We start from the raw sequence: 54,819 nt of genomic DNA, 5'->3' as shown, positions 1-54,819 counted from the left end.
TCTACACCTGCCATTCGACACCACGCGCGCGGGACGACTCTGAAAGCGTGCTCTACGACAGCCTGGCCCAGTTCGACTTCGAGAGCTCCACGCGCAGCCTGTACACACTGCCGCAGGGAGACGTGGTGTCCGAACCGGTGTTCGTGCCGCGCGCGGCGGATGCGGCCGAGGGCGACGGCTGGCTGCTTGCCGTAGCCTGGCGCGAAAAGGAACACCGCAGCGACCTGCTCGTGTTCGATGCCATGCGCCTGCCCGCAGGGCCGGTTGCGGTCGCCCGACTGCCGCACCGCGTACCGTTCGGCTTTCACGGGAATTGGCGTCCGTGCAACAAAGTGACTTTAGACACTGGGGCCAATCGTTCCTTCCCCCTAAATTTGCGCGGGGCCTGATCTCGGCCCTTTCGCAACAAACGGGGAGGATCGAATGAAGAAGTCCAGGGGCAAGCCACGCCGGCTCGCGCTTTCAAGATCGGCCATGGCCACGGCGGCGGCGGCGCTCATGGCTCTGGCGGGCTGCCAGAACATGCCCGCTCTCGACATGCAGATGGGCAGCCCATCCGCCAAGACGGTGGCTACCGGAAGCGCCGCCGGTTCGGCAACCGCCGGCGAAAGCAGCCAGCTCGAGCGCTGCGACTCGCCGCTGGGCACCGTCTCGCTGATCGAAAACGTCAATGCCGGCTGGTACACCGTGCTCACCGGCGAATACCGCCTGCCGCCCACGGCCAACCTGCTGCGCCTCCTGGTGCAGCAGTCGAACTGCTTCGTGGTGGTCGAGCGCGGCGCGGCCGGCATGAACGCCATGAACCGCGAGCGCGCGCTCATGCAGTCGGGCGAAATGCGCGGCGGCAGCAACTTCGGACGCGGCCAGATGGTGGCCTCCGACTACGGCCTTTCGCCCGAGATCGTGTTCAGCAACAACGACGCGGGTGGCCTTGGCGGTGCGCTGGGCGGATTGGTGGGCGGCGGACGAGGCCTCGCCATCGCCAAGCTGGGCGCGAGCTTGCAAACCAAGGAAGCCAGCGCGCTGTTGACCCTTATCGACAACCGCTCGGGCGTGCAGGTGGCGGCGGCCGAAGGCAGCGCTTCCAAGACCGACTTCGCGGGCTTTGCCGGTCTGAGCGGCGTCTCCGCAGCCGGGGGCATCGGCGGCTACACGCGCACTCCGCAGGGCAAGGTGATTGCCGCTGCGTTCATGGACTCCTTCAACCAGATGGTTCGCTCGCTGCGCAACTACAAGGCGCAGACGGTGCGCGGCCAGGGGCTCGGCGGCGGCGGGCGCCTGGGCGTGGATGGCGGAGCGGCGCCCTCGTCGACTTCGGCGCCGTCTGCGTCAAATCGCAGGAGAAAGTAGACCGCGGCCTTGGCTCGAACTGCCCCGGTTTCGGGGTCTTGGGCACGCCTTTAGAACCCGAGGCTCTCCAGCAGGTCGTCCACCTGGGCCTGGCCGGTCACCGCATCCGGGTTGCCGGCCACCACCTGCGGACCGTTCTGCAGGCTGTTGGCCTCCGCCTCGTGGCGCTTTTCAAGGTGCTTCTCGATGTGCGAGTTGTCGATCAGCACCTGGAGCAGTTGGGTCTCCACGTCGTTGACCACTTCCATCATCTTCTTGATGACCTGGCCGGTCAGGTCCTGGAAGTCTTGCGCCATCAGGATTTCGATCAGCTGCGTGTTGATGGCGCCGGCTTTCTGCGGCACTTCCTGAAGGTAGCCGCGCGTGTCCATGACCAGCTGGCGCGCATGGTCCAGTTCGACCGGGTGCGCAAACCATTCGTCCCACCGCTTGCTCAGCCCCTTGGCATTGCTTGCAAGGTCTTCCTGCAGCGGCTGCGCAAGGTCGATGGCATTGAGCGCGCGGTGCGCCGCCCGCTCGGTCATCGATGCGATGTAGCCCAGCCGGTCGCGCGCATCCGGAATGGCTTGCGCGGCCTTGGCCACCTGCTTGTCGAGCCCCAGCTCGCGCAGGCCTTCGCGCAATTGCCGGGTCAGCTGCCCGATGCGCCCGAGCAACTCTTCGGCCGTGTTCCCGTGCTCTGCGGGTTCGAGCGCAGCGTGTGTCATTTCAGGCCGCCTCTTTCTGGAGCTTCTCGAAGATCTTGTTGATCTTCTCTTCGAGCGTGGCCGCCGTGAAGGGCTTGACCACATAGCCGTTGGCACCGGCCTGCGCCGCCGCAATGATGTTTTCCTTCTTGGCTTCGGCCGTGACCATGAGCACCGGCAGCTTGCCGAGCTCGGGGTCGGCGCGGATGGTCTGCAGCATGGTCAGGCCGTCCATGTTGGGCATGTTCCAGTCCGACACCACAAAGCCGAAGTTTCCGCCGCGCAGCTTCTCGATGCCGGCAGCGCCGTCCTCGGCCTCGTCGACGTTCAGGAATTCGAGTTCCTTCAACAGGTTGCGCACAATGCGGCGCATGGTCGGGAAGTCGTCCACAACCAAGATTTTGATGCTCTTATCGATCACGATTTTTTCCAACTCCAACAGTTCGTTTTCAAACCCGGTTCGCACGTTCGCCGAAGGTGCGCAGATGGGCCAGCACGCGGCGCCCCATCTCGCCCAGCGGCGCCACGTCGTCAACGGCACCCAATGCAATGGCCTCGCGCGGCATGCCGAAGACCACGCAGCTGGCCTCGTCCTGCGCGAAGGTGTAGGCGCCTGCCTGCTTCATGCGCAGCAGCCCTTCGGCACCGTCTTTTCCCATACCCGTCAAGATCATTCCGATCGCGTTCTTGCCGGCGTGCCGCGCAGCCGAGTCGAAGAGCACGTCGATGGAAGGACGATGGCGGTTGACCGGCGGCTCCTCGTTCAGCTGGGCCACGTAGTTGGCGCCGCTGCGGCTGAGCGAAAGGTGAAAGCCGCCCGGCGCAATGTAGGCATAGCCCGGCAGCACGCGCTCGCCATGCTCGGCCTCTTTCACGGTAATGCGGCACAGGCCGTTCAGCCGCTGCGCAAAAGACCGCGTGAAGCCGGCCGGCATGTGCTGTGCGATGAGCACAGCCGGCGAATCCGGCGGCAGCGGCAGCAGCACCTCGCGGATGGCTTCCGTTCCGCCCGTGGAGGCGCCGATGATGATGAGCTTTTCGGTGCTCAGCAGCGGGCTGCGCAGCATCGGTTCTTGCGGGCTGTCCGGCGCACCCTTCGCCGAGGCGGCGTGACGGCTCGGCAGCAGCCGCGCCGCGGCGGCCGTGCGGATCTTGCCCGCGATGATCTCGGTGTACTGCATGAGGCCGTCGCGCACGCCGAGGCGCGGCTTGGTCACGAAGTCGATGGCGCCCAGCTCCAATGCGCGAAGCGCAATTTCCGAGCCGCGCTCGGTCAGCGACGACACCATGACCACCGGCATCGGGCGCAGGCGCATCAGCTTTTCAAGAAATTCCAGCCCGTCCATGCGCGGCATCTCGACGTCGAGCGTGAGCACGTCGGGGTTGGTCACCTTGATGAGGTCGCGCGCCTGCAGCGGATCGGCCGCGGTGCCGACCACCGTCATGTCGGCCTGGCTGTTGATGATCTCCGTCATCACGCTGCGGATCAGCGCCGAATCGTCGACGCAAACTACCTTGATCTTCTTCATGCGACCCAACTTCCTTTGCCATACGTGGCAGACCATTTGCGCAGCAGCTCGCCTTCGTCGTGCTGGACCGCCTGAATATCGACTTGCGCGCGCAGCTTGCGCACCACCGCCTTGCCGGTGGGCAGCAGGCACACCCGGCGCGCGTGCAGGCCGCGCAAATCTTGCGCGGCAATGGTGATGCGCTGCTTCTCGAGGTAGCGCAGCACGAAGTCGGCGTTGCGACCGCCGATGTTGAGCATCGTCATGTTGGCGAGCACCGCGGCACCGCCGAACACCTTGGCCCGCAGGCGCTCGCGCCTGGCGCCCGCGCGCAGCATTTCGGCAATGAGCACGTCCATGGCATAGGCGCCATAGCGCATCGACTCGACCTGGTCGCGAGCATCGGCCTCGGCATCGTCCGGCAGCATGAAGTGGTTCATGCCCGCAACGCCGGATTCCACGTCGGTAATGCAGGCCGCCACGCAGGAGCCCAGCACCGTCGTCAGCAAGATACCGGCATCGGTCACGTAGTACTCCGCCGGCAGCAGCTTGACCGCGGTGCAATCGAAGTCGCGGTCGAAGTAGTGGTGCGTAGCCACCGAGCCGGGCACGGCCGGCGGCCTGGAACCGCGCTCCTGAAGGAGGCTTGGGTTCATGCGCGCGCCTTGCTCAGCGTGTACACCGTCTGCCCCACCGTCTTGAATGTCTGGTTGACCAGCGACGCGTTTTCGGAATGCCCGGCAAACAGCAAGCCGTTGGGCTTGAGCAGCGGCACGAAGCGGTCCAGCAGCTTCTTTTGCGTGGGCTTGTCGAAGTAGATCATCACGTTGCGGCAGAAGATCGCGTCCACGGGCTCTTTCACCGGCCACCCCGCGTCCAGCAGGTTGAGGCGCGAGAACTTGACCATGGCGGTCACTTCGGGGCGCACCCTCACCTTGCCCGCGTTCGCACCGGTGCCCTTGTTGAAGAAACGCCGCAGGCGCTCCGGAGAGAGCCGGTTGACCTGTTCCATCGTGAACACGCCGGCCGAGGCCCTGGCGAGCACCGAGGTGTCGATGTCGGTGGCAATCACGCGGGCGCTGCTCGCGCGCTCGCCCAGTGCTTCCATCAGCGTGATCGCAATCGAATAGGGCTCTTCGCCGGTCGACGCTGCCGCGCACCACACGGTGACGGGCTGGGTTGCCTTGCGCGCCAGATCCGCAAGCACCGGAAAGTGGTGCGCCTCGCGAAAGAACGACGTCAGGTTGGTCGTCAGCGAATTGATGAACAGCTGCCACTCGTCGCCGTCGCGGCTGTCTTCCAGCATGTTCAGGTAGGTGGCGAACTGGGGCAGCCCCAGGTCCCGCAGGCGGCGCGAAAGCCGGCTGTACACCATCTGCCGCTTGTGCTCGCCCAGGGCGATGCCGGCGCGGCGGTGAATGAGCGTGCGAATCCGTGAGAAGTCGCTGTCGGTAAAAAGAAATTCGGACGTCATGCTCAATGCCATCAATGGCCGTCAATGGGCACCGCGTCCTGCGACCAGGCCAGCGCGGAAAGGTGTGCGGCGTTGACCTGGTCGGCGCTCAGCAGCAGCGCTTCCGAAAGGCGCGCCGCATCGCCGGTGTTCAGTTCGCAGGCCTCGGCCAACGAAAGGAAGGGTCCATACACGCCGCCGCGCGTGAGGATGGCCTGCTGCACCGAATCGGAGAGCTGCACCTTGTTGAGCACCTCTTCCATCGGAACGCCGAGCAGCTGGTCGATGAGCGAGAACATGCCCACCACGAACAGGTTGTCCGACTCGCCCCGCGGCAGCATGATTTCGCCCATCAGCTCGACAAAGCGGCCGCGCATGATGGCCTTCTTCATCATGAAAGGCGGGCTTCCGGTCGGGTTGCTGGTGGCCAGCAGCATCGACAGCCAGCGGAACAGCGGCGAATAGCCGAGCATGGTCACGGCATGGTGCAGCGAGTGAATCTCGACACCCGCTCCCACGGCGGGCGAATTCATGTGGCGCAGCAGCCTGTAGGTGAGCGCCGCGTCGCGCTTGAGCGCGGCCTCGATCTCGCGCAGGTCTTCGTTGCGCTGGATCATCTGCAGCAGCCGCATGATCAGGATCGATTCGGGCTCCAGCGCGTCGCTGCCGGTTTTTGCCACGGGCGGCGGCAGGCCGCACCTCGGATCGGCGAACACGTCGATGCGGCGCGCGGCGCAGGCCTCGAAGTCTTTCCATGAAGCCATGCGCGTTGCAATCGGCTGCACGGGCATGTGGTCGGGCTGCTCGCCGCGGCGCGCGGCCGCAACGAGCAAGGGGTCTCCGTCGCCCACGTCGAAGTGGGTCACCATGCCAAGCAGCTCGTGGTCTTCGGGCAGCGACGTGGCGCCGCGCAGCATGAAGCTGAACCCCTGCTCGCGCAGGAACAGGAGCACCGGCCGCAACTCCTCATTGGCAAGATCGGCAAGCTCCACGCAAAAAACCGTGTACTCGGGTGGGAGCGATTGCAGCGCGCCGTGCGCGAGCGATTCCGCATTCACATCGAAGAACAATTCGCTGCGCCCCAGTTGCCAGGGGGTATCGGGCGGATTGAGGTGCTCGGTCACGCAGGCCACAAGGGCCTTGAACTGCGTGAGCGCGTCCGGCGCTTGTTCGGGCGGGGCCGCCGGGCGCCAGCTGAGCTTGTAGCCTGCCACGCGCTTTTGCGCATCGAGCAGCAGGTTGTAGGCCACATAGCCGTCTGCATTGCGCAAGGCCGTCAGGTCTTTCGACTGCCCGGCTGCCGCGGTTTCTTCGGCGTTGGAGCGCCGGAAAAAATCAAAACGCATTGCATCGTCTCCGTATGGTCATCGTTGTCAGGCGGCAACCGGGTCCAGCCGGGCCGCATGGGCCAGGGCGGAGGTGCGCGTTGCGTGCGCGCGCTGGATGCGGGGCATGGCGTCCACGTCGATGATGAAGGCCACGCTGCCGTCGCCCAGGATCGTTGCGGCCGAAATGCCCGGAACCTTGCGGTAGTTGGTTTCCAGGTTCTTCACCACCACCTGGTGCTGGCCAAGCAGTTCATCGACCAGGAGCGCAAAGCGAGACTCGCCCGCCTGCACGATCACCAGAATGCCCTGCGTCGGATCGGTTTGCGCACCCGACACGTCGAACACGCTGTGCAGCTCGATGAGCGGCAGGTATTCGCCGCGCACCTTGATCACGTGGCCGTCGCTGGTAATGGAGTGCAGGTGCTCGGGCCGCGGCTGCAGCGACTCGATCACATAGCTCAGCGGCAATATGTAGGCCTCGGTGCCCACCTTGACGGACATGCCGTTCAGGATGGCCAGCGTGAGCGGCAGCACGATGCGGGTGGTGGTGCCCCAGCCCTCGCGCGAGCTGATCTCCACGTGCCCGCCCATCTCCTGGATGTTGCGCTTGACCACGTCCATGCCCACGCCGCGGCCCGAAATATCGGTCACCTGCTCGGCCGTGGAGAAACCCGGCGCAAAGATCAGCTGCCACACCTCGTCGTCGGGCATCGTCTCGGAAACCGGCAACCCCTGCTGCATGGCCTTGGCCAGGATCTTTTCGCGGTTGAGGCCGGCGCCGTCGTCGCTCACCTCGATCACGATGTTGCCGCCGTGGTGCTGCGCCGACAGCAACAGCTGCCCTTCGGCCTCCTTGCCCTTGGCAATGCGCTGCGACGGCGTTTCGATGCCGTGGTCCAGGCTGTTGCGTACCAGGTGGGTCAGCGGGTCGATGATGCGTTCGATCAGGCCCTTGTCGAGTTCGGTTTCCTTGCCGAAGGTGTCCAGGCGCACCTCCTTGCCGAGCTTGGCACTCACGTCGCGAATCACGCGCGGGAAGCGGCTGAACACGTAGTCCATCGGCATCATGCGGATCGACATGACCGACTCCTGCAGGTCGCGCGCGTTGCGCTCCAGGTGCCCCAGGCCGCTCAGGAAGCGCTCGCACTCCACCGGGTCGAGCATGGTGGCGGCCTGCGTCAGCATCGATTGCGTGATGACCAGTTCGCCGACCAGGTTGATGAGCTGGTCGACCTTTTCCACGTCCACGCGGATCGAACTCGAATCTTTTGCTGCCGTTGCCGCGCCCGCGGCTGAAGGCTTGGCGGCCGCACTGGCGGGTGCGGCGACGGGCCGGGTTGCTGCGGGGGCAGCCGGTGCAGCGGCAGCGGCAGGCACGGCCGCGGCGGCGGGCGCATTCGCCGCGGTCGCCGCCGTTTCGGCGCCTGCAGAGCTGGCGGATTCCGCGGTGATCTCGATCTGCGATTCGTCGATGACAAAGCAGCACACGGCGATGATGTCGTCCGGCGAGCAGGTGGTCTCGAGCACGACCGTCAGCTGGTCGTTGCTGCGCGTGCGCGACAAGAGCTTGCCGAGGTTCCCGAGCTCATCGGCCAGCAGGTCGCATTCGCTGTCGGAAAGGCGCGAGAACCTGATGCGCAGCGCGTCGTGCCCCGGTGCGGCCGCCGCAGCGGCAACAACGGGGGCGGCAACCACCACAGGCGCCGGGGCGGGGGCCGCTGCCGGAGCGGCGGTTGCGCCGCCCTCGGTCTCGAGCGCGAGTTGCCGGAGCACTCCGCAGATGTGGGCGACCATTTCGGGATCGGGTTCGTTCTCGGCCTGATAGGCAATCAGTTGTTCTTGCAAGGCGTCCTTCGTTTCCAGAAATGCATCGATCATCGAGCGGCTCAGGTCCAGTTGGCCGTGGCGCGCGCGGTCGAGCAGGGTTTCAAGCAAATGCGTCGTATCGGTCAGGGCGACAAAGCCGAACGTGGCCGCGCCGCCCTTGATGGAGTGCGCCGCACGAAAGATGGCGTTGAGCTGCTCGCTGTCGGGCGCGTCGGCATCCAGCTCGAGAAGCAGCTGCTCCATCTGCGCCAGAAGCTCGACGGCTTCGACAAAAAATGCCTGTGTGAACTGACTGAGATCCATCGTTGCTCCGAACCGGCTTGTTGTTGGTGCCGGCATCAATGTCTATGGGTGCTCTGCAGAAGCGCCGCCGCCGGCGCTCCCCCTGGCCGTTACCTTGACGCTCTGGGCGGGAAGCAGCGGCGAAGGCGACGGCTGTAACTTGGCGGGCCAGCTTGCGGCCTTGCCGCCTCCGCTGTTCTCGCGCTCTATCTGGTTCTGGGTGCGGTGGTTGAGCAAAATAATGCTGATGCGCCGGTTGATCGGATTGCGCGGATTGCTCCGGTCCAGGTGCATGCTGTCGGCCAGCCCGACCACGCGCAGCACCTTGTTCTCTGCCATGCCGCCCACCACCAGTTCGCGGCGCGAGGCGTTGGCCCGGTCGGCGGACAGCTCCCAATTGCCGTAGGAGCGGTCTCCGTTGGAATAGACGATGGCGTCCGTGTGCCCCGACAAGGTGATCCTGTTGGGCAGTTCATTGAGCGTGGGCCCGATCTCGCGCAGGATGGCGCGCATGTGCGGCACCAGCTGCGCGCTGGCCAGGTCGAACATCGGGCGGTTCTCGCTGTCGACGATCTGCAGGCGCAGCCCCTCGGTGGTGATGTCGATCAATATCTGCGAGCGGAACTGCTTGAAGACCGGGCTGTTCTCGATGAGCTTGTCGAGCCGGTCTTTCATGCTGGCCAGGCGCTCGGCATCGGCGTCTTCTTCGGCGTCGGCGCGCTGGACCTCGCCGTCGATCCGCGTGCTCGGGTCCATGCCGCCGCCCGGAATCACGCTTTCGCTGGTGCTGCTCTTCTCGCCACCGTTGATGGCCACCTTCAGCGGCATGCGAAAGTGCTCGGCAATGCCTTCGCGCTGCTTGGGAGAGGCATTGGACAAGAGCCACATCACCAGAAAGAACGCCATCATGGCCGTCATGAAGTCGGCATAGGCGATCTTCCAGCCGCCGCCGTGCCCGCCGCCTCCGTGCGAGGCAACGCGCTTGACGACGACCCTGTGTTTTTCCGCGCTCATGGCAATGTTCAGGCCGGGGATCAGCGGGCCTTGACCTCACGCACGTGGGTGTCCAGTTCGGTGAAGCTGGGCCGCTCGGTAGAGAACAGCACCTTGCGGCCGAATTCCACCGCCAGCTGCGGCGCATAGCCGTTCAGGCTTGCGAGCAGCGTGACCTTGGTGCACTGGTACAGCTTCATGCCCTCGGCCACCTTCTGCTCGATGAGCGAAGCCAGCGGCGATACAAAGCCGTAGGCCATCAGCACGCCCAAAAACGTACCCACCATGGCGTGCGCAATGAGCGCGCCCATTTCGGACGGCGGCAAATCGGCCGATGCCAGCGCGTGCACCACGCCCATCACGGCCGCAACAATGCCCAGCGCGGGCAGCGCGTCGCCCACGCGCGAAAGGCTGTGCATGGGCACTTCGGCTTCGTGCTTGATGGTCTCGATCTCGTGGTCCATCAGGGCTTCGATCTCGAATGCATCCGTATTGCCGCTGATCACCAGCCGCAGGTAGTCGCACAGGAACTCCATCACAGGTGCGTCGGCCAGGATGTTGGGATAGCGGGCAAAGATCTCGCTCTTGGCCGGGTCCTCCACGTCGGACTCCAGCTTCATCATTCCTTCCTTGCGCGCCTTGGCCAGCAATTCATAGAGCAGCGCCAGCAGGTCCAGGTAGAGCTGCCGGTTGTGCTTGGACGAGCGCAGCAGGAGCGGCAGCTCCTTGAGCGTGGACTTGATCGTCTTGCCGTTGTTGCCCGCAATGAAGGCGCCCAGCGCGGAGCCGCCGATCATCAGCAGCTCGACCGGCTGGAACAGCACCCCAAAATGCCCGCCCATGAGCGCGTAGCCGCCGAACACGGCGCCTATCACCACCAGATAACCAACCAAAAGGAGCACGCGCTTCCCCTACTGCCCTTGAGGCGTCGATTCAAAAGCCCTGCCCGCGGGGGCAAGGTCCGCTTTTTTCAATGAAGTCCACCACCGTCGAGTGCCGATTCCACGGCCAGGCCGATGCTTTCCATGCCGGGCACCGCGATTTCGCCGCCAGCGGCGCGCTTCGAGCCACGCGCCTTGCCCGCACGCGATGGCGGACGGCACAGCACGCAGACATAGCCGCTCTTGTGGTCGTGCGCATGCGCCACGAACTGGCCCGCGCAGCGGCAGCAGGTGCTCAGTTGCAGCATGTCGCTGTCGAAGAAGCGAACCATCGTGTATGCACGCGTGAAATCCAGAATTGGTTCGCTTTCTTGCGCTTCAATTTGCTGCAAATACAATTTGTAGCTTTTAATCAATACCCAAACCTTTTCCTCATCGGAATGGGTTTTCATGAATTGATACATGTTGTAAAACATTGACGAATGGATATTCGCCAGCCATGTCATATACCAATCGGTCGAAAAAGGGAGCAGCCCCTTGGGCGGTGAAACGCCCTTGATTTCCTTGTAGAGCCGGATCAGCCGCTCGCGGCTCAAGCCCACTTCGGACTCGAGGAACTGCAGGCGGGCGCCGAGGTGGATCAGCTGGATGGCCAGCTGCACTTCGCGCACTTCGCCAAGGACGCTCTTGGTGCTCATACCGATGCGGTTTCTTTTTGGGACTGCAGGCTTCGTGCCGACATCAGGATCGACATGTGCGCTTGTTGCAGCATCGTGTCCTTACCTTCGCCAACTACCGCCGACATGGAGGCATGCTCGTCGAGGCGGAAACTGCACAGCAGGAAGTTCGAAGCCGCGAGCTTGAGGATCTGCGCCAGCGACATATTGGCCAGCATGTCGGCCAGTTCACGGCTCACGCCAAGGCGGAACATCGCAGCCACACGGTCTTGCTTGACCAGCTTCTGCGCCAGCAACATGTAGGCGAGATTGATGTCGCCGATCTCCCGGGAGATCTCGCCGTTGGCCACGTTCATCACAATATCCGTTTCCAAAATGCACTCCGTTCAGTCATGTCTTGAGTGAATTATTCCAACTATTTAACACTTTGTAACTTTCCATCACGGCCAAACTGTAAAGCGAGCTACAAGTACATGTAAGCTTTTGTTGCAACCGCGTTACTGGGTTTCCCCCGATGAAATTAGTTCTCATTTATTTCCTGAAGTTAATGACAAAGCATTAACTTTTTCGAGCCCTGCAGCGCCATCGCCGGCCTCGATGCCATGGACCCACGCCATGACCTCCGCAACGGCCAAATAAAGCTGCGGCGGGATCTGCCGGTCGAGGTCCACCTGCATCAACAACCCGATCAGGTCTGCCGAGGCGTGCACATACACGCCGTTCTCCCGCGCCTGCCGCAAGATCGATTCCGCGGTGACGCCGTAGCCCTTGGCCACGACGACCGGCGCCCTTGCCTGGTCGGCATAAGACAGGGCCACCGCGCTCGGGCGCATATCCGGTGAAGCAGTCATTCGGCATGCTCCAGCGGGCTCATCGCGGTAATTTGCAAGTCTTGCAAGCGCAATCCGGCGGCTTCGAGGCGCGGGGCAAGCTCTCCGCTGTCGCTGCGCAGGCGCGCGAGCGTTGCGGTTTCGCTCGCGGCCAAGCGCGCCTGAACGAGTTCGCCCGTCAGGCTGAGCCGAAGATCGACGGCGCCCAGCTTCGGCAAAGCCAACGATACGGTGGTCGACCAGCGGCGCGGGCGCTCATTGCGCTCTTCGCTGCGCTGGTCTCCGGATGCATCTGCGCCTTCATCGGCCTCTTCGTGGATCGACCACTCCATCGGAACGTTCGGCCATGCCTGGCCGCTCCAGCGGAAAACCGATGTCGCCAAAAGATCGAGCTGCTGATGCACCAGCGCCACGGTTTGCGGATGAATCATTTCAGCCGGTGCGGCAGCCGGAGCCGCCGTGCGCGCCGAAGAAGCGGACGTGCCGTTTTCGCCAAGGTCGCGGCCGAGGGTGCGTTCGTTGGAAACCACGCCCAGGTCAACCGGGAACGCCGGTGCCGAAACCACCGGAACACCCTGGCTGGTGTACACGGATGCTTGCGGCACCTGCGTCGGCGCAGCTTGCGGTACAGCAACAGGTTGCCCTAGTGCAGGCGCGCCCGGCAGGGCTTGGCCCACAACGGAAAGAGACTGGCCCGCAGCAGCAGCAGCAACCGGTTGGCCTGCGGCCGGAACCGACAGGACCGGGTCCGCACCAGGAGGCCGGCCCGCGACCACTTGGCCCGCCTGCTGCGGCTGGGCCACTGCTGCAGGGCCGGGCGTGGCTGGCGTTGGGGCGGTGGTGCCCTGCGTCAAGCGCACTTGCGGCTCCTCGGCCAACTGCTGCAAGGTACGAAGGCCGTTGGCAAATTCGGCCAGATGCGATTCGTAGAACATGCCGCTGCCGCTCAATGTTTGCGCCAGCGCGCCGGCGAGCACGGGCGCCGCGGGCGTCTGCGCCGACGGCCACACGGGTGCCGTGCCGCGCACCGGCTCGGGCTCGGCATGAAGATCTGCCAGCACCGCGCTGATGGCGCGAGCCGCCGCAGACCACTGCGTGGCAACCGAAGCCGGCGCATCGGCAGCGCCGCGCGGCGCGCCAGCAGGCACCCGGGCCGGCAACACGGCCTCGAGCAACGAGTGGGAGGGCAGCCGGACATCGTTCTTGACCTGCTGGACCTCGGCCACGGGCCCGGTCGGCAAGCTGGTGCCAACCTCGGTCTGCAGCGCCGCGAGCTCCGGCCGCAGGGAAGCGAGCTTCGTTGCGAGCGGTGCATCGGAAGGTCCGATCGATCTGTTCATTGCGTGGCCGTGCTGTCTTCTTGCAGGTCAATACGGCGTGCCGTATGCCTTGCCGAGTTCACTGCGCTTTTGCAACTGGCCCATCTTGGCCATCAGGCTCTCGAGCTGCGGCTTGACCAGCTCGCACACCTCTTCCTGGTCGGAGTGAATGCAATCGATCAGGCTGCGCACCCGTTCCAGCTGAGCGGCGTCCAGCGACACGGTGCCGATGGCCTTGAGCCGGTCCACCACTGCGGCGCAGCGCGCTTCCAGTTCAGGCAGCCGTTCCCACTCCTTGGTGCGGGCGAGCGCCGCCATGAGCGACATGGTCGAGGCCAGTTCGCCATAGCAACGAAGGACTTCGTCGCGAACCGGCACGGCCTGCGAATCCGGTGTTTCAGTTGTCGACACTTGCGCCACCGACTTCGCGCCATGCAGACGCAATGTTTTCGAGAATTGCCTCGGCCTCGTCGAGCGCCTTTGCATCCTGGCGCAGGTTTGCGTACAGGAGCCGGCGGATCACGAAGTCGTACAACGCCGACAGGTTGGCCACCAGCTCGGCACCCGCGGCGCCTGCCGCCTTGGCGTCCAGGCTGGCTTTCAGCCCGTTGTCGACGATGCTGATGGCCTTGGAAATTGCGTTGCCCCTGGCAATCGCATCGCCGCTCGCCATGTGGTGGCGAGCCATGCCGATGGTCGTGATGACGCCGTCGAACAGCATCACGATGAGCTGGTGCGGAGACGCGCTCATTGCGCGCGTTTCCATGCCGAGCCGTGCATACGCGCCGGCGCCTGTACGATGGTTGTGGGGTGTGTACATCGGTTGCCTCTCGGGAACGCTTCTTTACTTGGTACTGTTGCTCATCGCCGCGAACTGCTGCGTGAGATAGCTCATGGTGTTGTTCATGGTGGCGACCAGCACGTCGAGCTGGGTGAACTGCGCGCGATAACGGGCAACGGTCGCGTCCACGCGCTTCTGCACGGCGTTGTATTGGTCGGTCAGGTCGTCGAGCGTGGAGCCGATGCCGTCGGTGGCGGCCTTGAGGGCGCCACCCGTCGACGTCAGGTCGGTGACCAACGCGCCCATCTGCTTGGCAAAGCCGGACGTGCCCGACGTTTCGCTGGTGAAGAGCGCCGCCACGCCGGGCAGGTTGTCGCTCAGCGCCTTGCTGAGCTTGGCATCGTCGATTGCGAGCGTGCCGTCCTTCTGCAGCGTGATGCCGATCTCGGACAGCACCTTCATGTCCTTCGGGCCGCCGGGCTGCGGCGTCGTGAGCGTCTGGCGCACGCGCGACAGCATGGTGCGCAGCGTCTGGTCGCCGGTGAGCGCCGCGGCCGTCTTGGTCTCCGCGTCGTAGGCAGTGAGCTTGTCCGACGTGGACTGCAGGCTGTTGTAGGCGTTCACGAAAGCGGTGATCGCGGTCGACACGGTCCCCGTGTCCGAGGTCGTCCTGAGGTCGGTCTTGCCCGTCGTCGCCAACGTCAGCGTGACGCCCTGGATGGCTTCGGACACGGTGTTGCCCGAGCTGGTGATGTCGATGCCGTTGACGTTGAGCTTGGCGTCCTGCGCGACTGCGGTCTGGCGCATGGACTGCGCGCCGGCCGGGTTGTAGCCCACCAGGTTCTGCAGCGCCGCGTCGCCCGCGACCGAGATCTGCATGCTGGAGGCCTCGCCGCTGCGCTTGGAGGCCAGCACCAGGCGGAACGGCGTGCCGCTGCCGTCGTTCACGATGCTCGCGGTCACGCCGATGTCGGCCTTGTTGATGGCGTTGCGAATGCCTTCGAGCGTATTGTTGCTCGCGTCGATGGTGATTTCCGCGGCCGGACGGCTCACGTCGGCGTTGAAGCCGGCGCCGGTGTACTGCCCCGTGGCGGGATCGAGCGTGCCGCCATTGATGGTGCCGAAGTTCACCGTTATCTTGCCGCTGCCGATCGCGGTGGTAGCGCCGGCCTGGCCGGCGGACACCAGCGACTGCGGCTGGGCCAGCTGCGTCACGTCGATGGAATAGCTGCCTGCCGCCGCAGTTTCGCCGGCGGCCGCCGAGAGAATCTTCGGATCGGAAACGGCCGCCTTCACCGTCTGGAAGAAGCTCGGGCTGTTCAGCTTGTCGCTCGCCGTCTTGAGCGCGGTCAGTGCGCCCTGCACCTGCGAGAAGGCCGACAGCTTGGTGGTGTAGCTCGTTGCCTTGCTCTGGATGAGCTTCAGAGGCTGGCTCTCCGCCGTCTCGAGATTGGTCAGGAGGGTGCCGAGTTCAAGATTGGATCCGACGCCGATGCTGCTGATGGCCATGGGTGTATTCCTTTGGTGTGTAGGTCGATCAGGCGTTCTGGCTCATCAGCACGCCGGGCACCTTGCCCAGCAGCTTCGCAATGCGCAGCACCTCTTCGGAGGGAATCTGGCGAATCAGTTCGCCGCTCGCGCGGTCCACCACCTTCACCACCAGCCGGTCGGTGTCCTCGTCGACCTCGAAACGCACGCCGATCGACTGGTCCGCCATCGACGCGTTGATCTCGCGAATCGCGTTCTCCAGCGCCTCGGGCGCCGCAAGAACGCCGTCCTCCGCCTTGCCCGCAGATCCGCCGGCCAAGGCGGCCATGGCCTCCACACCGCCGGCGCGGCTGCTGGGCACTGGTGCGGCCCGCATGCTCTCGGCCGCAGGCCCGACGGGGATGGACATGACTTGAACTCCTGTTGTTCGCTTTTCTCTGCGGCCTCCACGCCGGAGCGGCCGCAGGCCCGACGGGGATGGACATGACTTGAACTCCTGTTGTTCGCTTTTCTCTGCGGCCTCCGGCGTGGAGGCCGCAGAGAAAAGCGCAGCCGCAAGGCCGGCGGGCCTCGCGTCTGCGCCATGCGCACCGGCCTTTCGGCCGATGCGCGTGGGCGCTGGTTAGCTTCTCAAGATCAACGCAGGAGCGAGAGGACGCCTTGGGTGGTCTGGTTGGCCTGCGACAGCACCGAGGTACCGGCTTGCTGCAGGATCTGCGCGCGGGTCATGTTCGACACTTCCACGGCGTAGTCGGCATCTTCGATACGCGAGCGGGCGGCCGACAGGTTGTTGGTCGTGTTGCTCAGGTTCGTGATGGTCGATTCGAAACGGTTCTGCACCGCACCGAGGCTGCTGCGCAGCTCGTCAACGCTGGCCAGGGCCGCGTCGATTGCCTTGAGCGGATCCGGGTTGTACTGCTCGCCCAGCGTGACGGTGCCGTCGGCAGCCACGTTGGCCTTGTAGTACACGTCGGCGCCGTTGGCTTCGCCCTTGACGACGTAGCCACCATCGCTGCCGTCTTCCAGCGTGACCTTGTGCAGGCTGGGCGACGAGCCGACCTTGTCGGCAGCGAGGCCGGACAGGTTGGCGGTAACTGCAGGCACCGCGACCGGCGGAACTTCGTAGCTGGTGATCGAGTCCGAGATGCCGGTGGCCGGCGGAGCTGCCGTGGCGAAGTCGCCGCTGTCGTAAGACACTTGGCCGGTTGCGGCATCGAAGGTTGCAGCGATGACGTTCGTACCGTTGTCCTTGGACACGAAGAAGTCGCCGTTCTGGTCGACGTACATCTCGATCGAAGCAGCAGCGTCGGAGTTCACGGCCGTGACGTTGTCAACGTTGACAGTTGCGCCGTTACCGGTGGAGATCTCTTGGCCGGCGGCAGCCAGGGTGGCCGTCGGTGCAGCGCCCAAGGGGGTCGAACCGTCGAATGCCAGGGTGCCGGAGGCGCTGTCGTAGGTTGCAGCGTAGAAGGTCGTGCCGGCGTCGTCGGACACATACAGCGTGTCGGCGTCGGCATCGTCCACGTACACGGTGTACGAGCTGGCAGCAGCGGTGTCCACGGCCACCAGGTCGACCGACGTCGTTGCACCGGTCGAAGCGGGCTTCACGGTCGTCGTGGCTGCGGTTGCCACGGTCGACAGGTCCAAGCCCTTCTTGCTGATGTCCAGGTTGCCCAGGCCGAGCGTCTTGGAGGTGATTTCCTTCAGGTCGATGTCGATGGTTTCGCCGTCGTTGGCGCCGACCTGGATCGACAGCTTGCCGTCCTTGGCCAGCACGTTCACGCCGTTGAATTGCGTCTGGGCCGACACGCGGTCGATTTCGTCCATGCGCTGCTTGATTTCAGCCTGGATCGACGAGAGGTCGCTGGCCGAGTTCGTGCCGTTGGCAGCTTGCACCGACAGTTCGCGAACGCGCTGCAGGTTGTTGTTGATTTCGTTCAGCGAGCCTTCGGTCGTCTGGGCGAGCGAGATGCCGTCGTTGGCGTTGCGGGCTGCCTGGGTGAGGCCCTTGACGTTCGCCGTGAAGCGGTTGGCGATGGCCTGGCCGGCAGCGTCGTCCTTGGCGCTGTTGATGCGCATGCCAGAAGACAAGCGCTCGATCGCCGAGTTCAACGAACCCTGGGACTTGTTGAGGTTGTTTTGGGCAACCAGCGAGAGGTAGTTGGTGTTGATGACTTGCGCCATTCTCGACTCCTAGTAAAAAGAAGAAAGGTTTAATGCAATGGACCGTAACGCTGGACCTGCCACTTGCGAGACCCAATCCACCGTTGCTTGTTTATCGACAGGGGGCATCAAACCTTTAGGGCGAGAACGAAAAATATTGCGCGCGCAGCCGTGGCCGGGCCCGTCAAGCCTGCATGCTCATGATTTCCTGGTAGGCGCTGACAAGGCGGTTGCGCACCTGCACGCCGGTCTGGAAAGCCACATTGGCCTTCTGCAGGTCGACCATCACATCGTTCAGCGCAACGCCCGGCTTGCCGAGTTCGAAGTCTTCAGCCTGGCCGTAGGCCCTGGTCTGCGCCGTGCTGATGTTGTCCAGCGAGCGGCGCAGCTCGGCGGCAAAACCTCCCGGCTCGGCCGCCTCGGCGGCGGGCTGGGCAATGCCCGTCTGCAGCGAGGTGACCCGCATCTGCTGCAAAACGGACTCGATGGCGGAAATCGACATGGAATGCTTTCTCTCTGTGTGAATTCGGGGGTGGACAAGGAGGCACCGGGGCACCTCCGCGTGTTTTCAGCGTATCAGGGGTAGCCCTTGGGACATGCCCCCAACTGACGGCAAAAACCCCGGTTGTTCGACCAATCGAATCTGGCGCGGCTGCTGAGAATCAACGCCGATCCCAAAGCCCGCTGACGACACAACAGCCCACCGGCATGACTCCAGAACATCGAAGCCTCCAGCCCCTCACCATGACCCCGCGCCGCCCGGTGCTCCTGGCCGTGACCGGGGTACTCGCATGAGCCGCCGGGCCGCTCCCAAGGCGAATACCGCAGCCCGCAGGGCGGAGGTTTTCCAATGAGTTCGGCGGCGCCCGCGGGCGCCATGCCGTCGCCGGGCTCCGCATTTGCGGACCGCCTGCGCGCCCAGCCCAAACTGCCCCTGATCGTCGGCGCGGCCGCGATCGTTGCCGCTGCGGCCGCGTTCCTGCTCTGGAGCCGCGGGCCCGACTACGGCGTGCTCTATACCAATGTGTCCGACCGCGACGGCGGCGCCATCATTGCTTCGCTGCAGCAGATGAACGTGCCGTACAAGTTCGCCGAAGGCGGCGGCGCGATCCTGATTGCCAGCGACAAGGTGCCCGAAACGCGCCTGAAGCTCGCGGCCCAGGGCCTGCCCAAGGGCGGCGGCGTCGGCTTCGAACTGCTGGACAACCAGAAGTTCGGCACCAGCCACTTCGCCGAGCAAGTCAACTACCAGCGCGGGCTCGAAGGCGAGCTCGCGCGCTCCATCGAATCGATCGGCTCGGTCGAATCGGCGCGCATCCACCTGGCGCTGCCCAAGCCGTCGCTCTTCGTGCGCGACCAGAAGAAGCCTTCGGCCTCGGTGGTGCTCACGCTGCACCGCGGCCGCAGCATCGACGAAGGCCAGGTCAGCGCCATCGTGCACATGGTTTCGAGCAGCGTGCCCGAGCTGAATGCCAAGAGCGTGACCGTGGTCGACCAGCACGGCAACCTGCTGTCGGCAGCCAACGCCGGCGCGCGCGGACTGGACGTAAGCCAGCTCAAATATGCGCAGGAAATCGAGCAGGGCTATATCCGCCGCATCGAAGCCATCCTGCAGCCGATTCTTGGCGCCACCAATGTGCGGGCGCAGGTTGCCGCAGATATCGACTTTTCCGTGGTCGAGCGCACCGAAGAAAGCTACAAGCCGAACCAGGACCCACGCAACGCGGCGGTCCGCAGCCAGCAGTCGAGCGAATCGACCCAGCAGGGCGCCACGCCGCCGGGCGGCGTACCGGGCGCGCTCTCCAACCAGCCGCCGCAGACGCCGAGCGCGCCCATTACCGCACCGGCGGCCCCCAATGCCGCGGGCGCTCCGGGCGCACCGGGTGCAGCTGCCGCAACGACAGCGGCAACAGCGGCCGGCTCGGCGCCGGGCAGCGCACGCAAGGACGTGACGACCAACTACGAGCTCGACCGCTCGATCCGCCATGTGCAGCAGGGCGCTGGCGGCGTCAAGCGGCTGTCGGTGGCTGTGGTGGTCAACCACCGCAGCGCACCCGACGCGAACGGCAAGCTGGTGCAGCGCGCGCTCACGCCGGCCGAGATCGAGCAGATCCGCAACCTGGCCAAGGAAGCAATGGGCTTCAGCCAGGAGCGCGGCGACTCGCTCAACGTGGTCAACAGCGCCTTCACGCACGACGGCGAAGACGCCAAGACCGGCCCCGAGCTGCCCTTCTGGCGCGACCCGGCCAACCTGGGCCTCGCCAAGACGATCGGACAGTACGTGCTGCTCGCCTTCCTGGCCCTGTTCGCCTGGTTTGCCGTGCTGCGGCCCCTGCTGCGCAAGCACCTGGCGCCGCCGGCGCCCCCGGCAGCCGCTGCATCAGCGGGCACCGGCGCCGCAGCAGAGACGGACGGCATGAGCGATGAAGACGAAGCGAACGCATCGCGCGTCAGCGCAAGGGCACGCGAGATCGAACGCCAGAAGGCCGACCTTGCCTACGCACACGAAACCGCCGACCAGGATCCGCGCCTGGTGGCCACGCTGATCAAGCATTGGATGAACACATGAGCGACGCCGGCACACGTAAGAGCGCGATCCTGCTGATGTCCCTTGGCGAGGACCGCGCAGCGGCCACGCTGGCCCACCTGCCTGCTACCGAAGTGCAGGCCCTGGGCGCGGCAATGGCCAAGCTGAGCCAGGTTTCCAAGGACGAGCTGGCGGCCGTGCTGGCCGAGTTCCGCATGGAGACCGAGCAGCTGTCCGCACTGCACCTGGGCTCTGGCAGCTATATACGCGCCGTGCTGCGCAAGGCGCTTGGCGACGACCGCGCAAGCAACCTGCTCGAAGACATTCTCCAGCCCGAGCAGCCGCACGGCGGCATCGAGCGGCTCAACGACCTGGAAGCCGGCGAAGTGGTGGAGCTCATCCGCGACGAGCACCCGCAGATCCTTGCCACGCTGCTCATCCACCTGGACCGCAAGAAGGCATCGGAAGTGCTCGAGAAGCTGCCGGAGCGCCTGCGCCACGACGTCATTCTGCGTGTGGCCACCTTCGGAGGCGTGCAGCCCGCTGCGCTGGCAGAGCTGACCGACGTGCTCACCGAAATGCTCTCGGGCGAAGGCCTCAAGCGCAGCCGCCTGGGCGGCGTGCGCACGGCGGCGGAAATCGTCAACCTGATGAACAGCGCGCAGGAAGAAGGCGCCATTGCCCACGTGCGAGAGCACGACGAAACGCTGGCCCAGCGCATCCTCGACGAGATGTTCGTGTTCGAGAACCTGCTCGACCTGGAAGACCGCTTCATCCAGCGCCTGCTCAAGGACATCGAATCCGATTCGCTCATCGTCGCGCTCAAGGGCTCGGCGCCCGAGCTGCGAGAGAAGTTCCTCAAGAACATGTCCCAGCGCGCCGCAGAAACGCTGCGCGAAGACATCGAGCTGCGCGGCCCTGTGCGGGTGTCGCAGGTCGAGACCGAACAGAAGGCCATCCTGCAGGTGGTGCGCCGCCTGGCCGATGCCGGCGAAGTCGTCATCTCCACACCCGGAACCGATGACTTCGTCTGAAACCATGTTGCAAATCCCATTCCGCGGCAAGCGCGGCAACGCGGGGAGTCGATGAAATGACGTTGGCCAATCAATCGTTTGCGTCCCGCGCGCGGCAAAGCACGCCGCCAGCACCCGCGAGGCCCCGCCTTTCGGCCTGGCAACGCTGGGAGATGAGTTCGCTCGACGAAAACACGCTCGCAGCGGGCGCCCCTGCTGAACAGGCAGCGGCTCCGCGCGTGGACCCTGCGGCACTCGCTCGCGAAGCCGAGCTCAAGCGCCTGCGGCTGGAAGCACGCGCCGCCGGCGAGGCCGAAGGCCGCCGCGACGGCTGGGCTCACGGCCATGCCGAAGGGCACGCCGCCGGCCTGGCTGCGGGCCTTGCCGGCGCCAGCGCGCATGCCGAGCAGCTGCGCGCGCTGGCCGCATCACTGCCCGCCGCGTTGCGGAGCGCCGAAAGCGAACTGGCCGATGCCGTGATGGCGCTCGCATTCGACGTGGCGCGCCAGGTGATTCACCGCACGCTGCGCACCGAACCCGAATGGGTGCTTGCGCTGGTGCAAGACCTGCTGCACGCAGAGCCCGCCCTGCAAGGCGAGCCGCGCCTGCTGCTGCACCCCGAAGACGTGGCGCTGGTAAAGAACAGCCTCGGCAACGAGCTGCAGGCCGCCGGCTGGCAAGTGCGCGCCGACGACACCCTGGCCCGCGGCGGCTGCCGCGTGCGCTCCGCGAGCGGTGAGGTCGACGCCAGCCTGCAAACCCGCTGGAGGCGCGTGATCGATGCGTTCTCACCCAGCGGCAGCGAAGCCGCCGGAGGCTGAAAACAATGACCGCTACAGCACGAGCCGCAGCGCCTTCCGCGTCTGCCGCCAACCCGCACCTCAAGTCTTGGCTGGGCACGCTGGCGCAAGCCCGGCACGACGTCGGCCTTTGCTCGACCATTGCCACCTCCGGCCGACTCACCCGCGCCGTGGGCCTGGTGCTGGAAGCCGTGGGCCTGCAGTTGCCGGTCGGCAGCGACTGCCTGATCGAACTGCCGCCGGGCTATCCGCAGCGCCATGCAGAAGCCGAAGTGGTCGGCTTTGCCGGTGACCGACTGTTTCTGATGCCGCAAAGCGAAGTGGCCGGCCTGCTGCCCGGCGCCCGCGTTTTCGCGCGGCCCGGCCCGGCGCAAGCCAATGCGGGCGGCAGTTCCGGTGATGCGCATACCAAGCGGTTGCCGGTGGGCGAAGGCATGCTCGGCCGCGTGGTCGATGCCGCCGGGCGGCCGCTCGACGGACTCGGCCCGCTCGACGTGAGCCGCCGCGTGCCGCTGAGCTCGCCGCCCATGAACCCGCTTGCGCGCGCGCCGATCGATTCGGTGCTCGACGTGGGCGTGCGCGCCATCAACGCCATGCTCACCGTGGGCCGCGGCCAGCGCATGGGCCTGTTCGCAGGCTCCGGCGTGGGCAAGAGCGTGCTGCTGGGCATGATGGCGCGCTACACCAGCGCCGAAGTCATCGTGGTCGGCCTGATCGGCGAACGCGGCCGCGAGGTGAAGGATTTCATCGAGAACACGCTCGGCGAAGAGGGCCTGGCCCGCGCCGTGGTGGTCGCCGCGCCGGCCGACAACTCGCCGCTGCTGCGCCTGCAAGGTGCGGCCTACGCCACCTGCCTGGCCGAATACTTTCGCGACCAGGGCCGCGACGTGCTGCTCATCATGGATTCGCTCACCCGCTATGCCATGGCGCAGCGCGAAATCGCGCTGGCCGTCGGCGAGCCGCCGGCCACCAAGGGCTATCCGCCCTCGGTGTTCGCCAAGCTGCCGGCGCTGGTCGAACGGGCCGGCAACGGTTCGCGCGACGCCAACGGGCGCGGCGGCTCGATCACGGCTTTTTATACGGTGCTGTCCGAAGGGGACGACCAGCAAGACCCGATTGCCGATTCGGCGCGCGCCATTCTGGACGGCCACGTGGTGCTGTCGCGCACGCTGGCCGAGGCCGGGCACTACCCGGCCATCGACATCGAGGCGTCCATCAGCCGCGCCATGACGGCGCTGATCGAGCCTTCGCAGTTCGACACCGTGCGCCGCTTCAAGCAGGCGCTCTCGCGCTACCAGCGCAACCGCGACCTCATCAGCGTCGGCGCGTATGCGGCCGGCCACGATCCGCAGCTCGACCAGGCCATTGCGCTGTACCCGCGCATCGAGGCCTTCCTGCAGCAGTCGATGGAGGAACGCTGCGACTACGCCACCTCGATCGCCCGCATGGGCAGCCTGTTCGAACCCGCCTGAGCCACAACCCTATTGGAGCCGCCATGCCGCACAAACTTCCGCTCGACACGCTCACCGACCTCGCCCGCAACAAGACCGACGATGCCGCGCGGCAGCTCGGCCTGCTGCAGAACGCGCAGGTCAGCGCCGCGCAGAAACTGGAGCTGCTGCTGCAATACCGCCAGGACTACAGCGACCAGCTGCACGTGCTGATGCAGAACGGCCTGCCCTCGGCGCAGTGGCACAACTACCGCAACTTTCTCGGCACGCTCGACGGCGCCATCCAGCAGCAGCAGGCCATCGTCGCGCAGGCCGCCACGCGGCTGGACATTGGCCGCAACGAATGGCAGCACCACAAGCGCCGCCTCAACTCCTTCGACGCACTGGCCGAACGGATGCGGCGGCAAGAGCTCGTGGTCGGCGCCCGGCGCGAGCAACGCGACAGCGACGAACGCGCAGCGCGCAAGTTCTTCGACCGCGCCTCCCAACCGACACCCTGACGTCTTTCTGAAGAACCGCCATGCCCACCTTCATCGCTCCTTCCTTCGCGCCGAACGCAGCCGCCTCTTCGGCTTCTTCAACCGCCTCCGGCCCCCGCGGCCGCAACGCGGACGAAGCCGACGGCCGCAGCTTCAATGCGGTGCTGACCCGCTCGCGCGGGGCCGGCCAATCGCAAGAGGCGCAGCAGGCGCAGGAAGAAGGCGCCTCCACCGCGCTTGAAGCCAAGGGACGGCACAAATCTTCTCGCGCCGGCGACCGCAAGGACGAACTGCCCGCGGAACTGCTGCCGCTCGCATTCTTTACGCCGACCATGCCTGCATTGGCCTCGTCGCCTGCGGCGGCATCGGCGCTTGCAGCCGGCGCAGCCGCGGCGGCCACCCTGCCCGAAGGCGGCCAGGGCCTGCTGCCGAACGATGCGGCCGTGGCGGCCCTGCCCACCGGCGTTGCCGCGGATGCGGCACCTGGCGACGCGGCCGAAGTAAAAGATATCGAAGGCGAAGGCCCGGCACCGGCGACGCTGCCGCGCGACGCGCAGGCCCTGGCGTCGGAGGCCGCCCAACCAAAGAACAAGGACGGCGCAGAAGCCGCCATTGCGCTGCCGGCGGCGCCATCGGCAATGCCTGCGATGGCAGGCGCCGCTGCAGGCCCAGCCGGCGAGCCGGTGGCCGGTGCGGTTTCGGCCGGCGGTGCAACGGCCGGCACCGTGCCCTCCGCGGCTGGCGAACAGGCGAAGGGTGCAGGAGCCTCCGTGCTTGCAGGCGAAGCCCAAAAGGCACCGGCAGCCTCCATGGCCGCGGGCGCGGGCGCGGGCGACAAGCTCGACCTTGCTTCGGCCGCATCCGACGCGGCGGAACCGTCCCTCATGCCGCAGGCGATGACCTTTGCAACCGCCGCAGCCGACCGTGCGAACCAGCCCTCCAATGCCAGCCAGGTGCCCGTACTCAACGTGGCGCCGCCCGTGGGCTCCGACGAATGGGGCCCGGCCGTGGGCCACCAGATGCTGCGCATGAACGCGGCGGGCGCCCAGGTTGCAGAACTGAACCTGAACCCGGCCGGTCTCGGCCCGCTGAAGGTCACGCTCTCCATGGGCGACAACCAGGCCCAGGCGATGTTCGTATCGGCCCACGAAAGCGTGCGCAAGGCCGTGGAGGCCGCGCTGCCGCAACTGCGCGCAAGCCTTGCGGAACAGGGCATCAGCCTGGGCCAGGCGTCGGTGGGTGCGGAAGCGCATCGTTTTGCCGGCCAGGGCGGCGCCTTCGGCCAGCAGCCCCAGCAGCAGGGATCGGCCCGCCAGCCGGATTACCCGGCCCCCGGCCGCGCCGAGGCTGCCGCCCTTGCCGAGCCGCTGCACAGCAGCCAGCCGCGTGCCACGCCGCGCGCGTCCAGCGCCGGCGTGGACACCTTCGCATAAGAGACGAACGCGGGATCTGAGGCCTTTTTCCGCGCTTGATCAGCCCTTCGTTTGCCGGGCACCTGGCAAAGAATAGTCCCAACCAGACATCGTTTTCGCAGTTCCAAATATGGCTACCAGTCCTTCTGTCGCACTCGCTCCTCCCGCCGCCGAGCCTCGATCCTCGAAGCTGAAGATCGTGATCCCGGTCGCCGTGCTGGCCTGCGCTCTTGCCGGCGGCGGCGGCTACTACTTCATGAGCAAGCGCTCGCCCGCCGCATCGGCGGCAACGGCCGCGCCGGCGCCCGCACCCGAGAAGCCGATCTTCGTGCCGCTCGAGGCCCTGACCGTGAACGTGCAATCCGAAGGCCGCTCACGCTTCCTGCATGTGGGCATGGCCCTGAAGGTGCGCGACGAGCAGGCCAAGGCGCACGTCGTCGAATACATGCCGGAGGTGCGCAGCCGCCTCCTGCTGCTGCTGTCGAACCGCCCGCCCGAGTCGCTGGTGACCACCGAGGACAAGGCACGCCTGGCGGAGGAAATCCGCCTCGAGCTGAGCCGTCCCCTGGGTGCAGGCCTGCCTGCGCAGGAGATCAGCAGCGTTTCCTTCAACACCTTCGTGGTGCAGTAATTTTTTCCGGACCTGCGATTCATGGCCTATGAACAGGTGCTTTCCCAAGACGAGGTCGACGCGCTGCTGCAGGGCGTCACCGGCGGCAGCCCCGAGCAGACCGAGGGCGCTGCCCCCAGGTCCGACGGCCTGCCGGTGTACGACCTTGGCGCGCCCGACCGCGTGGTGCGCAGCCGCATGCACACGCTGGAGGTCATCAACGAGCGTTTTGCCCGCCACCTGCGCAGCTCGCTCCTGAACTTCATGCGCCGCAGCCCCGACATCTCGGTCGGGCCGGTTCACATCCAGCAGTACGGCGAATTCGTGCGGCATCTGCCGGTGCCCGCCAACATCAACATGCTGCACATGAAGCCGCTGCGCGGAACGGCGCTCTTCGTGTTCGATCCGAAGCTGGTGTTCCTGGTGGTCGACAACCTCTTTGGCAGCGACGGGCGCTATCACGTGCGTGTCGAGGGGCGCGACTTCACGCGCACCGAACAGCGCATCATCAAGCGCCTGCTGAACCTAACGCTGCAGTGCTATGCAGATGCATGGCAGCCGGTGTTCCCGCTGAGCTTCGACTACGTGCGCGCCGAAATGCACGGCAAGCTGGCCAATATCGTCGCGCCCAACGAGGTGGTGATCAACACCACGCTGCAGATCGAGTTCGGCCCCGTGGGCGGCTTTCTGCACGTGTGCATTCCCTATTCGATGATCGAGCCGATCCGCGACCTGCTCTCCAACCCGGTGCAGGACGAGATCGAGGTCGACAAGCGCTGGGTGCGGCAGATGTCGCAGCAGATGCAGAGCGCCGACGTGGAGCTCAGCGCCGAATTCATTACCTTGCCCTCGACCATCGGCGAGGTCCTCAAGCTGCAGGCGGGCGATGTGCTGCCCATTGAACTACCCGAATCGATCACCGCGCGCGTCGACGGCATTCCGGTCATGGAGTGCGGCTACGGGGTTTCGAACGAACGCTATGCCCTGCGCGTGCTGCAGATGATCTCCCACCAAGACAGCGATCTGAAGAACGAACATGACTGACAACACCCCATCCACCAGCGATGCGGACGACTGGGCCAGCGCGCTGGCCGAGCAGACCGCGGCCTCCGCTCCCGCACCCGCCCCGGCACCTGCGCCGGCCCCGGCACCTGCCTTTGCGCCCGCTCCTGCCGCCGCCCCGGCAGGCAGCCGCGTCTTCCAGCCGCTGCATCCGGCACCGTCCGCGTCCGGTTCGCCTGTGGACGTGGAGCGCATCCTCGACGTGCCGGTGCAACTCACGGCCGAACTCGGCCGCACCCGCATCACCATCAAGAGCCTGCTGCAGCTGTCGCAAGGTTCGGTGGTGGAGCTGGACGGCCTGGCCGGCCAGCCGCTGGACGTGCTGATCAACGGCTACCTGATTGCGCAAGGCGAAGTGGTCGTCGTCAACGAGAAGTACGGCATTCGCCTGACCGACATCGTGACGCCCTCCGAGCGCATGCAGAAGCTCGGCCGGTCATGAGCTTGCTTGCCAGCCGGTTGCGGCGCGCTGCTGTGTCGATTGCGGCTGCGGCAAGCAGCCTCGGCGCGCACGTTGCACACGCGGCATTGCCCACGGTGCCCTCGCCCGTGGAAGCGGCCCCTGCCGTCGGTGCTTCCGGCCTGCTGCAGGCGGGCTTCGGCATGTTCGTGGTGCTGGGCCTCATCTTCTTGTGCGCCTGGGCGGCGCGCCGCTTCGGGCTGCAGCGCCTGGGCGGCGGCCAGTTTGTGAAAGTGGTCTCGAGCGCCATGGTCGGCCAGCGCGAACGCGTGGTGGTGGTCGAGGTGGGCGCCACATGGCTGGTGCTGGGCGTTACATCGAGCCAGGTGAACACGCTGCATTCGATGCCCGCACAGGCGGTGTCCGCCAACCCGGTCTCGGGTGAAGCCACCGCCACGCCAGACCCGCGCTTTGCCGGCGCGGCTGGCCTCTTCGCTCAAAAACTGCGCGACTCCCTCGGACTCAGGCAGCGGCCCAACCCATGATTCGCCTTGCTTCCCATCGGCGCTTTCGCAGCGTCGTGCTGACCCTGCTCGCCCTGGTTTTGCCGATGACGGCATGGACGCAAGGCTTGCCCGGGCTCACCAGCTCGCCCGGCCCCGGCGGCAGCCAGACCTGGTCGCTCAACGTGCAGACGCTGGTGCTGCTTACCTCGATCACGTTCCTGCCGGCACTGCTGCTGAGCATGACGAGCTTCACGCGCATTCTCATCGTGCTGGGCCTGCTGCGCACGGCCATCGGCACGCAGTCTTCGCCGCCCAACCAGGTTCTTGTGGGCCTGTCGCTGTTTCTCACCTTCTTCGTGATGTCGCCGGTGTTCGACAAGGTCTACGACGAAGCCTACAAGCCGTTTTCCGAAAACAAGCTCACGGCAGAGAAGGCACTGGAGAAAGGCATTGCGCCCTTCAAGTCGTTCATGCTCAAGCAGACCCGCGAAAACGACCTCGCCCTGTTCGCCCGTCTCGCGAAGATTCCCGACATGCAGGGGCCCGAGGAAGTGCCGCTGCGCATTCTGCTGCCCTCCTTCGTGATCAGCGAATTGAAAACGGCGTTCCAGATCGGCTTCACCATCTTCATTCCGTTTCTCATCATCGACCTGGTGGTCGCCAGCGTGCTGATGTCGATGGGCATGATGATGGTGCCGCCCGCTTCCATCGCATTGCCGTTCAAGCTGATGCTGTTCGTCATGGCCGACGGCTGGCAGCTGCTGATCGGCGCATTGGCCCAGAGCTTTTATCTTTAGAGGACCGGAATGACACCCGAATCCGTCATGTCCCTGGGCAGCCAGGCGATTCACGTCTCGCTGCTGCTTGGCGCACCGATGCTGCTGGTGGCCCTGGTTGTTGGCCTGATCATCAGCATCTTCCAGGCTGCCACGCAAATCAACGAAGCCACGCTCTCGTTCATTCCCAAGCTGCTGGCCGTGTGCGCAGTGCTGGTAATTGCCGGCCCGTGGATGCTGGCGCAGATGCTCGACTACATCCGCACACTGTTCTCGAGCATTCCGCAACTCGTGGCCTGAGGGCACGCGCGCGATGCCCGCCATTTTCTCCGTCACCTCGGCGGAGCTGACCGCCTGGCTGACGGCTTTTCTCTGGCCGTTCATCCGCATGCTGGCGCTGGTGAGCACCGCGCCGGTGTTCGGCGAGCCTGGTGTTTCGCGCCAGCTCAAGGTGGCCATTGCGGCCCTGCTGACGATTGCCATTGCGCCGACGCTCGGGCCGATGCCGCCGGTGCCGGTGGTTTCGGCCGGCGGTATCTGGATCATCGTGCAGCAAGTGCTCATTGGCGGCGCCATCGGCTTCACCATGCGCATGGTGTTTGCCGCCGTGCTGGCCGCGGGCGAATACATCGGCCTGCAGATGGGCCTTTCCTTCGCTTCGTTTTTCGACCCCATGGCCGGCGGCGCCACGATGGTGATTGCACGGCTGATGCACATGCTGGCCATCCTGCTTTTTCTGGCGGTGGACGGCCACTTGCTGATGGTGGCCGGGTTGGCCGAGAGCTTCAGCACCCTGCCGATTGCCGATGCGCCACTGGCCGCGCAAGGCTGGATGTTCCTGGTGCTGGGCGGCGGGCAGATCTTCATCAATGGCTTCATGCTTTCGCTGCCGCTGGTTACCGCGTTGCTCACGCTCAACCTGGCAATGGGCATCCTCAACCGGGCCTCGCCGCAGTTCAGCATTTTTGCCGTCGGCTTTCCGCTCACGCTACTGGCGGGCATCGGCATGCTGCAGCTGCTCTTGCCGCAGTTCAGCGCGTTTCTTGAGCCGCGCTTTGCCGCGGCGCTTTCTTCGGTGCTGCAGCTCACGCAAACCTTGCGGCCCTGAGGGGCGCCCCGGGCCGCCCCGCTCTTCGTTACAGGTAGTTGAACAGCGCAATGCTGTGCAACCGTGCAAAGGTCTGCTGCGTTGCCTTCAGCGAGGTTTCGCGCTGCAGGTATTCCGAAATGGCGCTGGCCGGGTCCAGGTCCTCGATCTCCGAAAGGTAGCTCTTGTCGATCAGCAGGCGCGAGGCCCCCCCTGTGTTGAGCGCCTCGAGCTCGTTCATGCGCGAACCGATCGAGGAGGTGACCGTGAGCACGTTGTCGTGCGCGTTGGTGATCTTCACGTTGAAGGTGCTGAGCGCGTTGAGCAGCTCGGCCTGCGCCGCATCGCCGCCGCCGGCCAGCGGCTTCTTCAGCGCGGAGATCATGTCGCCGATGGCGGCGAACACGTCGGTGCCCGCGTTGCGGGCCGTCTCCACCTGGAAGGTATCGCCGTCGGCGGGGGTGCCGCTCATCTTGACCTGCAGGCCGCCGAACGAAATGGGCGTGCCGGCCACGTAGGGGCCCGTTGCGGCCACCACGGGAGGCGTGTCCTGGGTGGTCACGGTGTAGTTGCCGCCCGCAAAGCTGATGACAAAGTCCTTGCCATAGTTGGCGGCGGTTGCATCGGTCAGGCCCACGGGCCCGAACACGCCCGAGCCGGTGTTGGCCGCGCCGGCCGAGCTCACGTAACCTGCCCCGCCCTGAACCGACTGGAACACGCTGCGGCCGTCGTCGGTGGTCGCCATCTGGCGCGACACGTCGATCTGCATGAGGCGCTGGCCCTGGTCGCCCATGTACTGGATGCCGCCTGCGGCGTCGGCCACGAATGGCGGGCTGGCGCTCTTGAAACCGGCAAACAGGAACTGGCCGTTGCCGTCGTCGGCATTGGCCACGTTCACCAACTGGTCCAGGTTGCTCTGCAGCGTGGTGGCCAGCGAGGCGCGGTCGGCGTCCGACAAGGTGCCGTTGCCGGCCTGCACGGCCAGCGTCTTCATGTTCTGCATGATCGAGGTGGCCGACTTCAGCGCGGTTTCCTCTTGCGAAAGCGAGAGCATCGCGCGGCTGCGGCTGCTGGCGTACTGGGCCGACTCGGCCATCGACTGGCTGACGCCGAGCGCGCGCGCGGCGGCCACCGGATCGTCGGCCGGCGTCAGGAACTTGGTGCCCGCGGCAAGCTGCTGCTGAACGCGAAACAGCTGCTGTTGCTGCGAACCCAGGGCATTCATGCTCTGGGCGTAGAAGGATTGGGTGCTGATGCGCATCTCGACTCCTGAAATCTGTTCTGTAAAAACGAGGGCCGGATCAGTTGCGGATGCCCAGAATCGCGTCGAACATGGTCGATGCGGTCTGGATCACCTTGGCATTGGCCTGGTACATCTGCTGGTACATCAGCAGGTTGGCGGTTTCCTCGTCCTGATTCACGCCCGAGATCGAGTCGCGGCTGGCGCGGATCTGGCCCGTGACGCTCTCTTGCGTCTGCGACGCCACGCGAATCTCCATGGCGCGGTTGCCCACCTCGCTCACCAGCTTGGCAAAGGCGCCGTTGAAGGTGGAGGTGCCGCCGTCCATGGCGTTCTTGCGCTGCAGCGCGCCGAGCTTCAGCGCATTGCTGCCGTCCGACACGCCAGCCACGTTCTTGCCGATGGTGAAGGTGTCGCCCTCGGCGGGTGCGCCCGTGAGCTTGACCTCGATGCCGTCGAAGCTGATGGCGGCGCCTGCGGTGTAGGGCACGGGCGTGCCGGCCGGGTAATTGGTGGCAGTGCCATCGGCCAGCGTGACGGTAACAGCTGAGCCCGCCGGGAAGCCCGACAGCGTATTGCCGCCGGCGTCGTAGGCGAGCGTGACCGTAGCCGCAAGCGGCGAGGCCAGGTAGCCCTGGTCGACGACCGCGGGGCTCAGCACGCCCGTGCCCTTGTTGCCCACCGTCTTGCCGGTAACGAGCGGCGATGCGGCGGCCACCTTGGCCGTTTCGCGCACCAGCACGTCCATGTCGCGCGCACCGGTGCGCGTGGGCTGCACCAGGAACGAGTCGCCCGCCTGCGCGGTGCCGCTGGCCACCGAGAGGCTCACGCCGTCGAAGCTGGCCGGGAACGAGGTGTAGTCGCCCATCACCTGCTTGTCGGACAGCCGCGTGACCGTGTAGGTCAGCGTGCCCGCCACGTCTTTCACCTGCACCGAGTAGTCGCTGGTCGAGAGCTGCGAGGTATCGGTCACGCTGGCGCCGAGCACCATGTCGCCGGCGTTCTTTGCATGCGAGAAAACGCCGGGCACGGCCTGCGAAAAAAAGTCGGTTCCAAGCACGCCGTTCAGATCCACGCCAAGCTTGTGCTGGTCGTTGAACTCGCTGGCCAGTGCCATTGCGAGGCGGCCGACGGCGTTCTGCGTGCTGGTGAGCGTTTCGGAACGGAAGGCCAGCAGCCCGCCCAGCGATCCGCCGGTGAGCACGTTGTCGTTGAGTTCGGAAACCGTGCCGGTCAGACCGACCAGCGCCATCGACTGGCGCGTGGGATCGACGGAAGACTGCACCGATTGCATCTTCGCGGCGCGGTCGCCCAGCACAAGCGTCTGGCCGTTGCCGATGAAAACGTTGTACTGGCCGCTGTCCTGCTCCATCACCTTGACCTCGACGATCTTGCCGAGGTCGCTCACCAACTGGTCGCGCTGGTCCATCAGGTCGTTGGGCGGCTGGCCGCCGGCCATGGCGCTGAGTTGGCTGATCTGCTGGTTCAGGCTTGCGATCTGCGTGGCATAGGTGTTGATCTTTGCAGCGCTGCCTTCGATCTGGTCGTTGACGGATGTGTTCAGGTCGGTGAGGTACTGGTCGGTGGAGCGGAACTTGTTGGCCAGCGACTGGGCCGCGCTGATGAGCTGCTGGCGAGCGGCGGGGTCGGCGGGCGTGTTGGCCACGCCCTGCACGCTGGCAAAGAAGCTCTGCATCAGCGGCGTGAGGCCAGCGGTCTTGTCGGCCAGCAGGGAGTCGATGCGGTTGATCTGCGAACCATAGCTCGCAAGCGCTGCGCCCGAGGCCTCGGCGCCGTTGAGCTGGGCCGTCAGGTAGCGGTCGTAGCTGCGCTGCACCGTGGTTACGCGCGCACCGTTTCCAACGAAGCCCGCGCCGTTGACCGTGCCGTCGAGCGTGGAGACGAGCGCGGTCTGGCGGCTGTAGCCGGTGGTGTACACGTTGGCCGTGTTGTGGGCCGTGGTCATGAGCGCGGTTCGCGCCACGCTCAGGCCGGACAGGCCCGTATAAAACATGGACATGAGGCTTTACCTGTAAAACGTTTCTTTTGTCGGACGGAAGGCGCCGGTCAGGACGCCTGTTGCTTGTTTATCGGCAGGACGCGCAAAAGTTGAAGGCCTTTCGAGGCGTTCGGCGCCGTTGATGCGGCGCGGTCGGGTCGGCTTTTTCAGAACTCGGTCCAGTCGCCGGCGGCGCCGCGGGCGAGGGCCAAGGGAGGGGTGGAAGCAATCGCCTCCTTCTTCTTGCGCAGGCCGGGGAGCGGCCGTTCCGCCGACTCCGCAGTGTGCGTGGGTTCGACGCGCGTGACGTGGCCTGCGTGGGCCCCGGCCTCCAGCCTGAACACGCTCACCGCTTCCACGAGGCTGGCGGCCTGCTCCTGCATGGATTGCGCCGCGGCGGCCGCTTCCTCGACCAGCGCCGCGTTCTGCTGCGTCACCTGGTCCATCTGCGCAATGGCCTGGTTCACCTGTTCGATGCCGGTGCTCTGCTCCTGGCTGGCAGCCGTGATCTCGCCGATGATGTCGGTCACGCGCTTCACGCTGCCCACGATCTCGGCCATGGTCTTGCCGGCTTCGCCGACCAGCGCACTGCCCACGTCGACCTTGCCGACGGAGTCGTCGATCAGGCCCTTGATTTCCTTGGCGGCTGCGCCAGAGCGCTGCGCGAGGCTGCGCACTTCTGCGGCGACAACCGCGAAGCCGCGGCCCTGTTCGCCTGCGCGCGCGGCTTCAACGGCTGCATTGAGTGCCAGGATGTTGGTCTGGAAGGCAATGCCGTCGATCACGCCGATGATGTCGACGATCTTCTTGGACGAGGCATTGATAGAGGCCATGGTGTCGACCACCTGGCCGACCACGTTGCCGCCCTTGACGGCAACTTCAGAGGCAGACAGTGCCAGCTGGTTGGCCTGGCGTGCGTTGTCGGCGTTCTGTTTGACGGTAGAAGTGAGCTCTTCCATCGAAGCTGCCGTCTCTTCGAGCGAGCTGGCCTGCTCTTCGGTGCGCGAAGACAGGTCCTGGTTGCCTGCCGCAATCTGGCCCGAGGCGGTCGCGATGGCGTCGCTCGATGTCTTGATGCGCACGACGACGTCGGTCAACTGGTCTTGCATGCGCTTGATGGAGAACAGCAGGCTGCCGCTGCGGGCCGTGCGCGCCTGCACGCGTTCCGTCAGGTCGCCGCTTGCAATGCGGCCGACCACATCGGCCGCATAGGCCGGCTCGCCGCCCAGCTGGCCGGCCAGCAGCCGCGCCACCACCACGCCAAGGCCCAGGCTGATGACCACACCGGCCAGCGCCAGCAGCAGCATCAGGAGCCGTGAATGCTTGAAAGTGCCGGCGGCATCTTCCATGCTGCTGCGAGCCTGCTGGTCGCTGTAGGCGACCATGCTCTGCAGCACCTTTTCAAGCGCGCGGGATTCCTTCAGCAGCAACGCGCTTTCTTCGGGCACGTTGCCTTCGAACTGCGAGCTGTCCAGCGTCTGCCTCGCGATGAGATCCGCAAAATCCGCCAGGTGCTTCTTGAGCGGCGGCATCAGCTTCTGGTACTGCGCATGCAGCTCGCGCCCCTCGGTGGTCTGCTCGAGCAGCGGCTTCACGTCGGCCACGTTCGATTCGAGTGCGGCCACGGCCTCCTTCAGCTCCTTGAAGCCAAGGTTGCGCTCGCCCTTGGTGCCGGCCGACAGCAGGCCCATCTGGGCGCGGCTGGCATCGAGCAGATGAATGTTGGCCGCCTGCACCAATTTGATGGAGCGCAGATCGTTGTTGTAGAGGCTCTCGGTCGAGGCGTTGATACGACCCATGTGAAAAATACCGAGGCCGCTGACACCCGCGCCCACGGCCGCGACGATGAGAAAGCTGAGTACCAGCTTGACGGCGACGGGAAGCCCTTGGAACCATTTCATGTTTTTCCTCCTGAGAAACGTTGAAAGTCGCTGGAACTCTTTGGAACGCGGTTCAGAACTCGGTCCAGTCGCCAGACCCGGCGTGCGCTGCGGCAAGCCTGGGAGGAGACTTGGCTTCCGCCGCGGCACGGGCCGGGCCCTTCAGCGCAGGCATGGCCTTGCGCGATGGCAGCGCCGGTTGCAGCTTGGCGTGCACCTGCGCAAGCGGGCGCAATGCCACGTGGCTGTCCAGCTTGAACACGCTGACGGCCTCGACCAGGCTGGCGGCCTGCTCCTGCATCGACTGCGCCGCGGCGGCTGCTTCTTCGACCAGTGCCGCGTTCTGCTGGGTCACCTGGTCCATCTGCGCAATCGCCTGGTTCACCTGCTCGATGCCGGTGCTCTGCTCCTGGCTCGCCGCCGTGATCTCGCCCATGATGTCGGTCACGCGCTTGACGCTGTCCACGATCTCGTCCATCGTGCGGCCCGCTTCGGCCACCTGGCGGCTGCCGGCTTCGACCTTGCCCACGGAGTCGTCGATCAGGCCCTTGATTTCCTTGGCGGCTGCGCCCGAGCGCTGCGCAAGGTTGCGCACTTCGGAGGCCACCACGGCAAAGCCGCGGCCTTGTTCACCGGCCCGCGCGGCTTCGACCGCTGCGTTCAGCGCCAGGATGTTGGTCTGGAAGGCGATGCCGTCGATCACGCCGATGATGTCGACGATCTTCTTGGACGATGTGTTGATGGAGCCCATGGTGTCCACCACCTGGCTCACCACGCCACCGCCGCGCACGGCCACTTCGGAGGCCGACAGGGCCAACTGGTTGGCCTGGCGGGCGTTGTCGGCGTTCTGCTTCACGGTAGATGTGAGCTCTTCCATCGAGGCGGCCGTTTCTTCGAGCGAGCTGGCCTGTTCTTCGGTGCGCGAAGACAGGTCCTGGTTACCGGCGGCGATCTGGCCTGAAGCGGTGGCGATGGCGTCGGTGCCCGTGCGCACTTCGCCCACCACCTTGGCAAGGCTGCCGTTCATGCCCTTGAGGGCGTGCATGAGCTGGCCGGTTTCGTCCTTCGTCGTCACTTCGATGCGGCTGGTCAGGTCGCCTGCGGCAACCGCTTCGGCCACTTCGACGGCGCGGCGCAGCGGATGCGTGATGCTGCGAACGAGCAGCCAGGCGAGCACCAGGCCAAGGCCCAGCGACAGCGCGCCGAAGATGACAAGCATCAGGCTGGTGTTGGCGCGCATCTCCTTGCTGCGCTCGGCCGCGGCGTCGAGCTGCACGCGCTCGGCATCTACCATTTGCTGCACGCCCGCAAGATAGCTGCGCGATGTGGGCTCGAACCGTTCGTTGAAGATCCGGTTGGCACCTTCGAGGTCGCCCGCCAGCTTGGCCTTGCTCACTTCTTCGCGGGCCGCGAGGTAGGCTTTGCGAAGCTCCCCGACCTTCTCGTACAGCTGGCGCTTTTCCGGCGTGTCCATGTGCGCCTCGATGAGCTTCTGCAGCTCATTGGTCTCCTTGATGGAGAGCGCCGTGGCGGGTGCGAAGTAGGCAATCAGGCTTGCGTCGCTGCTCTTGGCAATGGCCGCGGCGCGCTGCACGCCCGAGTTGGTGTTGCGCAGCCAGTCGGCACCGGCGCGTTCGGTCTTGATGTTCTTCTCGACCATTGCGTTGATTTCTTCGCCGATCTGCCGGAGCTTCAGCACGGCAAGCACGCTGCTCGTAAGAGACAGGGCGAGGATCACGCCGATCACGACGGCCAGCCGCTTGCCGATTGAAATATTGCTCAGAAACATGCTCATGACTCCAGAAGATCAGGAAAGGGCAACAGCACGCCATACGCGCTTGCCGCAAGAAAAGGTTGTGTGCACCGGCCGCTTTTGCGCCGGTGCTTTTTCAGTCCGCAAAGGCAGGGTGCTCAGGAGGCCTCCCAGCCGCCGGCCGCTGCCAATGCGGGCATTGCCCTGCGCGAGGGCAGCGCCGGTTGCAGCTTGGCGTGCACCTGTGCGAGCGGGCGCGATGCGGTGTTGTTGCTGTCCAGCTTGAACACGCTGACGGCCTCGACCAGGCTGGCGGCCTGCTCCTGCATCGACTGCGCCGCGGCGGCTGCTTCTTCGACCAGTGCCGCGTTCTGCTGGGTCACCTGGTCCATCTGCGCAATCGCCTGGTTCACCTGCTCGATGCCGGTGCTCTGCTCCTGGCTCGCCGCCGTGATCTCGCCCATGATGTCGGTCACGCGCTTGACGCTGTCCACGATCTCGTCCATCGTGCGGCCCGCTTCGGCCACCTGGCGGCTGCCGGCTTCGACCTTGCCCACGGAGTCGTCGATCAGGCCCTTGATTTCCTTGGCGGCTGCGCCCGAGCGCTGCGCGAGGTTGCGCACTTCGGAGGCCACCACGGCAAAGCCGCGGCCTTGTTCACCGGCCCGCGCGGCTTCAACGGCAGCGTTGAGGGCGAGGATGTTGGTCTGGAACGCGATGCCGTCGATCACGCCGATGATGTCGACGATCTTCTTGGACGACGCGTTGATCGACGCCATGGTGTCGACGACCTGATCGACCACACCACCACCCTTGACCGCAACCTCGGAAGCCGAGAGCGCAAGTTGGTTGGCTTGGCGCGCGTTGTCGGCGTTCTGCTTCACCGTGCTGGTGAGCTCTTCCATCGAGGCGGCTGTTTCTTCGAGCGAGCTGGCCTGTTCTTCGGTGCGTGAAGACAAATCTTGGTTGCCGGCGGCAATCTGGCCCGAAGCGGTGGCAATGGCGTCGGTGCCGGTGCGCACTTCGCCCACCACCTTGGCGAGGCTGTCGTTCATGTGCTTCAGCGCGCTCATGAGCTGGCCGGTCTCGTCGCGCGCGCCAGTGTCGATGGCCGAGCTGAGGTCGCCGCTTGCCACGGTTTCTGCCACCTTCACCGCATGGCCGAGGGGCCGCGTCACGCTGCGTGCGATCAGGAAGGAGCAAAGCGCGCCCAGCACCAGCGTCAATGCCGTCATGAAGATGCGGAGGTTGAAACCGCGCTCGTTCGCGGCGTCGATGGCATGGCTCATGTCGTCGATGGCCTTGCGCTCGAGGGCCAGCAGTTCGAGCACGCGCGTTTCGTAGGCCTTGGCGGCCGGTTCGAAGGTGTTCTTGAAGACGGCCTCTGCCTCCGCGGGGTTGCCGCCGGTCTTGGCCTTTTGCACTGCATCCTTGGCGGCCTGGTACTTGGCACGCAGCTCGACAATGTTCTTGAAGGTCGACTTCTCCAGGTCGGTGACGAGCAGCGCCTCCACCTTGGCCATGGTTTCCCCACCCTTCTTGACGCTGTCGGAAATGACATCGGCAAAAGTGACCGGAAGCGCTTGGTCGGTACTCCGGGCGATCATTGCGGTGCGCGCAATGGCCGAGTAGGTGAGCACGTACCAGTCGGAAATGAGGCGCTCTTTTGCGAGCGGGCTCTGCATCATCTGGCGGGTGGCTTCGGCGTTGTTGCGCGCAGTCACCAGCGCAAAAGCGGCCGAAACCAGCGTCAGGGCGAGAACCAGGCCAAAGCCGATGGCCAGGCGCGTTCCGATACGCACGTTGGAGAGGAAGTTCATGATGGGGTGGTGGAGTGAAATGGATCGGCGATCGAGGGCCGAAGAAAACTCACGCTTCGATCAACCTCATGCCGTGGTGCGCGCCGGACGACGCCCGCGGTGCGCTTGTTTGACTGGCGCTCGTTTGGCGGAAGGCGGGTGCAGCCTGTTGCGGCTGGTCCAGCTTGAACACGCTCACGGCGCCGACAAGGCTGGCGGCTTGCTCCTGCATCGACTGCGCCGCGGCGGCTGCTTCTTCGACCAGTGCCGCGTTCTGCTGGGTCACCTGGTCCATCTGCGCAATCGCCTGGTTCACCTGCTCGATGCCGGTGCTCTGCTCCTGGCTCGCCGCCGTGATCTCGCCCATGATGTCGGTCACGCGCTTGACGCTGTCCACGATCTCGTCCATCGTGCGGCCCGCTTCGGCCACCTGGCGGCTGCCGGCTTCGACCTTGCCCACGGAGTCGTCGATCAGGCCCTTGATTTCCTTGGCGGCTGCGCCCGAGCGCTGCGCAAGGTTGCGCACTTCGGAGGCCACCACGGCAAAGCCGCGGCCTTGTTCACCGGCCCGCGCGGCTTCGACCGCTGCGTTCAGCGCCAGGATGTTGGTCTGGAAGGCGATGCCGTCGATCACGCCGATGATGTCGACGATCTTCTTGGACGATGTGTTGATGGAGCCCATGGTGTCCACCACTTGGCTCACCACGCCACCGCCGCGAACGGCCACTTCAGAAGCCGACAGGGCCAACTGGTTGGCCTGGCGGGCGTTGTCGGCGTTCTGCTTCACGGTAGAGGTAAGCTCTTCCATCGAGGCAGCTGTTTCTTCGAGCGAGCTGGCCTGTTCTTCGGTGCGTGAAGACAAGTCGTGATTGCCGGCGGCAATCTGGCCCGAAGCGGTGGCGATGGCATCGGTGCCCGTGCGCACGCCGCTGACCACGTTGGCAAGGCTCGTGTTCATGCTCTGGAGCGCCTGCATCAGCTGGCCCGTCTCATCGCGGCTCTGGACTTCGATACGCCTCGTCAAGTCGCCCGACGCCACCGATTGCGCAATTTCAACCGCTTCGGACAGCGGCCGCGCAACGATGCGTGCAATGCACAGCGCGAGCACAAAGCCCAATCCGATGCTGCCCAGCAGAAGCGCCAGAATCCACAGCCGCGCCCGCGCATAGATGGCGTCGCCATTGGCGCTTGCCTGCTTGCCGCCTTCGACGTTGAGGGCGACAAGCCGGTCGATCATCTCCGTCAGCTGGTGGTTCAGCTTCGATGCATTCGCGCGGATGAGCGCCACTGCCTCCGTCTTTTGTTGCGCGCGGGAGAGGGCCACGACCTTCTCGTGTTCCTGCGCATACAGGCCCAGCGTTTTCGCGTAGTCCGAATAGATCTTCTTTTCTTCCGGCTCGGAAATAAGCGCCTCGTATTGCCCACGCGCCTTGCCCAATCCCTCCCAGATCGCAGCCATCGACTTCTCGTAGTGCGCAGCGTCTTCGGGCGACGTCGACAGCAGGTGCTGCATTTCCTCGGAGCGGTAGCGGGCCATCAGGCCCCTCATCTCGAGCAGCGACTGGGCCGAAGGCATCCAGTTGGTGGCGATGTCGGTCGACATCTGGTTGACCTTTGAAAGCTGCAGTACCGACACGACACCGAGCACCGCGGTCAACGCCAGGACAGCGACAAAGGACACGAGCAGCTTGGTCGCAATCCTGAGGTTGTAGAACGCTTGCATGAACTTCTTCTCTCTCTGACTCTCTCTATCTCTTTCTCAGCGCGGCCAGATCAGGCGGCGATCTTCTCGACCAGGCCCATCTCGTCGCTGGACATCAGCTTGTCGATGTCCACCAAAATGAGCATCCGCTCGTCCAGCGTGCCCAGACCGATCAGGTAGTCCGTGTCCAGCACGGCGCCCATCTTGTCCAGCACGGCGCCCATCTCCGGCGCGGGCTTGATCTGCTCTGCGCTCAGCGTGATCACGTCCGACACGCTGTCCACCACCATGCCCACCACGCGACCGCCGATGTTCAGCACGATCACCACCGTGAACTGGTTCGTAGCCGCGCAGCTCCTGCACCTTCTGGATGTCGATTCCGTACTCTTCCTGGCCGAGCGTGAAGGAAAGAAATTCCAGAGGCCGGCCGGGCCGGGACGTTGCGGCGTTGCGGGTGTCCGCGGTTTGTTTGGTTGGGGTAGCAGTCATCGAAAACCTGTTGCTGTTGGCTTAAAACTCTGTCCAGTCGCCGCCGGCCGCACCGGCCATGGCCAGCTGCGGGGACGACGAAGGTGCTTCTTGGGTCTTCCTGGCCGGCGCGGCGCGCCGCGGCTTCGGAGAGGATTCGGAGGGGCGCGCCGACTTGGCTGCGGCAGAGGCGAGCCGTGCGTCTGGCTGAGCCGAAGAGGCTGCGCCGCCTTCGAGCTTGAACACGCTCACCGCGCCTACCAGGCTGGCGGCCTGCTCCTGCATCGACTGCGCCGCGGCGGCTGCTTCTTCGACCAGTGCCGCGTTCTTCTTGGACGATGTGTTGATGGAGCCCATGGTGTCCACCACCTGGCTCACCACGCCACCGCCGCGAACGGCCACTTCAGAAGCCGACAGGGCCAGCTGGTTGGCCTGGCGGGCGTTGTCTGCGTTCTGCTTCACGGTAGAGGTGAGCTCTTCCATCGAGGCGGCTGTTTCTTCGAGCGAGCTGGCCTGCTCTTCGGTGCGCGAAGACAGGTCCTGGTTGCCGGCGGCGATCTGGCCCGAAGCGGTGGCGATGGCATCGGTGCCGGTGCGCACTTCGCCCACCACCTTGGCAAGGCTGTTGCGCATGCCCTGGATTGCGTGCAGCAAGCTCTCCTGGTCGCCGCGCCTCAGGTCGATGCGAACCGCCAGGTCCCCGTCGGCGATGCGGTGCGCAATGGCCGTCGCGTCTGCGGGCTCGCCGCCGAGCTGTTTCAGCAGGCCGCGTGAAATTGCCCAGCCCAGGGCCAGCAGCGCTGCGGCCAGCACCGCCGCACCGATCGACAGGGCGATGATCCGGCCCATGATCGTGGTTTGCACCGTGTCCACATAGACGCCCGAACCGATGATCCAGCCCCAGGGTTCGAAGCCCTTGACGTAGGAAACCTTGGGCACCGGCTTGTCGCTGCCCGGCTTGGCCCACAGATAGGGAACGAAGCCCGCGCCGCTGGCCTTGACGGTGTCGACGAACGAGACGAACAGCCGCTTGCCGTTGGCGTCCTTGTTGGACGAAAGATCCTTGTTCTCCAGCGCCGGGCTGATCGGATGCATCACCATGCGCGGTTGCATGTCGTTGATCCAGAAATACTCGGTGCCGCTGTAGCGCAGGCCGCGAATCGCCTGCATGGCCTGCTCCTTGGCCTGCGGCTCGGTCAGGGTGCCCTTGGCCACGAGCCCGTGGTAATGGCTCAGCAGGCCGTGGGCGCTTTCGACCACCTGGCGCACGCTGGCTTGCCGCTCTTCCATGATGAGCTTTCGCTCGGAAATCAGGAAAAGGGCTGTCAAGGCCGCCACGCCCATGATGGCGCTGGCCGTGAACAGCCCGAGCTTCTGGCCGATGCGAAGGCCACGGGGATTCAAACGGTTGAACATAGTCTCTTCCTAGGGTGGATGTCTTTTGTGCGGTCCTGTCGACAGGTTTATCGGCAGGTGCGCGCAAGACTTGAGGCCATTAGTTCAAAATTCCGTCCAATCGCCGGCTGCGGTGCTGGCCGCGGCCAGTTGCCGGGGTGCGGCAGCCTCGCTCTTGCCGCCCAGCGCTGGGCGCAGGCCCCTGGGAACGGCCTTGAGGGGCCCGATTGCCGTTCGTGTCGCAGGCGCCGCGAACGTCAGCTCGCTGCGCTGCGGCTGCGCGCCAGGCTCCAGCCTGAACACGCTCACCGCGCTCACGAGGCTGGCGGCCTGCTCCTGCATGGATTGCGCCGCGGCGGCCGCTTCTTCGACCAGCGCCGCGTTCTGCTGCGTCACCTGGTCCATCTGCGAGATGGCCTGGTTCACCTGCTCGATGCCGGTGCTCTGCTCCTGGCTCGCGGCGGTGATCTCGCCGATGATGTCGGCAACGCGCTTGACGCCGCTCACGATCTCTTCCATCGTCTTGCCGGCTTCGCCCACCAGGGCGCTGCCCACATCGACCTTGCCGACCGAGTCGTCGATCAGGCCCTTGATTTCCTTGGCGGCTGCGGCCGAGCGTTGCGCCAGGCTGCGCACTTCGGAGGCGACGACCGCAAAGCCCCTGCCCTGCTCACCGGCACGTGCTGCTTCCACTGCGGCGTTGAGGGCGAGGATGTTGGTCTGGAAGGCAATGCCGTCGATCACGCCAATGATGTCGACGATCTTCTTGGACGACGCATTGATCGACGCCATGGTGTCGACCACCTGGCCGACGACATTGCCGCCCTTGATTGCCACTTCGGACGCGGACAGGGCCAGCTGGTTGGCTTGCCGCGCGTTGTCTGCGTTCTGCTTCACGGTAGAGGTGAGCTCTTCCATCGAGGCTGCCGTTTCTTCGAGCGAGCTGGCCTGTTCTTCGGTGCGGGAAGACAGGTCCTGATTGCCTGCGGCGATCTGGCCCGAGGCCGTGGCAATGGCGTCGGTGCCGGTGCGCACGCCGCCGACCACAGTCGCGAGGCTCGTGTTCATGTTCTTCAGGGCCTGCATCAAGAGGCCCGTCTCGTCGGTGGACGACGATTCGATATGGCTCGTGAGGTCGCCGCCCGCAACGGTTTGCGCCACGCGCACCGCTTCGTTCAGCGGGCGCGTGATGCTGCGCGTAAGGAGCCATGCCAGCACGGCGCCGAGCAGCAGCGCAACCACGGCCAGCACAATCACGTTGGCACGGCCCGCGCGGTTGAGGCCTTCCACGGCGTCTGCGGCCTTGTCGATCCGCTCTGCCTGGTGCGTCAGCATGCTGCGAATGCTCGCGTCATACACGTCGAGCATGGGCACCAGCTTGTCGTTGGTGAGCGTGGCGGCCTCGCCCTCCTTGCCTTCGCTCTTCAGCTTGAGAATGGCGTTGCGCAGGTTGACGTACTGGCTGCGCTTTTCCTTGATGTCGGCGCTGATCGCCTGCTCTTCGGGCGAATCGAGCATGGCCTCCAGCTTGGACTGCGTCTCGGAAATGCTCGCACTGGTCTTGCTCATGTGCTTTTGCAGGTACTCCTGCACTTGCGCATCGTTGCTCTTGACCAGCGCGAAGGTGCGCACGCTGTTGCTGCTGGTGTTGAGCAGCCAGTTGGCGGCCAGCCGCTCTTTGACGAGCGAGCGCTCCACCATCTCCTGTACCGCCTGGCCCACGCCTTGCAAACGGAACACGCCGATGCCTGCAATACACGCCATGAGTGCCAGCACCAGGGCAAAACCGATGCCAAGCCGTGTGCCGATTTTCAGGTTCTTCATTTCGGTTGCTCCGTATGCATCGATGTCAGGTGAGTTTTTCGATCAGGCCCATCTCGTCGCTGGACATCAGCTTGTCGATGTCCACCAGGATGAGCATCCGCTCGTCCAGCGTGCCCAGACCGATCAGGTAGTCCGTGTCCAGCACGGCGCCCATCTCCGGCGCGGGCTTGATCTGCTCTGCGCTCAGCGTGATCACGTCCGATACGCTGTCCACCACCATGCCCACCACGCGACCGCCGATGTTCAGCACGATCACCACCGTGAACTGGTCATAGGTAGGTGCGCCCAGCTGGAACTTGATGCGCATGTCGATGATCGGCACGATGATTCCGCGCAGGTTCACCACGCCCTTGATGTACTCCGGCGCATTGGCAATGCGCGTCACCGCGTCGTAGCCGCGCAGCTCCTGCACCTTCTGGATGTCGATTCCGTACTCTTCCTGGCCGAGCGTGAAGGTCACGACCTCCAGCCGGCTGGAAACGGCGGGCGCCGCGCCGCCTCGGAGGTTTTGTTGTTGTGCGGGGGCGATGATCTCTGCCATATGAATTCCTTCAGCTGAACTTCTGCATGATGCGAACGAGCTTCTGCCCGTACTGGGGATCGGTTGCGTAGCCGGCCTTCTGCAGGCCATGCGCTGCCTCGGCCGGCGTATCCGCCGCCAGCACGTTGGCGTAGCGCGGATTGCGCGTGATGAACTTGGCGTAGTCGGTAAAGGCTTCGTCGTACGAGGCGTAGGCCCTGAACTTGGCGCGCACGCGCTGCGGCTCGCCGTCCACGTACTCGGTCGTGGTGGTTTCCACCACGGGGCCCTTCCAGCTGCGGTCGGCCTTGATGCCGAAGAGATTGAAGCTTTGCGTGCCGTCGTCGGCGCGAATTTCGCGCTTGCCCCAGCCGGACTCCAGCGCGGCCTGCGCAAGAATCAGCGGCGCGGGTACGCCGCTGGCGGCGCTTGCCACCTGCGCGGAGCCACCCATGCGCTGCACGAAACTGTCGACGTTGCCTTGCAGCGATGCAACGGCCGCTGCCGCGGGACGCTCGCTGTTGCGCTGGTAGATGCTCAGGTCGACGGGTGCGGCCGGCTGCCTTGCCGCCGCGGACGAAGACGGCGCAGACGACGACGGCGCAGAGCCCAGCGGAATGCCCGATTGCGGTGTCAGCGGAAATCCCGCGCGCGGCGCGAGCGACATGCCTTCCGCGCCGCTTTCCGATTCGCCGCCCGATGCCGCGCCGCGGCTGAGCTGCGCAAGCATGGCCTCGGCCAGGCCCACGCCGCGGCCCGAGAGGTTCTGCGCCAACTGCTGGTCGAGCATCGAGAGGTAGACCTTCTCGTCGCGGTTCTCGAGCAGGCCGCTGGAGGGCGTGGCCTCGCGCATGCTCTTGAGCACCATGTTCATGAACAGCGCCTCGAACTGCCGCGACACCTGCTTCAAGCCTTCGTCGGGCGAGGTGCGAACCGTGTAGCGCAACGCATCGACGCTCTGTACGTCGAGCGCAAGGCGCTGGTCGAGCGCGCCGCTTCTGCTTTCTGGAATTGCCATGCCGGTGCTCAGATGATTTCGAGCTCGGCGCGCAGCGCGCCGGCGGATTTCATGGCCTGCAGGATGGACACCAGGTCTTGCGGATTGGCGCCCAGGCTGTTCAGGCCCTTGATCACGTCGGCCAGCGAGGCGCCGCCGCGCACCATCTGCAAGGCGCCGCCGCCCTGGTTGATGGAGATCTGCGAGGTTTGCCCGACCACGGTGTTGCCCCCTGCAAATGCGTTGGGCTGGCTCACCACGGGATCGGTGTTGATGACCACCGAGAGGTTGCCGTGCGCAACCGCACAGTCGTTCACCCGCACCGCCTGGTTCATGACCACGGAGCCGGTGCGCGCATTGACGACCACGCGCGCCACCGCCTGCGTAGGCGTGACCTCGAGGCTTTCGAGCTGCGCGAGAAAGCCGACACGTTCTTGCTGTGCGGGTGCCTGCACCTGGATCACGCGGGCGTCGAGCGCCTGCGCGGTGCCGGGGCCGAACTGCCGGTTGATGGCATCGACCGCCCGCTGCACCGTGCCGAAATCGGACCGGTTGAGTTCGAGCGAGAACATGCCCTCGCCGCCCACCGGCGCCTCGACGCCGCGCTCGACCAGCGCGCCGCCCGGAATGCGGCCCGAGCTGAGCTGGTTGATCTGCGCCTTGCTGCCGTTGGCCGATGCGCCGGCACCGCCGACCACCATGTTGCCCTGCGCAATGGCGTACACCTGCCCGTCGGCGCCCTTGAGCGGCGTCATGAGCAGCGTGCCGCCGCGCAGGCTCTTGGCATTGCCCATGGACGACACGGTCACGTCGATGTTCTGGCCCGGGCGCGCAAACGACGGCAGCGTGGCCGTGACCATGACGGCCGCCACGTTCTTCAGCTGCATGTTCACGCCCTGCGGGATCGTGATGCCGAGCTGCTGCAGCATGTTGTTCAGGCTTTGCGTGGTGAACGGCGTCTGCATGGTCTGGTCGCCCGTTCCGTCCAGGCCCACCATCAGGCCGTAGCCGATCAGCGGGTTGTCGCGCACGCCCTGGATGCTTGCCAGTTCTTTCAGGCGCTCGGCATGGGCGGGTGCATGCAGGGCCACGGCGCACAGCGCCAGCAGGCCGATACGGCGCACGGTGTTGCAGATGTTTTTCATGGTGCTAGAACGGCATGACATTCAGGAAGAAGCGCTGCATCCAACCCATGTGCTGCGCCTCGTCGATGTAGCCCTTGGCCGTGTATTCGATGCGTGCGTCGGCCACCAGGGTCGACGGCACGGTGTTGTTGCCCGAAACCGTGCGCGGATTCACCACGCCCGAGAACCGGATGTATTCGGTGCCCTGGTTGATGCCCATCTGCTTCTCGCCGCTGACCAGCAAGTTGCCGTTGCGCATCACGTCGACGACCGTGACGGTGATCACCCCGTTGAAGGTGTTGTTGGCGTTGGCGCCGCCCTTGGCGTCGAGCTTGTTGCCGCCGGACAGCTTGGCGTCCTGGCCGTTGAGCAGCGAACCCAGGAGCTTTGGAATGCCGCCTGCAAAGTCCGCCGCCAGGCTGCCGGTGCGGCTTGCGGAGGCGCCGGAGTTCTTGCTGGCGTTGACCCGCTCGCTGATGACGATGGTCAGGATGTCGCCGACGTTGCGGGGCCTGCGGTCTTCGAACAGCGCACTGCCGCCGGGACCGTCCTGGAAGATCGCGCCGTTCGCGCGCCGCGGCGCAGAAGCCATGGTCTCCGCCCGCGCCGTCATCGGCTGGTGCACCAGCGGCTCGCGCGGTACCTGCGCGCAGCCCGAGGCCAGCACGGCGACCAGCGCCGGCAAAAGGAGTGCGCGACGACGGTGGGAGGTCATAACTGTGCGAGGCGCTGCAGCATCTGGTCCGAGGTCTGGACCGCCTTGCTGTTGATCTCGTAGGCGCGCTGCGTAGCGATCATGTTCACGAGCTCTTCGACCACGTTGACGTTCGATGCCTCGACGTAGCCCTGGCTCAGGATGCCGGCGCCGTCCACACCGGGGTTCACCTGGTTGGGTGCGCCCGATGCGTCGGTTTCGGCGTAGAGGTTCTCGCCCTTGCTCTGCAGGCCGGCGGGGTTCAGGAAAGTGGCCAGCTGCAGCTGTCCGACCTGCACCGTGTTGGTGGAGCCGGCCTGCGTGATCGAAACGATGCCGTCGCGGCCCACCGTCAGGCTGGTGGCGTTGGCAGGCAGCGTGATGGCCGGCTGCACCGGAAAGCCGCTGGCCGTGACAAGCTGGCCGTCGCGGTCGGTCTGGAAGGAACCGTCGCGCGTGTACGAGGTGGTGCCGTCGGGCATCAGCACCTGGAAGAAGCCGCCGCCGTTGATGGCAACGTCCGTCGGCTTGTCGGTCTTGGTGAGGTTGCCCTGCGAGTGGATGCGCTCGGTGGCGACCACATGCACGCCGGTGCCTACCTGCAGGCCCGAAGGCAGGCGGGTCTGGTCGGAAGTCTGGCCGCCGACCTGGCGCAGGTTCTGGTACATCAGGTCCTCGAACACGGCACGGCTTCTCTTGAAGCCCGTGGTGCCGACGTTGGCGAGGTTGTTCGACACCACGTCGAGTTGGGTCTGTTGTGCATCGAGACCGGTCTTGGCGATGTAGAGCGAGCGCATCATGATGAAAAATTCCTTGGGAGTTATGTGAGGCGCAGGCTTAGCCGTACGCCAGCAGCTTGTTGGCCGATTGCGCGTTGTCGTCCGCGGTGCGCATCGACTTCATCTGCATTTCGAAGCTGCGGGCGTTGGCGATCATGGCCACCATGGCCTCCACGCCGTTGACGTTGCTGCCCTCGACGGCGCCGGTGGTCACTGAGACAGCGGCATCGGCTTCAGCGGGCGGCAGGCCCTCGCGCATGCGAAACAGGCCGTCGGCACCACGCACCAGGTCGGCCGTGGGCGGGTTGACCAGCTTCAGGCGGCCCACCTCGGCAATGCCGATGGCCGGGTCTCCGGCGCCGCGCGCCGTGACAAGGCCGTTGGCTGCAATGGAGACGGCGGAGCCGGGCGGCACCACAAGTGCGCCGGCATCGCCGAGCACCGGGCGCGAGCCCATGGTGGTGAGCTGGCCTTCGGCATTGACCTGCAGGTTGCCCACGCGGGTGTAGGCCTCGCCGCCGTCCGGCGTCTGCACCACGAGCCAGCCGTCGCCGTGCACCGCGACATCGAGTGCGCGGCCGGTTTCGGTGAGCGGACCATGGCTGAAGTCGGCACCCGGCGTGGTGGCAACCACGTAGGAGCGGGTCGTCGCGTCCGGGCCGCCATCGGTGACCGGCACTGCGCGAAAGCTGTTGATCTGCGCGCGGAACCCGGGTGTCGAGGCGTTCGCCATGTTGTTGGCAACGGAGGCTTGCTGCTCCATGGCCTGCTTGGCGCCGCTCATGGCGACATACAGCATGCGGTCCATAAGCTACTCAGCGGATGTTGATCAGCGTCTGGACGACCTGATCCTGCGTCTTCACCGTCTGCGCGTTGGCCTGGTAGCTGCGCTGCGCGACGATGAGGTTGACCAGCTCGGAGGTCAGGTCGACGTTGGAGGCCTCCAGCGCGCCGGAGGCGAGCGAACCCTGCTTGGTGCCTGCACCCGGCGTGCCAGTGAGCGGCTGGCCCGAAGCCAGCGTTTCGCCCCAGACGTTCTCGCCCTTGGGCTCCAGGCCGTTGGGGTTGGCGAACGACGTCAGCACGACCTGGCCCATCAGCGTGGTCTGCTCGTTGGAGAACTTGCCGGTGATGGTGCCGTCGGGGTTGATCGAGAACGAGGTCAGCGTGCCCGAGGTGAAGCCGTCCTGCTTGAGCGTCTTGATTTCGTTGGCGTTGCCGAACTGCGTGGTGCCCGAGAGGTCCACCGTGGCATTCAGCGCCACCGAGCCGTTGCCGAAGTTCATTGCCGGCAAGGTGATCGAGCCGCCCGCGGGCGTGAGCAGGTTGCCGTTGCCGTCGAAGGTCATCGCCGAGATGGGCGCGCCACCGTTGAGCGCGGTGCCGTCGGCCGCGCCGTACACGTTCCAGGCGTTGGCGCCGGTCTTCACGAAGAAGACGCCAAGCTCATGCGGGGCGCCGAGCGAATCGAAGATGGGGCCGAGCGCGTTCGAATAGTTGAAGGTGTCCGAATCGGTCGGAGAGAACGGCGTCTTGGTGGGCACTGCTTCGCGCATGTCCAGATTGAAGGTGGCGTCTATGGCAGTGGTGGCCTTCGGGCTCATGGCCGTGGTCTGGACCTGCAGCGGGCCGGGCGTGCCGCCGTCGAGGCCGCCGGTGGCCGAAACGCCGTAGCCCGTCAGGCGCAGGCCGGCGGCGTTGACGATGAAGCCGTCCTTGTCGCGCGTGAACTGGCCATTGCGCGAATACATCACCTCACCGCTCGGGCTGCTGAGGCGGAAGAAGCCGTCGCCGTTGAGGATGGCGATGTCCAGGGGGCGGCTGCTGGTTTGCACCGAACCCTGCGTGAAGTTCTGCACGATGCCCGACACCGCAACGCCGAGGCCGACGCGCGAGCCCGCATACACGTCCTGGAACGTGGCCGCGCCCGACTTGAAGCCCACGGTATTTGAGTTGGCGATGTTGTTGCCGATGACGTCCAGGTTGGCGGCGGCTGCGGACAAGCCGCTGATGCCTTGGGAAAAGCCCATGATCGAATCCTTGTTTCAGTGCGAGGAAGAAATGGAAATGGCTTGCGGCGCGAGGGCCGCTGCCGATGAAGAACGCATGCCGGGTTGCTCAGAGGAACATGCGCACATCGGCCAGGCCGATGCTGTTGCCCGACATCAGCTCGAGCGTGATGCCGTCGGCGCCTTGCTTGACGGCAGCCACTTGCGAGAAGACCAGAGAGGTGGCTTTCACGTCGGTGCCGTTGTTGCTGGCCGAGACCGTGAAGGTGTAAGAGCCGGGGGCCGCCACGGTGCCGTCGTCGGCCTTGCCGTCCCAGCTGACCGCATTGACGCCTTCAGTCATGGAGCCGAGCGACATCGTGCGCACGGTGTTGCCGGCGGCATTGACGATCTTCACCTCGACGTTGCCGGCCGTACCCGGCAGCTGCACCGCAAAGGGCACGGCCGCCGGCTCTTCGCCGGCCTTGGGTTCGGTGGTGCCGATGGTGTTGCCCGGCGACAGCACGTTGTAGCCAATGAGCGATGCCGCCTGCAGCACCTGGTTGGTACCGGTCTGGTTCACCAGGCCGCTCAGCGCCGCGTTGAGCCGCTCGATGCCGCTCACGGTGCTCATCTGCGCGAGCTGGCTGGTGAGCTCGGCGTTCTCCATCGGGTTGAGCGGGTCCTGGTTGTTGAGTTGCGTGACCAGCAGCTTGAGGAAGCGCTGCTCGCTGTCCACTTCGGAGGTGTTGCCGGCGCTGGAAGCGGCCGTGGCTGCGTTGAGCCCGGTGATGGAGGAGGTGTCGGAAATGGCCATGGCTTGTGGTGTGGATGTACGGGTTACTGGCCGATGCTCAGCGTCTTGACCATGAGGGTCTTGGCGGTGTTCAGCACCTCGACGTTGGCCTGGTAGTTGCGGGAGGCGGAGATCATGTTGGTCATCTCCTCGACCACGTTGACGTTGGGCATCGACACGTAGCCTTCGGGGTTGGCATGCGGGCTCTTGGGGTCGAAGACCATCTTGAGCGGCGAGGCGTCTTCGACCACGCGGGCCACCTTCACGCCTCCGATGTCCTGCTGGCCGGGGCCGGAGGAGGCCACTTCGAACACGACCTGCTTGGCGCGGTAGGGCTTGCCGTCGGGGCCGGCCACGCTTTCGGCGTTGGCCAGGTTGCTCGCGGTCACGTTCATGCGCTGCGACTGCGCGGACATGGCGGAACCCGCCACGCTGAAGATGTTCATGGATGCGCTGGGATGCGGCATGCGTGTCTCTCCTGTGCTTATTGCGCCGCGGCGAGCAGCGACTTGATCTTGGCGCTGACCACCGTGAGGTTGGCTTCGTAGCGCAGCGCGTTGTCGGCAAAGTTGATGCGTTCGGCATCCATCTCGACGGTGTTTCCGTCAATGCTGGGTTGGCTCGGCACGCGGTACAGCAAATCCCGGTCGGGCATCGACGAGCCCTGGCCCTGGATGTGGCGGGGCGACGTGGCGGCCATCTGCACCGATTGGCCTCCACGGCCCTGCTCTACCGCTTGCGTGAGGCGGCTCGAAAAATCGAAGTCACGCGCCTTGTAGTTGGGCGTGTCGGCGTGTGCGATGTTGGCGGCCAGCACTTCCTGGCGCTGTGCCCGGAGGTTGAGTGCTTCGCGGTTGAAGCGCAGCGCCGCATCCAGCTTGTCGATCATGTTTTTCCATCATTGGTGGCATCGCGTCCCAGGTGGGCATGGCGACTGATGGAAAGCGAGTCTATGCATGCACTGCTTTCGCAATGGCCCGAACAAAGGGGCATTTGGCGTGCACTTCGAATCTTCGGATCGGGTGCGTCTTCCTAGAATTGCCGGGCACCCATGATGGAAAAAACCCACTCCCACAAGCGCCTCCTGAAGATCGTGCTGCCAGCCTTGGCGGCAGGACTCGCAGCGGCCACATCCGTTGCCGCGGCGCCACTTGCAGGCGACGCGCGCGCCGCCGCGGACAAGTTGCTGCAGGCGCAAACCGCCGGGCTGCCGGGCAAGGTCAGCATCCGCGTGGAGGCTCCGGGCTCCGGCCCGCTGCCGCCGTGCGATGCGCTCGAGGCTTTTCTGCCGCGCGGCGCCGCTGCCTGGGGGCGCGTGTCGGTGGGCTTGCGCTGCCATTCGGAGCAAAAGCCCTGGACGCGCTTTGTGCTGGCCCATGTCGCGGTAGAGGGCCGCTACTTCGTCGCGCTGCAGAACATCGACACCGGAAAGCCCTTGGGCGCCGGCGACTTTGCCGCCCGCAACGGCGATCTCACGGCGCTGCCCCGTTCGGTGGTTACAGACGCTTCGGAACTCGAAGGCGTGGTGGCGGCCAACCGCATTGCATCGGGGGCGCCGCTGCGGCGCGAAATGGTTCGCGGCGTCTCGGTGATCCAGCAAGGCCAGACGGTCAAGGTGGTTGCCGCCGGGCCGGGCTACAGTGTGAGTACCGAGGCCCGCGCAATGACCAGCGCCGGGGCGGGTGCCACCGTGCGGGCCAAGACCCTGGACGGCCGCCTGGTCAGTGGCGTGGCCGACGAGGAAGGCCAGGTACGGCTGGCGCAGTAGCCGAATTCACGGCGCAGTGCGCCATGCCCTAAAGTTTCGGCCCGAACTGCCGATACACAAGGCAGCCCTTTGAGGAACCATCTTGAAAATCGATCCATCTGCCCCGTCGGCCACACCGCTCACCCGAACGAAAAAGGGCGCATCGTCATCGCCAGCCAGCGGCACCGAAGCCGCCCAGGGTGGCAAGGACGTGGTGCAGCTCTCGACGGGACAGGTGCATTCGCTGCCCGAAGCGCTCAATGCCGATTTCGACGCAGCACGCGTGGCCGCCATCCGCGAGGACATCCGGGCCGGGCGCTACGAAATTCATCCCGACCGAATCGCCCGCGGCCTGCTGAGCAGCGTGCGCGAACTGCTGCAAGAAAACGGAAAGCTGTAACCGCCATGCTGGTTCACCTGTTGGCCGAGAAATCCTGCGTAGAAGAATTCCTGTCCCTGCTCGGCCAGGAAGCAGACGCCATGAAGAACGGCCGTTTTGCGGAGCTGCCCCTTTTGACCGAACGCAAGACAGGCCTGCTCGATCGCATGGCGGCACTCGACCAGGCCCGCGAGGCGGCCCAGGTGGCGCGCGGCTTCGAACCCGGCCGTGCAGGCGCCGATGCGGCTGCGGCCGCCGATGGCGAGGCGTCGCTGGCCGCCTGGACTGCCCTGGTCGAACTTGCCCAGCAAGCCAGGGCCGACAACCGCCGCAATGGCTCGATGGTGTACAGCCAGCTCGATTTCACGCAAAACGCGCTGCATTACCTGCAGGCCAGCGCCCAGCCCTTCTACGGACCGAACGGAATCCGCAAGCCCGCGAGCGGCATGGGAACCCGCTTGGCGGTGGGTTGACCGCGTTCAACCCTTGCGGGGCTTGCCCGGCTTGGGCTCTTCGAACAATTCCGAGAAGAAGGACGGGCCCACCTCGCCGGCGGGCGGGTTTGCCGGCGGGGTGCTCGCCTCTCCCGGTGCAAGCTCCTGAAAGTCCGACGATGCGAAGTGCGGGGGCACGTAGACGCCGTGCTCGTCTCTCCTGACCAGGCCGCGGCGCTCCAGGTCCCGCATGGTCTTGTTGACCTGCATCCGGGAGAGCCCTGAATAAGAGGCGATGACCGACTGCGTGATCCGCTTGTCGTAGCCCCCGCCGGTGCCCGGCGCCAGCACGGTGAGCTCATGGAGGATGCGGCTGATGAGCCGCTCGGACGAAGCCGATGAAATCTGCCGGATCTGCCTGCGCAGCACCGTGGTGCGCTTCATCACGACTTCGAGCAGCCCCATCGTCACGGCCGGATGCCGATCGCACAGCGCGCGCAGTTCGAGTGCGGGCACCAGGTAAAGAGAGGTGGGCAGAGCTGCGATGAGCGTTGCGCCCGGCTGGTATCGCTCCTCGATGGGGGCGGCATTCAGGAAGAGATCGTCCTGCCTGATGAAATCGGTGGTGACGTCGCCGCTGTCTTCGCTGCCTTGCACCACCACCCGCAACAGGCCGGTGGCCACGCAATAGACACGGTCTGTCCAGTCATCCGCACCCAGCACAACCTCGTTTCGGCGGTAGGAACGAAGTTCGATCCGCTGGACAAACGCTGCCCGTTCGTCCTGGGGAACGCTGGCAAGAAGAGGATGCAAATACATCTATACCGTCCAAAGGCTCACTTGCCCTGATGGTCAAGGCAGTTCGCCAAAAATCGTTCTCAGGTGTGAAAAATTACCACTCCAATTAATATATTAACCTAAGTAACATCTTGACACGCAACGCGTAACAATTGTTTTGGCACCGACCTATTTCTGCCAACTTTTCGACACCGTCCATTGGCTTGTAGCGCAGGCCAGCACAAGCGCTGCGTAGGTGATCATCGCGCCATCACGACCAGAAAAGACCAGCCCGGCCAGGAGCACCAACGTGCCCACGCCGAAGTTGACTGCCCCCTGGATCCACCAGGCCGGCGCACCCGCCCGGCGGCCAAAGACCCGGCCCGCCAGCGCGCACATGAAACCGACGGCCAAGGCAGGCGCCACAAAGTTGAGCAGATGGTTGAGTAGAGCCAGCAGGGACATGGAAGGCGCCAGGAGAAGGGGTTGGGCAAGGCGGGAAGCGCCAGATAAAGCAAGGGCGCCTGGGGCGCCCTTCTTCGTGTTGCTGGGTATGCGGCAAACCCCTTGGCAGCCGCGCAGCTCGTGCTGATTTTATAATCAGGAGATATGTCAGTCTGGACCCTTGGGTTGAACCACACGACCGCGCCGCTCGATCTGCGCGGTCGTTTTGCGTTCGCGCTCGATCAGCTGGCACCCACGCTGCAGAGTTTGCGCAGTTCGTTCGCCTCCGGCCGGCATCCACAGGTCGAGGCCGCCATCATCTCGACCTGCAACCGCACCGAGATCTATTGCGCCGCCGAACACGCCGCGCTCGACCATACGCTTGGCTGGC

Annotated in this window: 58 protein-coding genes and 1 pseudogene (2 of these 59 cut by a window edge); 19 read left to right on the top strand and 40 right to left on the bottom strand. The window is 65.4% G+C overall.

Going from position 1 to position 54,819, the window contains the following annotated elements:
* Together QHG62_RS13595 and QHG62_RS13590 are read left to right on the top strand one after the other, a co-directional pair.
* Positions 1 to 389 carry the 3' portion of a carotenoid oxygenase family protein gene (locus tag QHG62_RS13595; protein ID WP_281151353.1) on the top strand. 313 nt of this gene lie to the left of the window's left edge, so only the last 389 of its 702 coding nucleotides appear in the window; its start codon lies off the left edge, out of view; the stop codon is at positions 387 to 389.
* Positions 390 to 423: 34 nt separating this feature from the next.
* The gene (locus QHG62_RS13590) at positions 424 to 1,350 is read left to right on the top strand and encodes a CsgG/HfaB family protein (protein WP_281151352.1); all 927 of its coding nucleotides are present in this window, start codon (positions 424 to 426) and stop codon (positions 1,348 to 1,350) included.
* 50 nt (positions 1,351 to 1,400) lie between these two features.
* Here the strand turns inward: QHG62_RS13590 and cheZ are convergent, their stop codons facing one another.
* The 19 genes from cheZ to fliE form a co-directional block, all read right to left on the bottom strand.
* Positions 1,401 to 2,057 carry a protein phosphatase CheZ gene (gene cheZ / locus QHG62_RS13585; protein WP_281151351.1) on the bottom strand — a complete coding sequence of 219 codons (657 nt, stop codon included), beginning with the start codon at positions 2,055 to 2,057 and terminating at the stop codon, positions 1,401 to 1,403.
* Between the two features lies 1 nt (position 2,058).
* Positions 2,059 to 2,454 carry a chemotaxis response regulator CheY gene (gene cheY, locus QHG62_RS13580; protein WP_185868148.1) on the bottom strand — a complete coding sequence of 132 codons (396 nt, stop codon included), beginning with the start codon at positions 2,452 to 2,454 and terminating at the stop codon, positions 2,059 to 2,061.
* A 31-nt stretch (positions 2,455 to 2,485) separates the two neighbouring features.
* Positions 2,486 to 3,565: a protein-glutamate methylesterase/protein-glutamine glutaminase gene (locus QHG62_RS13575; RefSeq protein ID WP_281151349.1), complete on the bottom strand. Its 1,080-nt coding sequence runs from the start codon at positions 3,563 to 3,565 to the stop codon at positions 2,486 to 2,488.
* Positions 3,562 to 4,200, bottom strand: a complete 639-nt coding sequence (cheD, locus tag QHG62_RS13570; RefSeq protein ID WP_281151348.1) for a chemoreceptor glutamine deamidase CheD — start codon at positions 4,198 to 4,200, stop codon at positions 3,562 to 3,564. The genes QHG62_RS13575 and cheD overlap by 4 nt, the downstream gene beginning before the upstream one ends.
* Complete coding sequence (locus QHG62_RS13565) at positions 4,197 to 5,018, bottom strand: CheR family methyltransferase (RefSeq protein ID WP_281151347.1); 822 nt, start codon at positions 5,016 to 5,018, stop codon at positions 4,197 to 4,199. The genes cheD and QHG62_RS13565 overlap by 4 nt, the downstream gene beginning before the upstream one ends.
* An 11-nt stretch (positions 5,019 to 5,029) precedes the next feature.
* Entirely contained in the window at positions 5,030 to 6,343 is a 1,314-nt protein-coding gene (locus QHG62_RS13560) for an EAL and HDOD domain-containing protein (RefSeq protein ID WP_281151346.1), read from the bottom strand.
* Between the two features lie 27 nt (positions 6,344 to 6,370).
* Positions 6,371 to 8,455: a chemotaxis protein CheA gene (gene cheA / locus QHG62_RS13555; RefSeq protein ID WP_281151345.1), complete on the bottom strand. Its 2,085-nt coding sequence runs from the start codon at positions 8,453 to 8,455 to the stop codon at positions 6,371 to 6,373.
* Positions 8,456 to 8,497: 42 nt separating this feature from the next.
* Positions 8,498 to 9,448 carry a flagellar motor protein MotB gene (gene motB, locus QHG62_RS13550; RefSeq protein WP_281151344.1) on the bottom strand — a complete coding sequence of 317 codons (951 nt, stop codon included), beginning with the start codon at positions 9,446 to 9,448 and terminating at the stop codon, positions 8,498 to 8,500.
* Positions 9,449 to 9,468: 20 nt separating this feature from the next.
* Positions 9,469 to 10,329 carry a flagellar motor stator protein MotA gene (gene motA / locus QHG62_RS13545; RefSeq protein WP_281151343.1) on the bottom strand — a complete coding sequence of 287 codons (861 nt, stop codon included), beginning with the start codon at positions 10,327 to 10,329 and terminating at the stop codon, positions 9,469 to 9,471.
* A 68-nt stretch (positions 10,330 to 10,397) separates the two neighbouring features.
* The gene (flhC, locus tag QHG62_RS13540) at positions 10,398 to 11,006 is read right to left on the bottom strand and encodes a flagellar transcriptional regulator FlhC (RefSeq protein ID WP_281151342.1); all 609 of its coding nucleotides are present in this window, start codon (positions 11,004 to 11,006) and stop codon (positions 10,398 to 10,400) included.
* On the bottom strand, positions 11,003 to 11,341 hold the full coding sequence (gene flhD / locus QHG62_RS13535; RefSeq protein WP_281151341.1) for a flagellar transcriptional regulator FlhD: 339 nt from the start codon (positions 11,339 to 11,341) through the stop codon (positions 11,003 to 11,005). Before flhD ends, flhC begins: the two co-directional genes overlap by 4 nt.
* A 171-nt stretch (positions 11,342 to 11,512) precedes the next feature.
* Positions 11,513 to 11,836: an EscU/YscU/HrcU family type III secretion system export apparatus switch protein gene (locus QHG62_RS13530; protein ID WP_281151340.1), complete on the bottom strand. Its 324-nt coding sequence runs from the start codon at positions 11,834 to 11,836 to the stop codon at positions 11,513 to 11,515.
* Positions 11,833 to 13,155, bottom strand: coding sequence for a flagellar hook-length control protein FliK (locus QHG62_RS13525; protein WP_281151339.1), 1,323 nt, complete (start codon positions 13,153 to 13,155; stop codon positions 11,833 to 11,835). The genes QHG62_RS13530 and QHG62_RS13525 overlap by 4 nt, the downstream gene beginning before the upstream one ends.
* Positions 13,156 to 13,182: 27 nt before the next feature.
* Entirely contained in the window at positions 13,183 to 13,545 is a 363-nt protein-coding gene (locus tag QHG62_RS13520) for a flagellar protein FliT (protein ID WP_281151338.1), read from the bottom strand.
* Positions 13,532 to 13,954 (bottom strand): flagellar export chaperone FliS, encoded by a 423-nt coding sequence (fliS, locus tag QHG62_RS13515; RefSeq protein WP_281151337.1) that lies wholly within the window; start codon positions 13,952 to 13,954, stop codon positions 13,532 to 13,534. The genes QHG62_RS13520 and fliS overlap by 14 nt, the downstream gene beginning before the upstream one ends.
* A gap of 24 nt (positions 13,955 to 13,978) precedes the next feature.
* Complete coding sequence (fliD, locus tag QHG62_RS13510; protein WP_281151336.1) at positions 13,979 to 15,424, bottom strand: flagellar filament capping protein FliD; 1,446 nt, start codon at positions 15,422 to 15,424, stop codon at positions 13,979 to 13,981.
* 28 nt (positions 15,425 to 15,452) lie between these two features.
* Entirely contained in the window at positions 15,453 to 15,812 is a 360-nt protein-coding gene (locus tag QHG62_RS13505; RefSeq protein WP_281151335.1) for a flagellar protein FlaG, read from the bottom strand.
* 227 nt (positions 15,813 to 16,039) lie between these two features.
* A complete protein-coding gene (locus tag QHG62_RS13500; protein WP_281151334.1) occupies positions 16,040 to 17,587 on the bottom strand; it encodes a flagellin in 1,548 nt (515 codons plus the stop codon).
* Between the two features lie 163 nt (positions 17,588 to 17,750).
* Positions 17,751 to 18,068, bottom strand: coding sequence for a flagellar hook-basal body complex protein FliE (gene fliE, locus QHG62_RS13495; RefSeq protein ID WP_281151333.1), 318 nt, complete (start codon positions 18,066 to 18,068; stop codon positions 17,751 to 17,753).
* A 348-nt stretch (positions 18,069 to 18,416) separates the two neighbouring features.
* On the opposite strand from fliE, the gene fliF reads away from it, so the two are divergent.
* The 13 genes from fliF to fliR all read left to right on the top strand — a co-directional run bounded on the left by fliF (position 18,417) and on the right by fliR (position 29,710).
* Positions 18,417 to 20,135: a flagellar basal-body MS-ring/collar protein FliF gene (fliF, locus tag QHG62_RS13490; protein WP_281151332.1), complete on the top strand. Its 1,719-nt coding sequence runs from the start codon at positions 18,417 to 18,419 to the stop codon at positions 20,133 to 20,135.
* Positions 20,132 to 21,127, top strand: coding sequence for a flagellar motor switch protein FliG (gene fliG / locus QHG62_RS13485; RefSeq protein WP_281151330.1), 996 nt, complete (start codon positions 20,132 to 20,134; stop codon positions 21,125 to 21,127). The genes fliF and fliG overlap by 4 nt, the downstream gene beginning before the upstream one ends.
* Before the next feature lie 152 nt (positions 21,128 to 21,279).
* Entirely contained in the window at positions 21,280 to 21,927 is a 648-nt protein-coding gene (gene fliH / locus QHG62_RS13480; RefSeq protein WP_281151329.1) for a flagellar assembly protein FliH, read from the top strand.
* A gap of 5 nt (positions 21,928 to 21,932) precedes the next feature.
* Positions 21,933 to 23,378 carry a flagellar protein export ATPase FliI gene (gene fliI / locus QHG62_RS13475; protein WP_281151327.1) on the top strand — a complete coding sequence of 482 codons (1,446 nt, stop codon included), beginning with the start codon at positions 21,933 to 21,935 and terminating at the stop codon, positions 23,376 to 23,378.
* 23 nt (positions 23,379 to 23,401) lie between these two features.
* The gene (gene fliJ / locus QHG62_RS13470) at positions 23,402 to 23,857 is read left to right on the top strand and encodes a flagellar export protein FliJ (RefSeq protein ID WP_281151326.1); all 456 of its coding nucleotides are present in this window, start codon (positions 23,402 to 23,404) and stop codon (positions 23,855 to 23,857) included.
* A 20-nt stretch (positions 23,858 to 23,877) separates the two neighbouring features.
* Positions 23,878 to 25,269: a flagellar hook-length control protein FliK gene (locus QHG62_RS13465; protein ID WP_281151325.1), complete on the top strand. Its 1,392-nt coding sequence runs from the start codon at positions 23,878 to 23,880 to the stop codon at positions 25,267 to 25,269.
* A 109-nt stretch (positions 25,270 to 25,378) separates the two neighbouring features.
* On the top strand, positions 25,379 to 25,879 hold the full coding sequence (gene fliL / locus QHG62_RS13460; RefSeq protein WP_281151324.1) for a flagellar basal body-associated protein FliL: 501 nt from the start codon (positions 25,379 to 25,381) through the stop codon (positions 25,877 to 25,879).
* 21 nt (positions 25,880 to 25,900) lie between these two features.
* The gene (gene fliM, locus QHG62_RS13455) at positions 25,901 to 26,902 is read left to right on the top strand and encodes a flagellar motor switch protein FliM (protein ID WP_281151323.1); all 1,002 of its coding nucleotides are present in this window, start codon (positions 25,901 to 25,903) and stop codon (positions 26,900 to 26,902) included.
* Positions 26,895 to 27,362, top strand: coding sequence for a flagellar motor switch protein FliN (fliN, locus tag QHG62_RS13450; protein ID WP_281151322.1), 468 nt, complete (start codon positions 26,895 to 26,897; stop codon positions 27,360 to 27,362). The genes fliM and fliN overlap by 8 nt, the downstream gene beginning before the upstream one ends.
* On the top strand, positions 27,359 to 27,865 hold the full coding sequence (gene fliO / locus QHG62_RS13445; protein ID WP_281151321.1) for a flagellar biosynthetic protein FliO: 507 nt from the start codon (positions 27,359 to 27,361) through the stop codon (positions 27,863 to 27,865). Before fliN ends, fliO begins: the two co-directional genes overlap by 4 nt.
* Positions 27,866 to 27,930: 65 nt before the next feature.
* Entirely contained in the window at positions 27,931 to 28,623 is a 693-nt protein-coding gene (gene fliP, locus QHG62_RS13440) for a flagellar type III secretion system pore protein FliP (RefSeq protein WP_281151628.1), read from the top strand.
* A 9-nt stretch (positions 28,624 to 28,632) separates the two neighbouring features.
* Complete coding sequence (fliQ, locus tag QHG62_RS13435) at positions 28,633 to 28,902, top strand: flagellar biosynthesis protein FliQ (protein ID WP_157615484.1); 270 nt, start codon at positions 28,633 to 28,635, stop codon at positions 28,900 to 28,902.
* Between the two features lie 13 nt (positions 28,903 to 28,915).
* The gene (gene fliR, locus QHG62_RS13430; protein ID WP_281151320.1) at positions 28,916 to 29,710 is read left to right on the top strand and encodes a flagellar biosynthetic protein FliR; all 795 of its coding nucleotides are present in this window, start codon (positions 28,916 to 28,918) and stop codon (positions 29,708 to 29,710) included.
* A 28-nt stretch (positions 29,711 to 29,738) separates the two neighbouring features.
* Here the strand turns inward: fliR and flgL are convergent, their stop codons facing one another.
* The 19 genes and pseudogenes from flgL to flgB all read right to left on the bottom strand — a co-directional run bounded on the left by flgL (position 29,739) and on the right by flgB (position 51,536).
* Complete coding sequence (gene flgL / locus QHG62_RS13425) at positions 29,739 to 30,950, bottom strand: flagellar hook-associated protein FlgL (protein WP_281151319.1); 1,212 nt, start codon at positions 30,948 to 30,950, stop codon at positions 29,739 to 29,741.
* A gap of 40 nt (positions 30,951 to 30,990) precedes the next feature.
* A complete protein-coding gene (flgK, locus tag QHG62_RS13420) occupies positions 30,991 to 32,949 on the bottom strand; it encodes a flagellar hook-associated protein FlgK (RefSeq protein ID WP_281151318.1) in 1,959 nt (652 codons plus the stop codon).
* Positions 32,950 to 33,095: 146 nt separating this feature from the next.
* Complete coding sequence (locus QHG62_RS13415) at positions 33,096 to 34,829, bottom strand: methyl-accepting chemotaxis protein (RefSeq protein WP_281151317.1); 1,734 nt, start codon at positions 34,827 to 34,829, stop codon at positions 33,096 to 33,098.
* 52 nt (positions 34,830 to 34,881) lie between these two features.
* Positions 34,882 to 36,597 carry a methyl-accepting chemotaxis protein gene (locus tag QHG62_RS13410; protein ID WP_281151626.1) on the bottom strand — a complete coding sequence of 572 codons (1,716 nt, stop codon included), beginning with the start codon at positions 36,595 to 36,597 and terminating at the stop codon, positions 34,882 to 34,884.
* 122 nt (positions 36,598 to 36,719) lie between these two features.
* Entirely contained in the window at positions 36,720 to 38,381 is a 1,662-nt protein-coding gene (locus QHG62_RS13405; protein WP_281151315.1) for a methyl-accepting chemotaxis protein, read from the bottom strand.
* Between the two features lie 49 nt (positions 38,382 to 38,430).
* Positions 38,431 to 40,083 carry a methyl-accepting chemotaxis protein gene (locus tag QHG62_RS13400; protein ID WP_281151314.1) on the bottom strand — a complete coding sequence of 551 codons (1,653 nt, stop codon included), beginning with the start codon at positions 40,081 to 40,083 and terminating at the stop codon, positions 38,431 to 38,433.
* Positions 40,084 to 40,133: 50 nt separating this feature from the next.
* Positions 40,134 to 40,551 (bottom strand): annotated as a pseudogene (locus QHG62_RS13395) (chemotaxis protein CheW).
* A 21-nt stretch (positions 40,552 to 40,572) separates the two neighbouring features.
* On the bottom strand, positions 40,573 to 41,946 hold the full coding sequence (locus tag QHG62_RS13390) for a cache domain-containing protein (protein WP_281151313.1): 1,374 nt from the start codon (positions 41,944 to 41,946) through the stop codon (positions 40,573 to 40,575).
* A gap of 84 nt (positions 41,947 to 42,030) precedes the next feature.
* A complete protein-coding gene (locus QHG62_RS13385; protein ID WP_281151312.1) occupies positions 42,031 to 43,749 on the bottom strand; it encodes a methyl-accepting chemotaxis protein in 1,719 nt (572 codons plus the stop codon).
* Between the two features lie 25 nt (positions 43,750 to 43,774).
* Positions 43,775 to 44,290, bottom strand: a complete 516-nt coding sequence (locus tag QHG62_RS13380) for a chemotaxis protein CheW (RefSeq protein ID WP_281151311.1) — start codon at positions 44,288 to 44,290, stop codon at positions 43,775 to 43,777.
* Between the two features lie 10 nt (positions 44,291 to 44,300).
* Positions 44,301 to 45,287, bottom strand: coding sequence for a flagellar assembly peptidoglycan hydrolase FlgJ (gene flgJ / locus QHG62_RS13375; protein ID WP_281151310.1), 987 nt, complete (start codon positions 45,285 to 45,287; stop codon positions 44,301 to 44,303).
* An 8-nt stretch (positions 45,288 to 45,295) separates the two neighbouring features.
* Positions 45,296 to 46,411: a flagellar basal body P-ring protein FlgI gene (locus QHG62_RS13370; RefSeq protein ID WP_281151309.1), complete on the bottom strand. Its 1,116-nt coding sequence runs from the start codon at positions 46,409 to 46,411 to the stop codon at positions 45,296 to 45,298.
* A 4-nt stretch (positions 46,412 to 46,415) separates the two neighbouring features.
* Positions 46,416 to 47,105 carry a flagellar basal body L-ring protein FlgH gene (locus QHG62_RS13365; protein WP_281151308.1) on the bottom strand — a complete coding sequence of 230 codons (690 nt, stop codon included), beginning with the start codon at positions 47,103 to 47,105 and terminating at the stop codon, positions 46,416 to 46,418.
* Positions 47,102 to 47,884, bottom strand: coding sequence for a flagellar basal-body rod protein FlgG (flgG, locus tag QHG62_RS13360; protein WP_281151307.1), 783 nt, complete (start codon positions 47,882 to 47,884; stop codon positions 47,102 to 47,104). The genes QHG62_RS13365 and flgG overlap by 4 nt, the downstream gene beginning before the upstream one ends.
* 37 nt (positions 47,885 to 47,921) lie before the next feature.
* Positions 47,922 to 48,671, bottom strand: coding sequence for a flagellar basal body rod protein FlgF (locus QHG62_RS13355; RefSeq protein ID WP_281151306.1), 750 nt, complete (start codon positions 48,669 to 48,671; stop codon positions 47,922 to 47,924).
* Positions 48,672 to 48,678: 7 nt separating this feature from the next.
* The gene (gene flgE / locus QHG62_RS13350) at positions 48,679 to 49,893 is read right to left on the bottom strand and encodes a flagellar hook protein FlgE (protein ID WP_281151305.1); all 1,215 of its coding nucleotides are present in this window, start codon (positions 49,891 to 49,893) and stop codon (positions 48,679 to 48,681) included.
* Between the two features lie 88 nt (positions 49,894 to 49,981).
* On the bottom strand, positions 49,982 to 50,668 hold the full coding sequence (locus tag QHG62_RS13345; RefSeq protein ID WP_281151304.1) for a flagellar hook assembly protein FlgD: 687 nt from the start codon (positions 50,666 to 50,668) through the stop codon (positions 49,982 to 49,984).
* 23 nt (positions 50,669 to 50,691) lie between these two features.
* Complete coding sequence (flgC, locus tag QHG62_RS13340) at positions 50,692 to 51,114, bottom strand: flagellar basal body rod protein FlgC (protein ID WP_281151303.1); 423 nt, start codon at positions 51,112 to 51,114, stop codon at positions 50,692 to 50,694.
* A 17-nt stretch (positions 51,115 to 51,131) separates the two neighbouring features.
* Entirely contained in the window at positions 51,132 to 51,536 is a 405-nt protein-coding gene (gene flgB / locus QHG62_RS13335; RefSeq protein ID WP_281151302.1) for a flagellar basal body rod protein FlgB, read from the bottom strand.
* A gap of 162 nt (positions 51,537 to 51,698) precedes the next feature.
* On the opposite strand from flgB, the gene flgA reads away from it, so the two are divergent.
* The 3 genes from flgA to QHG62_RS13320 all read left to right on the top strand — a co-directional run bounded on the left by flgA (position 51,699) and on the right by QHG62_RS13320 (position 53,246).
* On the top strand, positions 51,699 to 52,415 hold the full coding sequence (gene flgA, locus QHG62_RS13330) for a flagellar basal body P-ring formation chaperone FlgA (protein WP_281151301.1): 717 nt from the start codon (positions 51,699 to 51,701) through the stop codon (positions 52,413 to 52,415).
* An 82-nt stretch (positions 52,416 to 52,497) separates the two neighbouring features.
* The gene (gene flgM, locus QHG62_RS13325; protein WP_281151300.1) at positions 52,498 to 52,794 is read left to right on the top strand and encodes a flagellar biosynthesis anti-sigma factor FlgM; all 297 of its coding nucleotides are present in this window, start codon (positions 52,498 to 52,500) and stop codon (positions 52,792 to 52,794) included.
* A gap of 5 nt (positions 52,795 to 52,799) precedes the next feature.
* Positions 52,800 to 53,246, top strand: coding sequence for a flagella synthesis protein FlgN (locus QHG62_RS13320; RefSeq protein WP_281151299.1), 447 nt, complete (start codon positions 52,800 to 52,802; stop codon positions 53,244 to 53,246).
* Positions 53,247 to 53,252: 6 nt separating this feature from the next.
* On the opposite strand, the gene QHG62_RS13315 is transcribed toward QHG62_RS13320, so the two are convergent.
* Both QHG62_RS13315 and QHG62_RS13310 read right to left on the bottom strand, forming a co-directional pair.
* Positions 53,253 to 54,026: a Crp/Fnr family transcriptional regulator gene (locus tag QHG62_RS13315; protein ID WP_281151298.1), complete on the bottom strand. Its 774-nt coding sequence runs from the start codon at positions 54,024 to 54,026 to the stop codon at positions 53,253 to 53,255.
* Between the two features lie 147 nt (positions 54,027 to 54,173).
* Positions 54,174 to 54,449: a hypothetical protein gene (locus QHG62_RS13310; protein ID WP_281151297.1), complete on the bottom strand. Its 276-nt coding sequence runs from the start codon at positions 54,447 to 54,449 to the stop codon at positions 54,174 to 54,176.
* A gap of 144 nt (positions 54,450 to 54,593) precedes the next feature.
* Here QHG62_RS13310 and hemA point away from each other — a divergent pair, with 144 nt between their 5' ends.
* Positions 54,594 to 54,819: the 5' portion of a glutamyl-tRNA reductase gene (gene hemA / locus QHG62_RS13305; protein ID WP_281151296.1), read on the top strand. The gene runs 1,046 nt beyond the window's last position; 226 of the gene's 1,272 nt are visible here — the first part of the coding sequence; its start codon is at positions 54,594 to 54,596; the stop codon falls past the right edge of the window.

The sequence above is a fragment of the Variovorax paradoxus genome (genome assembly GCF_029919115.1).
Taxonomy (GTDB): domain Bacteria; phylum Pseudomonadota; class Gammaproteobacteria; order Burkholderiales; family Burkholderiaceae_C; genus Variovorax; species Variovorax paradoxus_O.
The sequence above is the reverse complement of the archived record's forward strand: the minus strand, read 5'-3'. Positions and strand labels throughout refer to the sequence as shown.

Coding starts and splice junctions, on each gene's coding strand:
- QHG62_RS13590 (WP_281151352.1), top strand. CDS start 424: ATGAAGAAGTCCAGGGGCAAGCCACGCCGGCTCGCGCTTTCAAGATCG.
- cheZ (WP_281151351.1), bottom strand. CDS start 2,057: ATGACACACGCTGCGCTCGAACCCGCAGAGCACGGGAACACGGCCGAA.
- QHG62_RS13575 (WP_281151349.1), bottom strand. CDS start 3,565: ATGAAGAAGATCAAGGTAGTTTGCGTCGACGATTCGGCGCTGATCCGC.
- cheD (WP_281151348.1), bottom strand. CDS start 4,200: ATGAACCCAAGCCTCCTTCAGGAGCGCGGTTCCAGGCCGCCGGCCGTG.
- QHG62_RS13565 (WP_281151347.1), bottom strand. CDS start 5,018: ATGACGTCCGAATTTCTTTTTACCGACAGCGACTTCTCACGGATTCGC.
- QHG62_RS13560 (WP_281151346.1), bottom strand. CDS start 6,343: ATGCGTTTTGATTTTTTCCGGCGCTCCAACGCCGAAGAAACCGCGGCA.
- cheA (WP_281151345.1), bottom strand. CDS start 8,455: ATGGATCTCAGTCAGTTCACACAGGCATTTTTTGTCGAAGCCGTCGAG.
- motB (WP_281151344.1), bottom strand. CDS start 9,448: ATGAGCGCGGAAAAACACAGGGTCGTCGTCAAGCGCGTTGCCTCGCAC.
- flhC (WP_281151342.1), bottom strand. CDS start 11,006: ATGAGCACCAAGAGCGTCCTTGGCGAAGTGCGCGAAGTGCAGCTGGCC.
- flhD (WP_281151341.1), bottom strand. CDS start 11,341: ATGAACGTGGCCAACGGCGAGATCTCCCGGGAGATCGGCGACATCAAT.
- QHG62_RS13530 (WP_281151340.1), bottom strand. CDS start 11,836: ATGACTGCTTCACCGGATATGCGCCCGAGCGCGGTGGCCCTGTCTTAT.
- QHG62_RS13525 (WP_281151339.1), bottom strand. CDS start 13,155: ATGAACAGATCGATCGGACCTTCCGATGCACCGCTCGCAACGAAGCTC.
- fliS (WP_281151337.1), bottom strand. CDS start 13,954: ATGTACACACCCCACAACCATCGTACAGGCGCCGGCGCGTATGCACGG.
- fliD (WP_281151336.1), bottom strand. CDS start 15,424: ATGGCCATCAGCAGCATCGGCGTCGGATCCAATCTTGAACTCGGCACC.
- QHG62_RS13505 (WP_281151335.1), bottom strand. CDS start 15,812: ATGTCCATCCCCGTCGGGCCTGCGGCCGAGAGCATGCGGGCCGCACCA.
- QHG62_RS13500 (WP_281151334.1), bottom strand. CDS start 17,587: ATGGCGCAAGTCATCAACACCAACTACCTCTCGCTGGTTGCCCAAAAC.
- fliE (WP_281151333.1), bottom strand. CDS start 18,068: ATGTCGATTTCCGCCATCGAGTCCGTTTTGCAGCAGATGCGGGTCACC.
- fliF (WP_281151332.1), top strand. CDS start 18,417: ATGAGTTCGGCGGCGCCCGCGGGCGCCATGCCGTCGCCGGGCTCCGCA.
- fliG (WP_281151330.1), top strand. CDS start 20,132: ATGAGCGACGCCGGCACACGTAAGAGCGCGATCCTGCTGATGTCCCTT.
- fliH (WP_281151329.1), top strand. CDS start 21,280: ATGAGTTCGCTCGACGAAAACACGCTCGCAGCGGGCGCCCCTGCTGAA.
- fliI (WP_281151327.1), top strand. CDS start 21,933: ATGACCGCTACAGCACGAGCCGCAGCGCCTTCCGCGTCTGCCGCCAAC.
- fliJ (WP_281151326.1), top strand. CDS start 23,402: ATGCCGCACAAACTTCCGCTCGACACGCTCACCGACCTCGCCCGCAAC.
- QHG62_RS13465 (WP_281151325.1), top strand. CDS start 23,878: ATGCCCACCTTCATCGCTCCTTCCTTCGCGCCGAACGCAGCCGCCTCT.
- fliL (WP_281151324.1), top strand. CDS start 25,379: ATGGCTACCAGTCCTTCTGTCGCACTCGCTCCTCCCGCCGCCGAGCCT.
- fliM (WP_281151323.1), top strand. CDS start 25,901: ATGGCCTATGAACAGGTGCTTTCCCAAGACGAGGTCGACGCGCTGCTG.
- fliN (WP_281151322.1), top strand. CDS start 26,895: ATGACTGACAACACCCCATCCACCAGCGATGCGGACGACTGGGCCAGC.
- fliO (WP_281151321.1), top strand. CDS start 27,359: ATGAGCTTGCTTGCCAGCCGGTTGCGGCGCGCTGCTGTGTCGATTGCG.
- fliP (WP_281151628.1), top strand. CDS start 27,931: ATGACGGCATGGACGCAAGGCTTGCCCGGGCTCACCAGCTCGCCCGGC.
- fliQ (WP_157615484.1), top strand. CDS start 28,633: ATGACACCCGAATCCGTCATGTCCCTGGGCAGCCAGGCGATTCACGTC.
- fliR (WP_281151320.1), top strand. CDS start 28,916: ATGCCCGCCATTTTCTCCGTCACCTCGGCGGAGCTGACCGCCTGGCTG.
- flgL (WP_281151319.1), bottom strand. CDS start 30,950: ATGCGCATCAGCACCCAATCCTTCTACGCCCAGAGCATGAATGCCCTG.
- flgK (WP_281151318.1), bottom strand. CDS start 32,949: ATGTCCATGTTTTATACGGGCCTGTCCGGCCTGAGCGTGGCGCGAACC.
- QHG62_RS13415 (WP_281151317.1), bottom strand. CDS start 34,829: ATGAAATGGTTCCAAGGGCTTCCCGTCGCCGTCAAGCTGGTACTCAGC.
- QHG62_RS13410 (WP_281151626.1), bottom strand. CDS start 36,597: ATGTTTCTGAGCAATATTTCAATCGGCAAGCGGCTGGCCGTCGTGATC.
- QHG62_RS13405 (WP_281151315.1), bottom strand. CDS start 38,381: ATGAACTTCCTCTCCAACGTGCGTATCGGAACGCGCCTGGCCATCGGC.
- QHG62_RS13400 (WP_281151314.1), bottom strand. CDS start 40,083: ATGCAAGCGTTCTACAACCTCAGGATTGCGACCAAGCTGCTCGTGTCC.
- QHG62_RS13390 (WP_281151313.1), bottom strand. CDS start 41,946: ATGTTCAACCGTTTGAATCCCCGTGGCCTTCGCATCGGCCAGAAGCTC.
- QHG62_RS13385 (WP_281151312.1), bottom strand. CDS start 43,749: ATGAAGAACCTGAAAATCGGCACACGGCTTGGCATCGGTTTTGCCCTG.
- QHG62_RS13380 (WP_281151311.1), bottom strand. CDS start 44,290: ATGGCAGAGATCATCGCCCCCGCACAACAACAAAACCTCCGAGGCGGC.
- flgJ (WP_281151310.1), bottom strand. CDS start 45,287: ATGGCAATTCCAGAAAGCAGAAGCGGCGCGCTCGACCAGCGCCTTGCG.
- QHG62_RS13370 (WP_281151309.1), bottom strand. CDS start 46,411: ATGAAAAACATCTGCAACACCGTGCGCCGTATCGGCCTGCTGGCGCTG.
- QHG62_RS13365 (WP_281151308.1), bottom strand. CDS start 47,105: ATGACCTCCCACCGTCGTCGCGCACTCCTTTTGCCGGCGCTGGTCGCC.
- flgG (WP_281151307.1), bottom strand. CDS start 47,884: ATGATGCGCTCGCTCTACATCGCCAAGACCGGTCTCGATGCACAACAG.
- QHG62_RS13355 (WP_281151306.1), bottom strand. CDS start 48,671: ATGGACCGCATGCTGTATGTCGCCATGAGCGGCGCCAAGCAGGCCATG.
- flgE (WP_281151305.1), bottom strand. CDS start 49,893: ATGGGCTTTTCCCAAGGCATCAGCGGCTTGTCCGCAGCCGCCGCCAAC.
- QHG62_RS13345 (WP_281151304.1), bottom strand. CDS start 50,668: ATGGCCATTTCCGACACCTCCTCCATCACCGGGCTCAACGCAGCCACG.
- flgC (WP_281151303.1), bottom strand. CDS start 51,114: ATGCCGCATCCCAGCGCATCCATGAACATCTTCAGCGTGGCGGGTTCC.
- flgB (WP_281151302.1), bottom strand. CDS start 51,536: ATGATCGACAAGCTGGATGCGGCGCTGCGCTTCAACCGCGAAGCACTC.
- flgA (WP_281151301.1), top strand. CDS start 51,699: ATGATGGAAAAAACCCACTCCCACAAGCGCCTCCTGAAGATCGTGCTG.
- QHG62_RS13320 (WP_281151299.1), top strand. CDS start 52,800: ATGCTGGTTCACCTGTTGGCCGAGAAATCCTGCGTAGAAGAATTCCTG.
- QHG62_RS13315 (WP_281151298.1), bottom strand. CDS start 54,026: ATGTATTTGCATCCTCTTCTTGCCAGCGTTCCCCAGGACGAACGGGCA.
- QHG62_RS13310 (WP_281151297.1), bottom strand. CDS start 54,449: ATGTCCCTGCTGGCTCTACTCAACCATCTGCTCAACTTTGTGGCGCCT.